The organism is Neorhizobium sp. P12A (assembly GCF_008365395.1).
In the GTDB taxonomy this organism is placed as follows: Bacteria; Pseudomonadota; Alphaproteobacteria; order Rhizobiales; family Rhizobiaceae; genus Rhizobium.
Map to the genome: position 1 here is coordinate 958699 of NZ_QOVX01000002.1, position 54928 is coordinate 1013626.

Consider the following 54928-nt stretch of genomic DNA (forward strand, 5'->3'; position numbering starts at 1 on the left):
AGTTCCCGTGCTGATCGCCGAAAAGGGCGCGATATCAGAGACGCCGGCCATTCTTGCCTATGTCGCACAGATCGCGAAATCGGCACGCCTTGCACCTCTCGACGATCTCTTCGAATTTGCCTTGATGCAGTCGTTCAACAACTATCTCTGCGCCACCGTGCATGTGAACCACGCCCATGGCCGCCGCGGCTATCGCTGGACGGATGACGAGGCTGCAAGGGAAACCATGAAGGCCAAGGTGCCGCAGACCATGGGCGAGAGCCTGGGGCTCATCGAGACATCGATGCTCCGCGGCCCCTGGGTGATGGGCAAGGATTACAGCGTCGCCGACGCTTATCTCTTCACCATGTTCGGATGGGCAAAGGGCGACGGAGTCGACCTCGACCGCCTGCCGAAACTGGGCGAACACCGCGCCCGCATGCTGGAGCGTCCTGCCGTTCAGCGGGCGAGGGAAATCGAAAGAGCCTGATCGACTAATGTCACACGCTCAGTTGCCATCGAAGGACGCACGCAGCTTCTTCGGGGCTCGAAAGCGCCAGGCGTCGATCAGCCGGCGCTTGAGCTCTTCGTCGTCGATGGCGTGGGCCCTGAGCGGCAGCGACGGCCAGCCGACATAGTGGTCGGTCTGATAATAGATATCGGGCGCCATCTCGATGAGGCGTTCCTTGTCCTCGATCGGGATGGACAGCACGATCGTCTCGGCATTCTTGACCGACACGAACGACTTGCCGCCCACTTTCAGCGAAGGCGTGCCATAGCTGGTGCCGAGTTCGACCTCGGGCAGATCAGCCTCCGCGGCAAGTGCCTGCAAGCGCTTGAAAATCTCTTCCGTCTCGCTCATCCGGGACCGCCGTCGCCAGTGATAACATCGGCAGAATAGTCCGGACAGCCGGCGATGGCGAGCGTTAAGCACAGCGAAGGCGCTCCGGCAGGCAGGCCACCGGTTGCGGTATCGTCCGCCCCAGATTCTCCGGCATCAGCGGCAGATCGGCCAGCTCCGCCAGCGTCATGACCCTGATGTCAGGATGCAGCAACGGGTCGTGCGACGTGGAAACGGTGTCTTCCTCCAGCCACTTGGCCGGCAGGATATGGGTCAAGAAAAGCTTGAGCACGGACATGGCAATGCCTCCTCGCTCTTCCGCCGCTCAAAAACGCCGATGGCGCCGAATGCGGCAGGATCATTAGACTTAATTTGATCGATGTAATCAGTATCGGCCCGCAATGACTGGAATTCAATTGAGAATGGCAAGAGGTCGGTATAGATATCCTATATGAAGAACCTCAACATCGTCCATTTGAACGGGCTGCGGGCGCTGGAGGCGGTGGGGCGCCTCGGGTCGCTGCAATCGGCCGCCGACGAACTCGGCGTCACGATCGGCGCCATCAGCCAGCAGGTCATCAAGGCCGAGGCGCAGCTCGGGCGGCAGATTTTCGAGCGAACGCCGAAGGGCATGGTTGCGACCGATGCCGGCGTCGGCATCCTGGCGCGGCTGGGCGAGGGGTTTCAAGCACTGTCCGAAGCCGTCATGGCAGCCCAACATCGTGACGACACGATCCTGACCATTTCAGTCGCGCCGGTTCTGGCCGCCCGCTGGCTGGTTTACCGGCTGCATCGTTTTGCCGAGCGTCATCCCGAAATCCGGCTGCGCATCGACGCCACCATGCGGCTCGTCAATCCTGCGACGTCAGATGTCGATATCGGCATCCGCGTCGGCGAGGGCAATTGGCCTGGGGTCAAATCGGAACTGTTGCTGTTGCAGGAGGTCTTTCCCGTGGTCTCGCCACAGATCGCCCGCGGCCTGAAGGAGCCGGCTGACCTGCTGCGCATTCCCGCCGTCATAGACGGACGTGCAATGTTTTCCTGGGATGTCTGGTTGCGGGAGGTGGGATTGTCCGGCGAGACGATGGAGGCGCGCCATGTCTTCAACGACGCTTCGCTCTGCCTCGATGCGGCGATTGCGGGGCAGGGCGTTCTGCTCGCATGGCAGACGCTGGCGGCCTATGCGCTGGAACAGAAATGTCTCGTCGATCCCTTCGGCATCCGCGTCAAGACCGGCTTCGGCCATTATTTCGTAACGGCCGAAGGCGTACGCGAGCCCAGGAAGGTCACGGACTTCAAGGCATGGATTCGTGACGAGATGGCCGAAAGCATGCGGCCCTTCGCCTGATTTCGTCAGACGCTGATCGGTTCCTTTGACCGTGTCGCCTGCATGGCCTTATAGGCCGCGCGCGACTGGCAGCGTTCGATCCAGGCCTTGAGATGCGGACGGCTGTCGAAAAGCGCGTCTTCGGTCTGGGCGTAGCGGAGCACTTCCGCAACGTTGAGATCGACGACGGTGAAGCGATCGGCGGCAATATAGTCCTGCCCCGTCAGGCGCTTTTCCAGCACATCGAGCGGTTTCTTCAGGGAACGGCTGGCAACCACGATGCCGGCCTTGCCCTGATCGGAGTTTTCCTGCTCACGATCATAGATGCGTACGATGGCGACCGAATGCGGCTCGACTTCGGTCGCGGCCCACATGGTCCAGGTGGCAATCAAGCCCTCTTCCTCGACCGTCTGTCCCGAAAGCGGGCCACCATATTTGCGCGCCAGATAGAGGTTGATGGCGAGAGACTCATTGAGCACGAGATCGCCATCCTTGATGCTCGGGATCATGCCCATCGGGTTGACGGCCAGAAAGTCCGGCGAGAGCGTGTTGAGCGGCGCATCTGCTGCCAGCGGATTGTCCATGCGCGTCGCCTGCAGCACCGGCACCGACTTGAATTCGATGCCGAGTTCTTCCGCCATCCAGTAATTGCGCGAGGCGCGCGAGCGATAGACGCCGTAGATCGTGAGCATGACTGGTCCCCTGTTGTTGTCCGGCCGGACGCTAATCCGACAGATGTCAAAACGGAAGAGGCATCACCTGATATCAGCCATGAATGCTTTTGATGGTCAGCCGAGCCGGTTCCGCTCGATCGTCAGGTGCGGATAGGTGGAGCTTCCGGCAACCAGATCGCCCGAAGCAGCCTTGTCCCAGAGGAAGGCGACGACGGCGCCCTTTGCGGCATCCTCGAAGAGATTGTCGGAGATGACGGCACCGCCGGCGCCATCAGCGACGGAGACCGCGCAGCCGACGCCGGAGTGGCGGACAATGTTGCCTGTCGCAACGACATTACGCAGATACGGCCCCCAGCCGAGCTTCAGGCCCCAGAGCGGCGCATTCTCGACGACATTCGAGGCGACCAGGGTATCTGCCTCAGCCGCGATCCCGATGCCGAAGCCGTTATCCTGCCTGTAGGGTCCCGTCAGCGACAGATTGCGCACCACATTTCCGGTAACGCTTGCAAGCCTGCCGCCCTTGTCGAAATTGGCAATTGAAATGCCGTTCGCTGCACCGTCGATGAGGTTGCCGTTGACGATGGCGCCTACGAACTCGAATTCGCAGAAGATTGCCGTCTCGCCGGAGCGCAGGCACTGATTGTTGCTGATCTGCACGTTCGAGGCCGAGTTGGCACGAATGGCGGTGAAGGCGCAGTCGGAAATGTGATTGTCTGTGACCGTGACGCCGGCGCCGCGGAAGACGTTGATTCCGTTGCCGTTCTGCCCGGTGCCGCCATCCCTCGCGCCGATCCTGGCGATGCGGTTGCCGGAGATGACGGTCCCGTCCTCTCCCTTTTCCCAGCGATGCACCAAAATGCCGCCATTGCCGCAATCGAAGACGCTGTTGCCCGCAATCGCGAGGTCGGCCGACTGCACGGAGTAGATGCCCGCATCTGCAGCCCCCGATATCCGGCTGCGCTTGATGCGGCCGCCGCAGCGTTCCATCTGCAGCCCGTGCTTGCTGCTGCCCGAGATCTCACAATTGTCGATCACCAACTCGTCGACGCCGGTAAACTGCAGCAGGCCGTCGGTATAGTCAGCCAGCCAGCGATTGCCGCCATCGAAGACGAGATTGGAAAGTTCGATGCGTTTTGCATCCTGCGCCGCCATTAGATGGCCTTCGCCGCTATAGACGAGACGCGATGCGCCGCCGACGCCGGTGATCCGGCAATTGTTAGGCAAGGTCAGGTTTGAGACGTTGTAGCTTCCGGCCGGCAGAAAAACCGGCTGACCCTTGCGGGCTGCATCATCGATCATCGCCTGCAGTTTCTGGCTCTTGTTGCCGACCGCGGGGGGCAGCGTCTTGTAGGCGACGGCATCGATCGCGCCGCGCATATCTGCCGAGGAAAGCGCCGAAAGCGGCGCGGCAAAGGCGCGCTGCTCTAATGCTGCGGCGACAGTCGATCCGGCAAGGCAGGCTAGGAAGTCGCGGCGGGAAGGCATCGTTAACTCCGTGTTTACTGCGCCTACCAAAGCACAAACCGTGCCATCGATATCTGTCCCGATTTGATACGTCCTGCGATGATCGACCGGTGCCTTTTTGCGGAATTTCTTGTCGCTCTGTTCACCCTTCCGCTTAAGGGGACCGAAGGAAACCTGCGATATCATCGACGAGTTTTCAGGGGTTAGCGTTTCACGGAATGACGAATTAGGGAGAACGAGCGTCATGAACGGGATGAGGGCTCGACAGTCGCAGGAAGTAGCCCCGCTACAGATCGAAACCCGGCGGCTCCTCGCGGCAACCCAATCCCTGATGGCAGCCAATGCGCATCACGTTGCCTATGGCATCGAGGATCTGCGCCTGAAGGCCCTCGTTCACGAGCTGCCCGATTTTCTTTACGTCAAGGACCGCCAGGGCCGCTTCGTTTTTGCCAATGCGATTACGGCAAAGACGCTCGGTTTCGACAATGCCAGCGCGCTCGCCGGCAAGACCGATTTCGATCTCCTGCCGCACGACGTCGCCAAGGAATTCTTCCGCATCGAACAGGAAATCCTGGAGTCGGGCGAGCGGCGGCTGGAAATGGAGGAATGCGTCCCATCAGTCGATGGCAGCCCCCCGGCCTATCGGCTGACATCCAAGATTCCCCTGCGCAACGACCAGAACGAAGTCATCGGCCTGATCGGCATTTCCCGCGACATCACCGAGCAGAAGCGTCGGGAGAATCTGCGCCGCGGCCAGGCGCAGCTGCTGGAAATGATTGCCAAGTGCGAGCCGCTGGAAATGATCCTCGAAGCGCTCGTCCTGCTCGTCGAGACCGGGCTTACCGGTATCAACGGATCGATCCTGCTGCTAGACCCGGAAGGTCTGCATCTTTTCCACGGTGCGTCGCCGAACCTGCCGGCCGCCTATAGCCGCCTGATCGATGGGGTCGCCATCGGTCCTTCGGTCGGCTCCTGCGGCACGGCTGCTTGGCGCGGCAAGCCGGTCATCGTCAGCGACATCGAGACCGATCCGCTCTGGGAGGATTTTCGCGGCGTCGTGCAGAAATTCGGCCTCCGCTCCTGCTGGTCCACCCCGATCATGACGCCGCAGGGCAATGTGCTCGGAACCTTTGCTCTCTACTCTTCCGAAGTCCGAACGCCGACGACGCGGGAAATGGAGCTGGTCGATATGGCGACGCACATCGCCGGCATTGCCATCGAGCGCAAGCGCGCGGAAGAGCGCATCTATTTCATGGCGCATCACGACGACCTGACCGGATTGCCCAACCGGGCTTTCCTGAAGGATCAGATGGCGAGAATCCTGTTCCAGGCGCGCCGCAACAGCCGCAAGGTGACGGTCGCCTATATCGATCTCGACAATTTCAAGGACATCAACGATGGCCTCGGCCATGGCGCCGGCGACGAAGTCCTGAAGGAGCTGTCGGCGCGCATGGTCAACTGTCTGCGCGCCTCCGATATCATCGTGCGCCTGGGCGGCGACGAATTTCTCGTCGTGCTCGTCCATCAGGCGCGCCACGATGCCGGCATCATGCGTCGTCTGCGCGAATTGCAGAAAGTCATCGCCCGTCCGATCAAGATTGCCGATGCGGATGTGACCGTCACCAGCAGCATCGGCGTCGCAGCATTTCCCTTCGATGGCCAGACGCCGGAAGAATTGCTCGCAAATGCCGATGCCGCCATGTATCAGGCCAAGCAACTTGGCCGGAATACGCTGCAATACTACTACAATCGGCCGAACGGCGCCGATACGATGCCGATCAGCGAGGAGGACGAGCTTCGCCACGCCATCGGTTCCGACCAGCTCTTTATCGAGTATCAGCCGCAGGTCGATCTCGAAACCGGCAAGATCGTCGGTTTGGAAGCCTTGGTACGCTGGCGCCATCCTGACCGCGGCGTGCTGCCGCCCGGCCATTTCATCCCGCTTGCCGAGGAGACGGGCCTCATCATTCCTCTGGGCCTCCACGTGCTGAACGAGGCGTGCCGTCAGAATAAGGCTTGGCAGGACATGGGCCTGCCGCCTGTCACGATCGCCGTCAATGTTTCCGCCAAGCAGTTCAGCGATCCGGCTCTCGCCGAACACGTCGTCGAAGCTCTGGAGACAAGCGGTCTAGATCCCTGCTGGCTGGAGCTGGAGCTGACCGAGAGCACGCTGATGCAGGATGTGCCGCGCGCCCTGACGGTCATGCGCTCGCTCGGCACACTCGGCGTTCGCCTCTCGATCGATGATTTCGGGACCGGCTATTCGAGCCTTGCGGCGCTGAAGACCTTCCCCTTCCATCGTCTGAAGATGGACCGCGCCTTTGTCGAGGCCTTGCCGCGCGATGAGACGACGGTCGCCATAGCCTCCGCCGTCATTTCGCTTGCGCGCAAGCTCAAGCTGGCTGTCGTTGCCGAAGGCGTGGAGACCGAGGAACAGCTGGAGTTCCTGCGCGAAAACAGATGTGACGAAGCGCAGGGCTATCGGTTTTCCAAGCCCGTTGCACCCGGCGAGATCGAACGGATGCTGCGCGACGGCATCTAAGTCCGCCCGGCTGCCGATCCGGCCGCCAACGGGGCTGGTTTGCACATCAACGCACTGGCAGATCAGGCAGATTCCGCTATCTTGCCTGTCATGAGGCCCGACCAGCTGCTTTATCCCGCCCCCGAGGGGCTTTTCTGTCCGCTCGGCGGCTTCTATGTCGATCCGGTGCGCCCCGTCGATCGGGCGCTGATCACCCATGGCCATTCGGATCACGCCCGCTCCGGCCATGGCCGCGTGCTTGCTACCCGCCAGACGCTGGACATCATGCGCATTCGCTATGGCGAAGACTTTGCCGGCGCCGAACAGCCGGTCGGTTTCGGAGAGGTGCTGACGATCAATGGCGTCAGGGTCAGCTTTCACCCGGCAGGCCATGTCCTCGGCTCAGCTCAGATCGCCATCGAGAAGGACGGATTGCGCATCGTCGTGTCGGGCGATTACAAGCGCCGGCCGGATCCGACCTGCGATGCCTATGTACCGGTGCCCTGCGACGTCTTCATAACCGAAGCGACATTCGGCCTCCCGGTCTTCCATCATCCCGACCCGCTATCCGAAACACGCAAGCTGCTTGCCTCGCTGAAGCAGTTTCCTGAGCGTACGCACATGGTCGGCGCCTATGCGCTCGGCAAGGCGCAGCGGGTCATCCGGTTGTTGCGCGACGCGGGCTACGACAAGCCGATCTATATTCACGGCGCTTTGGAGCGGCTCTGCGATTACTATGCCGGGCAGGGGATCGATCTCGGCGAATTGCTGCCGGCAACGGTGGAAAGCCGGGATCAATCGATATTCAAGGGCGCCATCGTCGTCGGACCGCCATCGACATTTTCCGATCGCTGGGCCAGACGTTTCAGCGAACCGCTGCCGGCCTTTGCGTCTGGCTGGATGATGGTGCGCCAGCGCGCTAAGCAGCTCGGCGTCGAACTGCCGCTGGTGATTTCCGATCATTGCGACTGGCCGGAATTGACGGAAACCATTTCCGAACTGAAACCCGGCGAGGTCTGGGTTACCCATGGCCGCGAGGAGGCACTGGTCCGGTGGTGCGAGCTGCAGGGGATTGCGGCCAAGCCGTTGCATTTGATCGGCTATGAGGACGAGGGGGATTGATGGCGTTGGAGCTTGCCGATACCCCCCTCTGCCCTGCCGGGCATCTCCCCCACAAGGTGGGAGATCGGCTGTGGCGGCGCTGGCGATCCCCAATCTCCCCCTTTGTGGGGGAGATGTCACGAAGTGACAGAGGGGGGTATGCCAAGCGCACCGTAGGAGCGAGGGAACGATGAAACCCTTCGCAGCCCTCCTCGACCGCCTCGTGCTCACGCCGAGCCGCAACGGCAAGCTCAAGCTGCTGACGGACTATTTTCGCGAGACGCCGGATCCCGACCGCGGTTACGGCCTGGCGGCCATCGCCGGCACGCTCGAGGTGAGAAACGTCAAGCCGGCCATGCTGCGCGAGCTGGTGCTGGAGCGAATGGACGAGGTCCTGTTTCGCTACTCCTACGACTATGTCGGCGATCTTGCCGAAACGATCTCCCTGGTCTGGGACGAGGAGAAGGACATCGACCGCTCGGCCGCGACGCAGCCAAGGCTGGGCGAAGTGGTGCGGCGGATGAATGCACTCGGTCGCACCGAGGTGCGTGGCTACGTCCGTGATCTTCTCGACCAGCTGGACAGTTCCGGTCGCTTCGCCTTCATCAAGCTCGCGACCGGCGCCCTGCGCATCGGCGTGTCGGCCCGTCTCGCCAAGCAGGCGCTGGCGGATCTTTCGAACAGGGAGGTCGGCGAGATCGAGACGCTGTGGCACGGATTGCAACCGCCTTACGAAAGCCTGTTCCAGTGGCTGGAGGGCAAGGGCGATAGGCCGGTGCTGGCAACGCCGGCGATCTTCCATTCCGTCATGCTGGCCAATCCCGTTGAGCCGGGCGATCTCGACAATCTCGACCCCAAGGATTTCGCCGCCGAATGGAAATGGGACGGCATTCGCGTGCAGCTCTCCCGCGCTGGAGAGACGCGCAAGCTCTATTCCCGTTCCGGCGATGACATATCGGGTGCCTTCCCTGACATCGTCGACGCCATCAGCTTCGAGGGCGTGGTCGACGGCGAGTTGCTGATCGGCGGCACGACCCGTTCCAACAGCCCGACGCGCACCTTCTCCGATCTGCAGCAGCGCCTGAACCGCAAGACCGTGACGTCGAAGATGCTCGACGAATACCCGGCCTTCATCCGCGCCTATGATTTGCTCTTCGATGGCGAGGAAGACGTGCGGGGCAGGGGATTTTTGGACCGCCGAGAGCGGCTGTCCGACATCATCGAGGCAGCCCCGCATGACCGCTTCGACCTGTCGTCTCTGGTTGATTTCTCTTCCTGGGAGGAGCTGGACCAGCTGCGTTCTTCGCCGCCCGATCCCGTCATCGAAGGCGTGATGATCAAGCGCCGCGACAGCGTCTATCAGTCGGGGCGGCTCAAGGGCCCGTGGTTCAAGTGGAAACGCAATCCCTACAATGTCGATGCCGTCATGATGTATGCGCAGCGCGGCCACGGCAAACGCTCCAGCTATTATTCTGATTTCACTTTCGGCGTCTGGGCCCTGACCCCGGAAGGCGAACAGCTGGTCCCCGTCGGCAAGGCCTATTTCGGCTTCACCGATGCCGAGCTGGAAGTCCTCGACAAGTTCGTGCGCAACAACACCGTCGAGCGCTTTGGTCCGGTGCGCGCGGTGCGCGCCGAGCGCGATTTCGGCTTCGTCCTGGAAGTCGCTTTCGAAGGCATCAATCGTTCCACCCGTCACAAATCCGGCGTTGCCATGCGCTTTCCCCGCATTGCCCGGCTAAGGCCCGACAAGCCACCCTACGAAGCCGATCGGCTGGAAACTTTGGTGGCGATGATTGACGCGAAAGCTCCTGCCGTCGATGATTAGAAGTTGCTGATTCTACGCGCCGACATTCACCAGAATGTGAGTTGGCGGCGTTATTCTTCCCGTGCAAATTCAGCTTGGCGGGGCATACGTGGACGGAGCATAACATTGTCTGAAGAAAAAGCCTTTCGCCCAAGCCGCCGCGCCGTTTTGACGGGCATTGCTGCATCCTTCCTCCTGCCAAGACTGGCAAGCGCAACCGACGCGGCTCAGCAGACTGCCACGACCGTTGATCCGGCCGCAAAGCCTGCAGCCGCCGCGACGACGCCGGCTCCAGCCCCAGGCGTGTCGACCAAGGCCGCCCCGCCACCGGCATCTTCCGACGATCCCATTCAATTGTCCGGTGACTACGCCCGCGAGCGTCGTCGTTTCCGTACCCACTTGCTGAACAAGGGGCCGGCGCCCGACAAGTACGAACCCTTGGTGGCTCCTACAGGGGCAGACCAGATTTTCTATCGCAGCGGCTACGGCGGTGAACTCGAGCTCGTCGCCTGGGTATCGGAATACCAGCGCACCGCAAAGCCGAAGCCCGCCGTGCTCTTCCTGCATGGTGGCAATGCCATCGGCCAGGGGCATTGGCTTCTGGTAAAGCCCTATATCGAGGCTGGCTATGTCGTGATGATCCCGTCAATGCGCGGCGAAAACGGCCAGAAGGGCAATTTCTCCGGCTTCTACGACGAGGTCGACGACGTGCTGGCGGCGTCGGAGCGTTTGCGACATCTGCCTGGCGTAGATCCGCACCGCCTGTTCCTTGCAGGCCACAGCGTCGGCGGCACGCTGGCCATGCTTACGGCCATGTCGACCCGGCGCTTCCGGGCCGCCGCCCCCATGTCCGGCAATCCTGATTCCTTCGCCTTCTTTGCGCGTTATCCGCAGGATATCCGCTTCGACGACAAGAACCCGCGCGAATTCCAGATGCGCTCGCCGGTCTGCTATGCCCACAGCTTCAAATGCCCGATGCGGGTTTCGCATGGGAGCGAGGAAGAGCACTTTGTCACCCGGCTCGGCTTGCTTGCCAAGCGTGCCCATGCCGGCGGCGTGAAGATGGATGTCGCGATGGTGACGGGTGGCCACACGTCCGCCTTGCCTGGCGAGATCGATCAGAGCATTCAGTTCTTCAAGAGCATCGCGGCCTGACGCTTCAGCGTCGGGCTTCCTGAAGACGCCTATTTCGACAGCCTGTCCACCAGCGCACTGGCCGCTTCGGCGATCACGGTTCCGGGCGGAAAGATCGCGTCGGCGCCTGCTGCTTCGAGTGCCGCAAAATCCTGCGGCGGGATGACGCCGCCGACGGCAATCAGGATGTTGCGTCCGCCGCGGCGCGACAGCGCTTCCTTGAGTTCCGGCACTAGCGTCAGGTGTCCCGCCGCAAGCGAGGAGGCGCCGATGACATCGACGCTTTCGCGGACCGCGAGATCGGCCACTTCCTCAGGCGTCTGGAACATTGCCCCGACGACGACATCGAAGCCGAGATCGGCAAAAGCTGTCGCGATCACCTTCTGCCCGCGATCATGCCCGTCCTGGCCCATCTTTGCGATAAGGATGCGCGGCTTCTCGCCCTTCCGCTTGCGGAAATCCTCGACCTTTGCCACCGCTTTGTTGAACGCAGGATCGCTGTCGCCGACCTCCTTGTGATAGACGCCGGAAATGGTGCGGATTTCCGCCACATGCCGGCCGAAAGCTTTTTCCAGTGCCAGCGAAATCTCCCCGACCGTTGCGCGGGCACGGGCTGCCTTGATCGCAAAATCGAGCAAATTGCCTGTGCCGTTGCGGGCCGCATCGGTGAGCGCATCGAGTGCCGCTTCGACCGCCGAAGTATCGCGCGTGCCCTTCAATTGCTGCAGCTTGGAAAGCTGGCGGGCGCGCACCTCCGAATTGTCGACCTTCAGCACGTCGACCTCGATATCCTGCTCCGGCCTTGAGAAATTGACGCCGACGACGGTTTGGTGGCCGCTGTCGATGCGCGCCTGCGTCCTTGCGGCCGCTTCCTCGATCCTGAGCTTCGGAATGCCCTTCTCGATCGCCTTTGCCATGCCGCCCAAGGCCTCGACCTCTTCGATATGGCTCAGCGCCCGGGCAACGAGATCATGGGTCAGCCGCTCGACATAGGCCGAGCCGCCCCAGGGATCGATGATCCGTGTCGTGCCCGACTCTTTCTGCAGCATGATCTGCGTGTTGCGGGCGATCCGCGCCGAATGATCGGTCGGTAGCGCCAGCGCTTCGTCGAAGGAATTGGTGTGAAGTGATTGCGTGTGCCCCTGCGTCGCGGCCATCGCCTCGACCATGGTGCGCACGATGTTGTTGACGGGATCCTGCGCCGTCAGGGACCAGCCGGAGGTCTGGCTATGAGTGCGCAGCGCCAGCGATTTCTGGTCCTTCGGCGAAAAGTTCTTCGCGATCAACGAGGCCCAGAGCAGGCGCGCGGCACGCATCTTCGCCACTTCCATGAAGAAGTTCATGCCGACCGCCCAGAAGAAGGAGAGGCGGGGCGCAAAGCTGTCGATATCGAGCCCTGCCGCGACACCGGCGCGGGCATATTCGATGCCGTCGGCGATCGTATAGGCAAGCTCGAGATCCGCCGTCGCGCCGGCCTCCTGCATGTGGTAGCCGGAAATCGAGATCGAATTGAATTTCGGCATCCGCGTGCTGGTATAGCTGAAGATATCAGAGATGATCCGCATCGAGGGCTGCGGCGGATAGATATAGGTGTTGCGGACCATGAACTCCTTGAGGATGTCGTTCTGGATGGTCCCCGACAGCTTTTCCTCGGAAACGCCCTGTTCCTCGGCGGCAACGATATAGAGCGCCATGATCGGCAGGACGGCACCGTTCATCGTCATGGACACGCTCATCTGGTCGAGCGGAATGCCGTCGAACAACTGGCGCATGTCGAGAATGCTGTCGATTGCCACTCCCGCCATGCCGACATCGCCGGACACGCGCGGATGGTCGCTGTCATAACCGCGATGGGTGGCGAGATCGAAGGCGACCGACAGGCCCTTCTGCCCGGCCGCGAGGTTGCGCCGATAAAAGGCGTTGGACTCCTCCGCTGTCGAGAAGCCCGCATATTGCCGGATCGTCCAGGGCTGCTGGACATACATGGTCGGGTAGGGCCCGCGGATGAAGGGGGCTATGCCGGGATAGGTGTCGAGGAAATTCAGGTCTTGCAGGTCGGCCTCGCCGTAGCTGCGGTTGACCGCGATGCCCTCGGGCGTCTCCCACGGCGCGCTGGTGACGGTTCCGGCGGCGGTTTGCGGGCGGGTCCACGGGACGGTGGAGAAATCGGGGATGTGGGTCATGCAAACCTCCCTCGGAGGGAGCAAGAGGCGACACCCCCCTCTGTCACTGCCGTGACATCTCCCCCACAAGGGGGGAGATTCGTTATCTGCGGCTGCAGTTCGACATCAATTTGATTTCTCAAGAAGAGCAGGCGGCCAGCCAAGCCCGATCTCCCCCCTTGTGGGGGAGATACCCGGTAGGGCAGAGGGGGGTGTTCACTCGACATCATGTTAGTTGCTCCCCTCTTCATCCAGCCGCACCGGCCTCAACCCCATCCCGGCCTCGATAGCCCGAAGCGGCCCCAGCACTGAAACCGGCCGCTCGGTCTTGGCGGGAAAGAGGTTCGTGCCCACGATCTGTCTCGCCGGACGGTTTGCCCGTGTTTCGGCAATCCTCGATGCCAGTCGCCCGCTGGCCATGACGGCACCAAGGCCGCCATCGCGCTCGATACCGGTGAAAATTTCCCATGCCTTTTCGGCAAGCGCCTCCGTCAGCGCCTCTATCCCGCCGGCGCCGGCTGCCGGATCGCTGACGTGGTCGAGATGGCTTTCGGCAATCAGGATGGTCTGCGTATTGCGGGCGAGCCGGCGGGCCAGCGGATCGGGGATGCCGCGGACAAGCGTATGCGGCAGGACAGATATCTCGTCGGCCCCGCCGACACCTGCTGCAAACACGGCGATGGTATTGCGCAGGAGATTGGTCTCCGGGTCGAGCCGGGTGAGCATGCGGTAGCTTGTTTCCATGAAGAGGTACGCGGAAGGAGCGGTGCTGACGCCACAGGCCTCCGCGATACGCGCGAAGATCAGCCGCGCCGCGCGTGCCTTGGCTATCGTCATGAACTGATCCTGATCGGCCGCAAGACAAAGGCCGACCGCGGAAAGCACCTCGTCCGCACCGATACCTGACGTCTCCATCCGCCGCAGATGATAGATCAGCGCGGCAGCCATGACGGCCAGTTCCTGGGCCTCCGTGCCGCCGGCATTGTGCACGGACCGGCCATCGGCTTTGAGAACGGTTGAAGACGTGCCGTTTGCCCGGATGCGGCGGAAGAGTTCAACCGTCGCTGCAGCCGGTTCCATGGCGGTAACGCCGAGGCCGAAATGCATCTCGACCGTGTTGGCGGAAAGAGCGTCGGCCAGCGACAGTGCTGTCATCGGCGAGGCGCCCTCGAGCCGCAGGGCGAGCGAGCGGCCCGAAAGTGCCGTCGCGAGCCGGGCTGTCAGGCCGTCGATCTCCAGGTCGCCATCAAGGCCCAACCCATAGGATGCCGCACAGGCGGGAAAGACAAGGCTGACGCCGGTTGCGCCATTGGCGAGATCATTGTCGAGCTGCACAAAAGCGCGCTGCAGATCAGGGTCGTCCATGCGCTGGGAGACGACCCACGGCGAGAGCGGACGCCGGCGATGCTGGGGCGTGGCATTCTGGCGGCGCTGATAAAGCGGCTCGATAGCGATGCCGTCGTCGCTCGCAGAAACCAGCGTCTGGGCGAAATCCGCGCCCTTCAGCGCCCGCTCGACCACTTTAAGCCAGTCTTGCCGGCTCACCGGGCCAAAAGCGTTTGCATCGATTTCCTCAGCCTTCATGCTATCCTCCCGTATCCAAGTCTTTTAGCCCGCGTGCGGCGGCGGGAAAACAAAACTTTGGTCGCGCCGGAGATTATATCTACAGTTTGCGCATTCCGGCATACTGGACGCCAGCTTCGCGCCAGCCGGAATTGGCATGATTGGGAAGACCGTAGAGTATTCAACGTTCTCGATGATGGCTGATTCCATGTCTCTTCTTCGCCGCCTTCTGCTTGCTTCCGGCCTGTCCTGCATGGGAATCCTTGCCGGCTGCAGCATCATTCCCGACACGGGCGCGACCGATCCTGATCGTTTCGCCATGGAGACTGCGCCGGTCTTCTATAGTCCTGAGGGCATCGATCCGCAGAAGGTCCGTCGCCTGCCGGTGCAGCCTGTGCCGCAGGTGCGCGATCTCTATCGCACGCAGTTCCATCAGACTTATGGTCTGCCGGTCTCCAATCCTGTGCATCAGGCGATGTATGCGCAGATGAACGAAGACGATTTTTCGCTGCCGGCCATCCCCTATACGCGTATCGATCCGAAATTCCTGCGGCAGGAAGTCAGTTATCAGACGAACGAAAAGCCCGGCACGATCGTCGTCGATACCAGGGATTATTTCCTCTACCTCGTCGAGCCCGGCGGCAAGGCGATGCGCTATGGCGTCGGCCTCGGTCGCGAGGGCTACGCATGGTCGGGCAGGGGCGTCGTGCAGTGGAAGCAGAAATGGCCGCGCTGGACGCCGACTGACGACATGGTCGCCCGCGAGCCGGAGATCAAACCGATTTCCGCCGAAAGAGGCGGGATGAACCCCGGGCCTACCAATCCGCTCGGCGCGCGCGCCCTGTATATCTACAAGAATGGCAAGGATACGCTTTACCGCGTCCACGGCACCCCGGACTGGCAGTCGATCGGCAAGGCGACGTCGTCCGGCTGCGTGCGCATGCTCAACCAGGATGTGATCGATCTCTACAATCGTGTACCGGTTCGAAGCGAAATCCTGGTCGAATAGGGTTGACATCACAAATTTTCGTGATGTTGCATATGCGTAATAGTCGCGGATGACATTGGTCATTAAGTTCCGATTAAGTCCCGGCGTTCTTCAATGGGAAGCTGATTCGGCTTGCTGTTCGAATTTATGCCTGTGTGCTCACTCTGGAACGATGCGATCATGAGCTTGCCGTCCTCCCTCTCCCGACGAAATTTCCTGGCCCTTGCCGGTTTTGGCGCTGTCTCAACGCTTGCAGGCTGCGCATCGACATCCAATAGCGATCCGGCGGCACAGTCCATTGTCTACCGTCCCGGCTTTGGGCCCTACGATAATTCCGGCTTTGGCGGCAGTTTGTTCGGCGGTTCCGGTCTCGGCGATCAGCCGGATCCGGCGGTTATCTATGCGGCTGAGGAAGACAACGGCTTCCTCATTCCGCCCGTGCCCTATCAGCAGATCGATCCCCAGTTCTATCGCCAGCGCGTCGCCAATTCGACCGGCCATGCGGCGGGAACCGTCGTCGTCGATACGCCGTCCCGTCATCTCTATGTGATCGATCCGGGTGGCCAGACTGCCATGCGCTACGGCATTGGCGTCGGCCGCGAGGGTTTTGCCTGGCAGGGCGAGGGCGTGATCCAGTGGCGTAAAAAATGGCCGCGCTGGAACCCGCCGGATGAGATGGTTGCTCGCCAGCCGGAACTGGTAAAATATTCGATCAAGAATGGCGGCATGGAGCCTGGGCTCACCAACCCGCTGGGTGCCCGCGCGCTCTATATCTTCCAGAACAATCAGGACACGCTCTATCGCCTGCACGGCAATCCTGATTGGCGCTCGATCGGCAAGGCCGTATCGTCCGGTTGCGTGCGCCTGCTCAATCAGGACGTCATCGACCTTTACGATCGTGTGCCGGAAAAGGCTCCCATCGTCGTTCTGCAGTAAATCGCAGATATAGCCGCGCGAAGACTTAGACGTCCCTATTCGACGGATGCTAGGTTCGCGCGCAGCAGATGCAAGCGGTCGCGCAGGCTTGCCATGTCTTCCATGCTGTAGCCGACGGCATTGCCCATCGCCATCATGATGCTGTCGACCTCGGTCCGCGTTGCGGCGCCCGTCTTGGTCAGCGAGACGATGACCTGCCGCTCGTCCTTCGGATCACGCAGACGTGTAATCAGTCCGCTCTGTTCCAGCCGCTTCAGGAGCGGCGAGAGGGTGCCGGAATCGAGATCGAGCTGTTCGCCGATTGTCTTCACCGGTAGGCAGCCTTTTTCCCATAAAACCAGCATGACGAGATATTGCGGATAGGTCAGCCCTATCTTGTCGAGAAGCGGTTTGTAGGCACGCGTAAAAGCGTGCGCGGTCGCATAGACGGCAAAGCAGAGCTGCCGCTCCAGGCGCTTGTCATCCTCCGATATCATCTGTTCCCTTGTTTTTCTGTCATTTTTGTCTGTCGTTCCCGGTGGCGATTGTTCCAGTTTCATTTTTTAAAAGCAAACGACAAAATTATGTTGCGCAACATTATTTATTGCGATAAATAAAATCATCCCAACCGAAAAGGAGCCTGACATGCCTATCCTCTACACAACCAAAGCTTCCGCAACCGGTGGCCGCGCAGGCCATGCCGTATCTGAAAACGGTGTTCTCGATGTGACGCTGACCGTTCCGAAGGAACTCGGCGGCGATGGCGCAACCGGCACCAATCCCGAGCAGCTTTTCGCTGCCGGTTATTCGGCCTGCTTCCTCGGCGCGTTGAAATTCGTAGCCGGCAAGGAAGGCGTAAAGGTTCCTGAAGATACCAAGGTTTCCGCAACTGTCGGCATCGGCCCACGCGAAGATGGCACCGGCTTCGGCATCGAAGTGGCGCTGACGGTCAACATTCCGGGCATGGACAAGGCTCAGGCTGAAAAGCTCGCCGCTGCCGCTCACATCGTCTGCCCCTACAGCCACGCCATGCGCACCTCGACCGAAGTTCCGGTCACCGTCGCCTAACGCTCTGCACGACATCTCCTGGATGCGATGCCCTCCTTCCGAAAAAGAAGGAGGGCATCGGCTATTGTGATAGCCGCATCTGAAGTAGTGCCGGCTAAAAGGAGTACGGCTATCCCTTTTATTTTGTAGATGCTAATATTTAGCGTTTCCGCAGCTGGAGGGGACCATGCCGCAACTGGATCACGTTAATATCCATACCCGTGATGCGACGACGATGATTGGTTTTCTCGAAACTGTCGTCCAGGCGAGGCGAGGCTACAGGCCGCCGTTTCAAAATCCCGGTCATTGGCTTTACCTTGAAGGCCAGCCCTCAATTCATCTGGATGTGGTCGATCGGGATGACAGCTATCCCCAGGGCATGGTCAATCATTGCGCGTTCGGACCTTACGACTTCGAGAGGATTGTCGAGCGCGTCAAATCCACCGGCTTTCCCTACGAATTTAGCGAGATTCCCGATACCGATATCGGCCAGATCTTCGTCTACGGTCCGGAAGGATTGAAGGTCGAACTGCAGTATAGGCGGTCGATAGCGACGCAGTAGCGATTATCCTGCGTCTTATCTTTTCTTGTGAAAAATATTTGCTATATTCTTTCCATAGAAAGGATGTGGCCATGGCAATTATAGTGTCTGACCCCGCCCGGCAGGCGCCGGAAGCGGCCGTCATCACCAAGGCTGTCACCAATGCTGCGGAACGATTGGGGCTGAGGGCCCGTTCGTTGGCTGCCGTGCTTGGCGTGTCGGAAGCGAGCATATCGCGGATGAAGCGGCAGGATTATTTCCTGGAGCGTGGCAGCAAGTCTTTCGAACTTGCGGTCCTGTTCGTCCGGCTCTTCCGGTCGCTCGATGCGATCGTCGGGGGCGACGAGACCGTGGCGCGGCAATGGCTACGCAACGCAAACCGCGCCTTCGGAGCAGCACCCGCCGACAAGATCACCACCATCGCCGGATTGACCGATGTCCTTGCCTATCTGGACGCCCGCCGCGCTCTCGTCTGAGGCCCATCAGATCTCCGGCCACTATTGGCGGCTGGTCGAGGCACAGCACCAGGTCTCGACGCTGAAACTCGTCGATACGCTGGCGGAGCAGGAACTCCTCGAAGACCTGCTGGACGAAAGCAAGCCGACGCTGCCGCCGGAATGCGAAGGTCTCGATTATCTCCTTGCGACACCCTTCCGCTATGGGGCGATCTATCCGCATGGATCGCGTTTTCGCAGGGCAGGGCGCACACTCGGCGTCTTCTATGCCTCCGAAAAGGTCGAGACGGCGCTCGCCGAAATGGCCTTCTACCGGCTGCTTTTCTTCGCAGATTCCCCCGATACCCCGCTTCCGTCCAATGCCGCGGAATACACCGCCTTCGCCGCATCCATTTCTTCTAAGGCAGCGATCGACCTGACTCTGCCGCCGCTTGATCGCGACCGAAACGCATGGACCGACCTCACCGATTATCAGGCCTGTCAGGCGCTTGCCGATGCCGCACGCGAGGCCGGTATGGACGCGATATTCTATCAGTCCGTTCGCGACCCGGAGCATGGCAAGAATATCGCACTCCTGACGGCGCGGGCCTTCGCGGCGCGCGAACCGGTGGAGCGTCAGACATGGCGTATCCGCCTCTCATCCGTAGGCGTTCAGGCGATCTGCGATTTTCCCCGCGTCAGGATTGGTTTTTCGCGTGCCGATTTTTCAGGCGATCCGCGCATTTGATCTGCGGGATAGTGGCAGCAACTACGAGCAAGGGTTTGGACGCACACCCTCGGGGGCGTTAGGCTGCGTCAGCCCGCAAACAGCAGACAGCAAGGCCGGAAAGTTTTCGGTCGCGCCAAGCCCGTTGAGAACAAATGCTCGGATTGCGGCCCCTTCACGCTCGGCCTGCTGATCGGCCGTTTCCCCGACGCTGTCCCAAACAGACCATACCGCGATCAAATGCCCTTCGATATTGGCAGCCGCAGTACAGAACCTCTTGTTCGAAGAGTTGGGTTGCTTGTCACACACGACCGATGCCGCTCCCTTGACAAGGCGCATTTGGCGAAGCTGGTCGGACATGTCTTCCCTTCCAACTGTAGAATATCCTTTAAACAGGTCCGGCTTTCGATCATCGGCGAGATAGAATGTACTACTGCCATTCGGTAGGGTTTGCTGAAGTGGATGCCACGGATCATCGCAGATGGATCGTGACCATTGGCGCGTCAGACGGGAGCAGACGCGCAGCATTGACGCATCGGCGTCATCCCAACCATATGTCCGGATTCTGATTTCCAAATTGTCCATTGCTGGCGCTGTGTTCACGTCGCTTGCTGCTTGTCGGAATGCCTCAAGTCGTTCTTTACCCGCTTGACGATCCCTGCTTTTATTCAATGAAAAAGTTGGTCGTTGCTCCACGAAACCGGGCAAAGCTGTGAATGGTACGATCAGGGGCACATCGCCGATCACGACATGGGCATCCGAGGCGAGCAGGGCGATATCGGCATCTGAATGGCGATTAGAAGATCCCTCTGACCTAGTCAGTAGGGCAGCACCTAACAGGCAACCGGCCAGACAAAATAGGAGCGTGACGCGAGAGATCATGGCGTCTGCATAGCAGACTTCAGGTTGTTATATGGTAAGAACAACCCAAATAATTTTAGAAGTCCAGAGGCGCGCAAAAATTGTGGCAGATAGCGTGTTTTCCACGCAGGCTACTGCCTCACGCCAATGCCATAAGATCGAGGCGCAGCATGTTCGCGCCGCCATCCGGCAGCTTTGCCTCGACCTCTTCATGCGTCTTTTCCCAGATCGGTACCGCCGCTGCCAGCACGGCCTTGCCCTCGGCCGTCAGGCTGAGCAGCCGGCCGCGTCGGTCTTTCGGATTGGGCATGATCGATACCCAGCCCCGACGCTCCAGCGGCTTCAGCGCTGCCGTCAATGTCGTCTGATCCATGGCAAGCAACGCTGCAACCGGCCCCATCGGCGGCGGCTCCGGCCTGTTCAGCGACATCATCAGGGAGAACTGGCCGTTTGTCAGCCCGACGGGCTTCAGCGCGGTATCGAAGCGTCGGGCGAGCGCGCGGGCCGCTCGCTGCACATGCAGGCAGAGGCAGGTGTCGCGCACCAGCAGCGTCGTGGAAAAGGGAATCTCGATCGGGTTTGACATGCTCAATTAATATTGATATCAATACAATTAGTCAAGGAAATATGGAGATCCGAAGACGCCGGAGGAGGGCGCAGAAGATGAATGAGATCGTCTCACGCGAAGAATGGCTGGAAGCTCGCCGTGCATTGCTGGCCAAGGAGAAGGAAGCCACGCATATGCGCGACCGCCTTAACGCCGAACGCTTAGGCTTGCCCTGGGTGAAGGTTGACAAGGACTATGTCTTCGATACGCCCGCGGGAAAGAAGTCGCTTTCCGAACTCTTCGATGGCCGCAGCCAGCTGATGATCTATCACTTCATGCTCGGGCCGGAATGGCAGGCAGGCTGTGTCGGCTGCTCTTTCCTTGCCGACCATCTCGACGGCTCCTTGCCGCACCTCAACCATCACGACGTTACGCTGGTTGCCGTCTCGAGGGCGCCGCTTGAAAAGATCGAGGCCTACAGGAAGCGCATGGCGTGGAAATTCCCCTGGGTTTCTTCATTCGCCAACAACTTCAATTTCGACTATCATGTCTCCTTCACCAAGGATGATCTGGCCGGCAAATCGATCTTCTACAATTTCGAGGCCATCGACGCGGCAGAAGGAAATGACGAGCTTCCCGGGCTCAGTGCCTTCTATAAGAATGAGGCGGGGAATGTATTCCACACCTATTCCAGCTACGCCCGCGGCGGTGAGGAACTGATCGGTACGCTGATGATCCTCGATTTCGCGCCCAAGGGTCGGAATGAGGATTCAACGATGAATTTCGTCCGTCGTCATGATGAATATGACGCGCCGAGGGACGCCGCCGGTCATCACTAAGCTAGCGTCATGCGAATGCTCGAAGACAATGTTAAGCTGAGCGCGCAGGGGGAGTGCGCTTTCTCTGATAACTGGCCGGCGGATACGACTTGACGCCGGTTTCCACCTAGCTCGTCACAAGGCCAACGCGTTTACAAGGGAGGACATGATGTCCGATGCTCATGGGAAATTCATTTGGTGCGAATTGATGACCTCCGATACGGCTGCAGCCGAGAAATTCTATACCTCGGTGGTCGGCTGGAAGACGAGCGACATGCAGGTGGAAGGCATGCCGCGCTATACCATCTTCGAGGCTGATGGCACCGGCGCGGCCGGCATGATGGATTTTCCCGCCGAGATGGAAGGGCAGGGCATCCCGCCGAACTGGACCGGCTATGTTGCCGTTGATGACGTTGATCAATCGGCAAAGGATTTTGCGGCCAATGGCGGTGCGATCCGCCGTCCGCCCGAAGATATTCCGGGCGTCGGCCGTTTCGCCGTCGTCGCTGATCCTCAGGGCGCGGTTATCTGCATCATGACACCGGCGCCGATGGATAATCCACCGCCGGAAATACCCATGGGCACTCCGGGCCGCATCGGCTGGCACGAACTCTATACCAGCAACAGCGAGCAAGCCCTGGCCTTCTATTCCAAGGTATTCGGCTGGACGAAGGACAGCGATTTCGATATGGGCCCGATGGGCGTCTATCGTATCTTTGCTCACCAAGGTCAGCAGACCGGCGGCATGATGACGAAACCGGCCGAAATGCCGATGTCGGCCTGGGGGTACTACTTCGTTGTTTCGGGCATTGACGCAGCGATCGAGCGCGTCAAAGCCGGCGGCGGCAAGGTCCTGAACGGCCCGACAGAGGTTCCCGGCGACAGCTGGATCATCCAGGCCATGGACCCGCAGGGTGCCTTCTTCTGCCTCGTCGCCCCGAAGCGCTAAGCGACTGATCCTGGCGGCAGCCTGATCATCAGGTCGCTGTCAGTCGCCGCGAACTATTGAATAAAGTCGTCTGGGACGGATGCCGCGATGGAGCTGTAGCCGTGGCTGTTGGGGTGCGTGCCGTCGAATGTGTAGCGCCACGGCGTGCCGTCCGCCTTCCACCGACTGGTCTCGGAGGCTGACGCGCCGGAATAGCCGCCCTCTGCCGTCGGGTTTGGATCGAATATCCGGGACATGATGTCGAAGGGTGCAGTCCTGGTGCGGATGATTTCGTTCTTCCGCCCGCGGCTCGACGTCGCGTCCCCGAATGCAAGACCGGCCGTTTGCTGTGTCTCCGTGGTGAATTGACCGTTGCAGACGATACGAGTCCCTGCAGGCGGTGCGGATGGAATCTCGGCAAGCGAATAGGTGAACGTGGTGGGATCGATGATGCGGATCGGAAACGTGCCGGCATAATCCCTCGGAGAAACGCCTGACATCGTGACGTTCTGCCCGTCGATCAGCACGGATGTGTCTGATATCCGCACCGTGACGGTCGTTCCGTCAGCGGTGAGCGAGGAGACCGGCAGGCTGGAACTCGCATCCGGCGTGCATAGCGAATGCACATGGACCACGTCGGGAAGGATGGGCCTGACTTGCTGAAAGACCTTGGCGGCATCGCTGCGGAACTGCGCATCGTCGAGGTAGACGTCGTTATGGACCATCTGCCACCAAATGTGGGTAGGGTTGGCAAGCGCCAGGAGATTGAGACGCTTGCCGATGTTTCCTGTCAGCGACAGGTATTTGTATCCGTCGCCGCCCTTTGACAGGTTGGCCGCTATATTGAGGCCGAGCGTTTCGTCCACTGCCCGCTCGACATATCCCCTGTTGCGGCGATTAGACCCCATGGCGTCGCCATGGCTTCCGGAGCCGATCGAGCCTTCTCCGACGCCATCGCCGATGCTGTCGCCCCAGATGGCGACGGCCTTGTCGCCCGGGTCGTATTCAATCAGCATCTGGCATGGCCAGAAGCCCTGCGTGCCGCCACCCTGGCCGGAATTGAACGGGTTCACGGACGTTCGTGATACAGCCGCATCGACGTCGATGAACGAAATGTTGGTATCGGGACCGCGGCTGTTTTCGACAATCCCTTCATGGCGATTGATAAAGCTGCAGGTATTCCAGGATACCGGCAGCGTCCCGGCAGGCGATGCTGGCCCGAGCTGGTTCTCCGTCACGGTCCAGAGGCCGAATTTGGCATCGGCCGGAATTTCGGGATGGTCCAGCCAGTCCGAAACGATGCTACCGGACGGATTGCTTCCCGGACCGTTGTAAAGCGCCGTCCTTTCGCCCGAAAAGAGATAGGGAAGACGACGCGTCGTCAGGCCTGCCAACGCATCGACATAGCTGACCTCGAGGGCAACCTGAAACCGGTAGGCGTGCGGGAGGTCCACTTCCATGAATTCGCGAGTTTGCGCCGATATCTTCCCCGTTGCAGGCGAAGATGCGGGGGCCTTTCGCATCAAGTAGGTGATCGTGGTGGCGTCGACGATATGGATGGTAAGGGCCGTTCCGTTATATTCCGCCGGCGAGGCACCGAAAATCTCGATCTGCTGCCCCTCGACGAGGCCCGATGTCGAGGCGACCTTCAGTGTGCCTATATCGCCCTCTGCTCTCAGGCTGGTGACCGAAAGAAGCTTGTTTTCCAGAATGAAGGTTGGGATCACGATTTTCGAGCGGCTGAAGGCCCGGGTCTTGCTGCGATGGCCGGTCCTGACCAGCGACGACCATGCGGCGCTGGTATTATAGGTCTGCGTCGTCGCATGCATGCCCTGGCCGAGGCCGCGCACGACTTTCCCCCGGTTGTCGGTTTCCGCAGCCCCGGCATGTTCGGCGAACGAAAGGAAGCCAGCTGTCCCGCTCACCGAAGCAATCGCCGATGAAAGAAGAGCCCGATTGAAATGACGTCGTGAATAGAGACACTTCATGAACAATGCCGCCCGCCGAAATCCTGGAGCTTGCTGAAAAACTGCCACGCCTTTGCGAAGGCCCATTAAGGCAAATGCATGGCAGTTTTCTAGAATGACCCAGGATCGGGCCTTCAGGCTGGGTGCCTACGCGATGGAGACACCCGTCAGCCGCTCGCTGAGGGCCCATAGCCGCTCGGCAAAAGCCGGGTCCATTGCCCAGGGTCGCACGCCGAGCAGTTCGGTCGAATCCGCCGGCACGGCTTTCGAAATATCGCAGTTTTCGCAATAGACCCCGCCAAGACCATCGAGTTGCCGGCTGGTGGCGCACCAGACGGTCGTTGCAGCACCCTGTTCGACGGTCTTCATGTTCCGCTCGGGATCGATGATCGGCTTGCCCTGCGCATCGACATAGCCGGAGGCGCCGATCTGGTCAGACGACAGATGACGGATGAGACCTGTCGTGACGATACCGCCGGGATGCAGGGAGAAGGCGCTGATGCCATGATCCTTGCCTCGTGCATCGAGCGCGACCGCGAAAAGCGCATTGGCCGTCTTCGATTGGCCATAGGCAAGGCGCGGATCGTAGGCCCGATGCTCGAAGTTCGGATCTTCGAAGTCGACGCCCGCAAAGACATGCCCACGCGAAGAGACGGCCACAACCCGGGCGCCCTGCGCTTTCAACAAAGCCGGCCAGAGCCGCGCGGTCAGCTGGAAATGGCCGAGATGATTGGTGGAGAAGTGGGATTCATAGCCGCGCGCATCGCGGGTGAGCGGGTTTGCCATGACGGCCGCGTTGTTCACGAGAAGATGCAGGGGCTGGCCGGTGGCGAGAAATCGATCCGCAAACCCGTCTATCGATGCGGGGTCCATAAGGTCCAGCGTCTCCAGCGACAGTCCGGGGAACGGGGCAATCGCCTTTTGCGCCTTTTCCTGGTCGCGCGCGGGAATGATGACCCTTGCGCCGGCAGCCGCAAACACGCGGGCGGCTTCCAGCCCGATGCCGGAATAACCGCCGGTAACGATGGCCACTTTTCCGGAAAGATCCTGACCGTGGATGACGTTTTCGGCCGTCGAAGCGGCCCCGAAGCCCGAGCCGACGGGCGCTTGTGGTGTAGACATGATGTCACTCCTTATCTGTCTGGAAACAGGGTAGCGTCAGGCGACGGGATTTCGAATGCTTGTAAGTCCCGATTAATTGCGTCATCGTACGGAATGGCCACAGATCCTCTCTCCGATACGCTCACCCTCCTGAATGCACGCTGCATCCTGTCCGGCGGCTTTGTCTCAGGCGGAGCCTGGTCACTGCGCTTCCCGAAGCCCGACAGGATCAAGATCAGCGCTGTTGCGAAGGGGCGCTGCTCGCTCGTTCTCGATGGAATGGAGCCCATCAGTCTGGGCGCTGGAGACGTCGTCCTCTTGAACGGCATGCATCCTTTCGTGCTGGCGAGCGATCTCTCGGTTGAGCCCGTCGATGCCGTCACCGTCTTTTCCGACCGACGCGGCGGTACGGCGCGCCATGGCGAAGGCGACGATTTCTTCTATCTCGGCGGCCACATCGCGCTGGAATCTGATGGAGGCGACCTGCTGCGCGACGTGCTGCCTCCCGTCATCCACATCCGCGCCTCGGCCGATGAGGCAACGGTTCTGCGCTGGCTGCTCGACCAGCTGATGCGCGAGATGGCCACCGAGCGCCCCGGCGCGGGATTGGCTAGCAACCAGTTGGCGCAGCTGATGTTCGTTCAGGCCCTGCGCGCCTATGTCGAGGCGGGCGAAGCGATGGAGGCGGGCTGGCTTCGTGCGATCGCCGATAGCCGCATTGCGCCGGCCCTGCGCTTCATGCACAATGACCCCGGTCGGGCCTGGACGCTTGGCGAACTGGCGAAAGCCGCCGGCATGTCCCGGACGACATTCGCCCTGCGGTTCAGGCAGGCTGCGGGCGTCGCCCCTCTCGGTTACCTGCTTGGCTGGCGCATGCATCTTGCCAGACGTGCGCTACGCGAAGGAAAGATGCCGGTGTCCGCTTTGGCGCTGTCCCTTGGCTATGCCTCGGAGAGCGCTTTCAGCAATGCGTTCAAGCGGGCGGTCGGAATCGCTCCCAAGCGCTATCGGAGCTCTGTCATGGCTTCGGATGATGCGGCCTTCGACGAGGAGGCCGATAATATCGAAAGACAGGCAATGACAGGTTCCGCGACCCGCCTGGCCCTAAAGGTCGCATCATAACATTGCCTGGGTTCAGCACGGAAACATCGCCAAGGAGGAATTGCGATGAAAGCGGAACTCACCAAGGAACATGCGTTTCTGCAGAAACTCGTGGGCAATTGGAAAATGCTCGCCGAAGGCAGCGATGTCGGCACGGACGAGCACGGATGGCTGGAAAACGTGCGCTCACTGCATGGCGTCTGGTTCCTGGCGGAAGGCCACGGCAAGATGCCTGACGGCGCGGATGCATCCAGCGTGCTGACGCTTGGCTATGATCCGGCAAAGGGAAAATATGTCGGCAGCTGGATCGGCAGCATGATGAACCACATGTGGGTCTATGAGGGTGCGCTGGACGCCGATGGCCGCACGCTGCTGCTCGACACGTCAGGCCCCGATTTCGAAAACGAGGGGCAGACGGCGCGCTACCGCGAACATCTTTCCTTCGAGGACGATGACAACAGGACCTTTTCCTCTCATGTGATGACGCCGGAGGGATCGTGGCGCCAGTTCATGATGGTCCGCTATCGCCGAATGGGCTGATCGTCAGCTTAGCGGCTTTCATCGGATATAAGAAAAAGCTCAATAGCCCTGAAACGATTGGGTTTTGCGGGCTTGTCTGTAGGCGGATTGCCCCCTACCATTCTCCTGACGGGCGCTCACTGGGGAGAGTGGTAATGGCGCATACGCATGGCAAGTTTGTCTGGTACGAGCTGATGACGACCGACATGGACGCCGCGGAGGTCTTTTATCGCGACATTATCGGCTGGGGTGCGCAGGATGCCGGCGTGGCGGGCGTGCATTACACCATGTTCACCGTCGACGGGCGTCCCGTCAGCGGCTCGATGGCCCTGTCCCAGAGCGCGCGCAGCATGGGCATCCCGCCGCTCTGGCTCGGTTATATCGCGGTTGACGACGTCGATACTGTTGCCGCCGATATCGTCACCGATGGCGGCGTCGTGCATCGCGCCGCCGCCGATATTCCCGGCATCGGCCGCTTCGCCATTGTCGGCGATCCCCAGGGCGCGGCCTTCGCGCTCTTCAAGGGCATGCCGGACCTGCCACAACCGGCCGCCGCCATGGGAAAGCCGGGCTTCACCGGCTGGCACGAACTCTATGCCGACGACGGCGAGGCGGCCTTCGATTTCTATTCGCGGGCCTTCGGCTGGGAAGAGAGCGGCACATCCGACCCGGATGAGAGCGATGATTACAAAGTCTTCGGGCTGGATGGCGAGGATCTGGGCGGCGTGATGACCAGACCCGACAACATGCCCGTCTCCTCCTGGATCTTCTATTTCAACGTGGCTTCGATCGACACCGCCAAGGAGCGCGTCAGGATAGGTGGCGGCATGATCCTCAACGGCCCGACCGAAGTTCCAAGCGGCGGCTGGAGCTTGCAGTGTCTCGATCCGCAGGGTGCGATGTTCGCGCTTTATGCGCCGGAGCGGTGATGCGCAGATATTTAGCCGTTTTCTATTTTATCGGGTCGGTTTTGTTCACAGTCATTCCTGCATGGGGCGCAGCGAACGAGCGCACAATGCGCTCTCTCGAAGTCATAAGGGAAGATAAATCATGCTATGGCGTGAATCGCGCATATGAAAAAATGCACAACTCCGGCCGATTTACCTCGAATATTTACGAAGTAACGCCCAATGACGGTCGCAGGCTGTACCTGCAAATGCACGAAGTCGATCAGTATTACTTTGTATAGATCGGGGACGAGCTTTGGCAGAGATACAAACGAACCCCGATTCGAACGACGATCGATAACCGCACTGATCGTCCGATCTTTACGGCGTGCCGCTTCCAAGGGGTCGAAGATATCAACGGTGAGCCAGCGCTGCGTTATGGGGCGGATTGGCAAAGGAACGGTTGGCAAGCTTCCATCGACATATGGATATCGAAAGCTTCCGGAAAGTTCATCCAAACTCTTAGTCAATATCGACAGGGGCACGGCGAATTTTCGTTCCCTAAAGCCCTTCAAATCATGGATTATGATCGCAGTCATGCCGCCGAGCCGCTAAAGTAGATACAACGGTCAGGTGTTAATTTCAAAAGTGAAGTCACCTGCAGCACTGCCGGTATGAGGCTCAGACCCGGCCCAAGGGTAGGGTTTAACCCTACCGCTTCAAGCTCCCCAAAATCCCGCGCACCAAAGCCCGTCCCACCTGCGTCGCCACGGTCCGCGCGACGCTCTTCATCGCCGCTTCCACGATCGTTTCGCGCTGGTAGCCGGAGCGACCACGAGGCTGGTTTTTCGAGGCGGCCTGATCGTCATTGCCGAAGCCCGGAAGGGTCCAGCGGCTGCCGGCATTGCCGGATTGCTGCTCTTCCGCCTGCTTGGCGGCATCCTGCTCGGCCGCCTTGCGGGCACGGGCCGTCAAGATCTCATAGGCGGATTCCCGGTCGACATCTGTGTCATAGACGCCGGCAACAGGGCTTGCGCTCATGATGGCCTGCCGTTCCGCATCCGTTACCGGCCCGACGCGGCCGGAGGGTGGGCGGATCAGCGTGCGTTCCACGATCGAGGGAGCGCCCTTGGCTTCCAGCATGGAGACCAGCGCCTCGCCGGTTCCGAGCGTGGTGATGACGTCAGCCGTGCTGAAATCCGGATTGGGACGGAACGTATCGGCCGCCGTCTTCACAGCCTTCTGTTCCCGAGGAGAATAGGCGCGCAAGGCATGCTGAACCCGGTTGCCGAGCTGTGCCAGCACCGTTTCCGGTACGTCGAGCGGGTTCTGCGTGACGAAATAGACGCCGACGCCCTTGGAGCGGATAAGGCGCACGACCTGTTCCACACGCTCGGTCAGCACCTTCGGCGCGTCGTTGAAGAGCAGATGCGCCTCGTCGAAGAAGAAGACCAGCTTCGGCTTGTCGGGATCACCGACCTCGGGCAGTTCCTCGAAGAGTTCCGACAGCAGCCACAGGAGGAAGGTCGCGTAGAGGCGCGGGTTCATCATCAGCTTGTCGGCGGCAAGCACGGAGATTTGGCCGTAGCCCTGCTGGCTGACGCGCATGATATCGGTGATCGCAAGCGCCGGTTCGCCGAAGAAATGCTCGGCACCCTGTTGTTCGAGCACCAGAAGCGCACGCTGGATCGATCCGACGGAGGATTGCGAGATCAGGCCGAACTGGCCCGAAAGTTCCGAGGCATTCTCGCTCATGTAGTTCAGCAGCGCCTGCAGATCCTTGAGATCGAGCAGCGCGAGGCCACCCTGGTCGGCGATCTTGAAGGCGATGTTAAGCACGCCTTCCTGCGCCTCCGATGCATCCATCAGCCGCGCCAGCAGCAGCGGCCCCATTTCGGCGATGGTGGTGCGGACGCGATGGCCCTTTTCGCCGTAGATATCCCAGAAAATGACGGGAAACTGCTCGAATGTGTAAGGCGAGAGGCCGATCTCCTCGGCCCGCTTCACCAGGAAATCCTTGGCTTCGCCCTTGGCAGCGATACCCGACAGATCGCCCTTGATGTCGGCGCAGAAAACAGGCACGCCGGCCTTGGAGAAACCTTCGGCGAGTACCTGCAGCGTCACCGTCTTGCCGGTACCGGTCGCGCCGGTCACGAGCCCGTGGCGGTTGCCGTATTTCAGCGTCAGATATTCGTCCTTGTTGATACTGTCGTCCGGCTTGCGGCTGGCGCCGACGAAAATCTGTCCATCCTGCTGCTGCGGCATCTGTCCCGGCTCCTCGTTTCGCTGCGCGCGCCCACCCGTCGCGTTGAGTTTTATTTTCATGTCATGCTAGTCATGCCATTCTATTCATGTCGTTATAAGCAGGGACTTGGCGAGGAACAACCATTCGCTGTCGAAAGCGAAGGCTGATCTTAATGCCGGGCTTGAGCGGCCCGATAGGTTCAATTACGTTGACGTGAACGTCAAAGAGCAGTGGCAGGAGGCCATCATGAACGAAATCGTAGATCAAATCGCAACGAAAGCCGGCATTTCCCCCGATATCGCGGAAAAAGGCATCGGCATGATGCTCGGTTTCCTGCAGCGCGAAGCGCCGGATGGTCCGGTCACCAAGATGATCGAATCTATTCCGGGTGCTTCCGATCTCGTCGCCCAGTACAACGGCGCTGAAACCGGCGACGGCAGCATTCTCGGCGGCATCATGGGCGCTCTCGGCGGCGGCGGTGGCCTGATGGCGCTCGGCCAGGAACTGATGACCCACGGCCTCGGCATGGGCGACATCTCCAACCTCGCCAAGGAAACCATCGCGGTCGCCCGCCAGCACGCCGGCGACCAGGTTGTCGACGAAGTGGTCAACTCGGTGCCGGGCCTCAGCCAGTTCCTCTGAGCCAAGGCTTATTCAACGAAAAGCCCCGCGGTCAAACGCGGGGCTTTTTGACTTTTGACGCATCCATCCCGAGATCGACATGTCCAGATCCATTCCGTCTCTGCTGCCGGCAAAAGGCGGTCATCAATTCGTCCTTTACGGTGATTCCTGTTCCGGCGTGCCCGGCGCTCTTCACGAGCAGACATTCGCCTCGGTCAATACAGTCGTGCAAAGGCTCGATCCGCCACCGGAATTCATCCTGTTTCCCGGCGACGAGGTGATTGGATTGACGGCAGATGCCGATGACCTGCGCGCGCAGTGGCGTCATTGGCTGGATGTTGAAATGGGCTGGCTCGATCGCGCCAAAACGCCGCTCTGGCACACGACCGGCAATCACACGACATACGACCGGATGAGCGAAGAGATCTTTCGCGAAATCCTGTCGCTCCCGGAAAACGGACCGCAGGGACAGAAGGGTCTGGCCTATTGGGTGCGCCGGGACGACCTGCTGCTCGTCTTCGTTCATACACTGGCGACCGAGCTGGGCGGCGAGGGTCATGTCGAGATGGAGTGGCTGCAGGCCACCTTGGAAAGCCATGCCGATGCCCGGCATAAGATCGTGCTTGGCCACCATCCGGTCTTTCCGGTCAACGGATTTTCGGGAACCTATCAGCGGGAGATCGGGCACGAATATTCGGAGCGTTTCTGGGATATTCTCGTCAAGGCCGATGTGCTCGCCTATGTCTGCAGCCATATCCTGGCATTCGACGTTCAGGTGAAACGGGGCGTCCTGCAGATATGCACGGCCGGCGCCGGGACCGCGCATCGCATGCCCGAAGGCGCCGAATATCTGCACTGCATCCAAGCGGCGCTGGATGAGGAAGGCCTGCGCTATCAGGTCCTGGATACGGAAGGCGCGGTGCGCGAGCGCTTGCAATGGCCGCCCTTGCTCAAGGCCGATAGCGAGTGGCGCGAACTCCTCGCAGACATAAGCTCCGCCTCATTCTCCGGTCCAAGAGGTACGGACGATTTTGTCGAATTCCGGCTGACCGGCAGAACCTCCGGGCAGCCTCATGCGCCGGCCCAGACTATCTTTTCGGCTTTCACACCCGGTGCCATCGCACCCCTATGGCTCGGCCTTCGCGGCGAGCGCCAGACCCTGACCCTGATACTGGGGCGGACGCCGGGGCGCAGCCCGCATTACTGGTTCGGCCCTGATCTTGCTGCCGATCGGGAATTCGATGTGGATGTACTGCTCCATCCGGGGATGGGGCCGGGCGGCGTCCTCTATCGGATGCACGGAGAAAGCGCATGGTCCTCCTTCGAGGCCGCCTCGTCGACGGGGTTGGAGAGTCTTGTCTGGCCCTTGCACTGGAGCAGGGGCCACGGACAGAACGGCCCGGACGACCGGCCTTTCGTAGGGACCGGTTTGCAGGTTTCATTCAGATAGCGGGAGAGACGAATTCGCCCTATCTCTTCTCAATCCTGCAACGGAGGCCATTGCTGCGCGGTGTGAAGGATCGTGAGGATGATCACGATATCGCCGCTCAGCTGATAGACTATCTTGTAATGTTTGTGCGGGACCAACTCGCGCGTTCCGGGAACGCGGCCCAAGCGCCCTAAAAACGGAAACCGCCGAAGTCTTTCCGTGATCTCCGAAAATCTGAGGTCGAGTTCCTTGGCCGCATCGAGATTTTCTGTGGCAATATACGCTCTTATCCGTTTGCGATCTTTGGCAGCATCCGCAGTCCAGAAAAGCTCAGCCATGAAGCATCAGGAACGCGAGCGCCAAGCTGCCGCGTCCCGTTCAACCTCGTCGCCCGAAATGAGGTGGCCGGCGGCGGCTGAAATGCGCGCTTTTTCGACCTTGGCACGGAGGAAGGCGTCGTAGCCTTCCTCCTCTTTTTGCTGCGCGACATAATCCTGCATGAATTCCAGGATGAGATCTTGCACGTCCCGGTGTGCCGTCTTTGCCGCGGCATCGAATTGAGCGTGCAGATCTGGATCGATGTCGAGTTTCAGGGAACCGGTTTTCGGCATGAATGCCTCCGAAAGAAACACGTATAACTATATCGATTTCTCGGCCACCGGCAATCCGGCGCCTTCGCCCCTGCTTTCGCCGCCCTACTTCTTGACCGTCACCATGAAGAGCCGCGGGAAGCGCAGCAGCACCTTGCCGTCGGCAAGCGGCGGATAGGCTTTGGTGATCCGTTCCAGGTAGTCGGCGGTGAAGGCCTCGCGGTGCTCTTCGCCGGCGTGGTCGAGATAGGGGCGCAGGCCGGTGCCCTTGACCCATTCGACGATAGCCGCCGCATTCTCCATCGGGTGGTTATAGGCGGTGTGCCAGATATCCAGCCGCGAGGATTTGCCGATCAGGCGGTCATAGTAGGCCGAAGGCGAGGGCAGGGGCTTGCGACGGACGCTTTTCTTTTCGAAGGCCTCGCGCCAGGGGCCGGCATGCGCCGTCTCCTCCATCATCAAATGGCTCTGTTCCATCAGATTGTCCGGCATCTGGATGGCGAGTACGCCGCCGGACTTCAGGCCGTCCATCAGCCGGTCGAAGATATCGAGATGGTTCGGCAGCCACTGGAAGACGGCATTGGCGAAGAGTAGGTCGGCCGGTTCGCTCGGCTGCCATGTGGCAAGATCGGCCTCGACGAAGGGTGTGTCAGGCATGCGCTTGCGGGCCGCTTCCAGCATGTTCAGGTCGCTGTCGAGGCCCGAGACGCCGGCCTTGCCGAAACGTTCGACGATGAGTTCGGTCGAATTGCCAGGCCCGCAGCCAAGGTCGATCGCGTGGGTGACGCTGTCGAGCGGCACCTGCGCGAGAAGATCGCGCGCCGGGCGCGTGCGTTCATCCTCGAATTTCACATACTGATTTGCGGACCATGCCATGGGAGATCTCCTGCCTGTCAATCAAAGCAATTGCGGCGCTCATAGGCGCGCCGAATGACGCTTCTATGACACGGCTCGCACTAACAAGGGCCGCGTCAAATTGCGCCTTCGACCCGGCGGATCCGCACCTTGTCAATGCTGCGACCCTTCAGTGCGACCACCTGGAAGAGCAGATTGCCGTCGATGACGGATTCTCCTTCGTGCGGCAGGTGTCCGAGCTGCCAGAGAATGAAGCCGGCAAGCGTCGAGTATCGATCGGTGTCGTCGACGAGATCGGCTTCCACCAGCCTTGATGCGTGGCGGATGTCAATCCAGCCGTCGACCGTCAGCGAGCCGTCTTCGCCCCTCTCGATCGTCAGCTTTTCCTCGTCTTCGTCGGGGAATTCACCGGCGATCGCCTCCAGCAGGTCCGTCGTCGTCACCATGCCTTCGATCTCGCCATATTCGTCGAGAATGACAGCGACCGCCTGGCCGGAATGGCGCAGCTGCTCCATCAGCTTCAGTGCGCTGATGCTTTCATGGACGACGAGCGGCTGGCGGATGGAGCGCTTCGGATCGACCTTGCCGTCCTTCAATATGTCGCGCATCAGGTCGCGGGCGCTGGCCACACCGATGAAATTGTCCAGGCTGCCGCGTGCCACCGGAAAGCGCGAATGGCCGACCTCGACGATATGGTGCTGCAATTCGGCCTCGGGCTTGTCGAGGTCGAGCCAGTCGATGTCAGGGCGCGGCGTCATGATCGAGCGGACGGAGCGGTCCGCAAGCGTGAGCACACCCTGGATCATGTCCTTTTCCTCTGTGGAAAAGACCTGCTTCTCCTCGGCATGTTCGGCGATCAGTTCCGCCGTCTGGCCGAGCGTACCTTGCGGACGCTTGCCACCGAGAAGGCCGAGCACCGCGTCCGCCGTGCGGTCGCGGATATTGCTCGGCGTGATCAGCCGTTCCTTGTTGTGGCGCGCCAACTGGTTCAGCGCCTCGATGATGACCGAGAAGCCGATCGCGGCGTAGAGATAACCCTTCGGAATATGGAAGCCGAAGCCTTCGATGATCAGCGAGAAACCGATCATCATCAGGAATCCGAGGCAGAGAATGACGACGGTCGGATGTTTCGACACGAAGGCCATCAGTGGGCGCGACAAAAGCAGCATGATACCGACGGCGATGATGACGGCGATCATCATCACTTCCAGCTGCTGCACCATGCCGACGGCGGTGATGACGCTGTCGAGCGAGAAGATCGCGTCCAGCACGACGATCTGGACGATCACCTGCCAGAACACGGCATTGACGATCTTCTTCTCGCCGTTCTCGTCATGGCCTTCCAGTCGCTCGTGCAGCTCCATGGTGCCCTTGAACAACAGGAAGAGGCCACCGACGATCAGGATGATGTCACGGCCGGAAAAGCCGAAGCCCATGATAGCAAAGAGCGGCCGCGTCAGCGTCACCACCCAGGCGATCGAGGCGAGCAGCCCGAGGCGGATGAGAAGCGCGAGTGAGAGGCCCGTCAGGCGGGCCCTGTCGCGCTGGGCCGGTGGCAGCTTGTCGGCCAGAATGGCGATGAAGACGAGGTTGTCGATGCCGAGAACGATCTCGAGCACGATCAAGGTCGCAAGCCCAACCCAGGCGGACGGGTCGGAAATCCAGTCGAAGACCATCAATCAATAAAGCTTGGCATCGGCCGGGGCGGACCTGCCAATTCTCTCCTCTGTTCGGAATATGGGGTTTGCTGCAAGGACAAGGCGGCGCGACCGCAAGGCAGGCACGCTGAAAGAAATGTCGCGATCTATGATCGATAAGAAATCCGATAGGCTCAAAAAGGCCCGCAGCAACGATCTGCTACAGCCATCGCCATCCGCATCGTCCGGCGTAAACCGGTCGGGCGTGCGGGATCGGGAACTGGATGGCTCGCTATCGGGCATGGCGCGCAATTTGGCGATGAAAGCCGTCATGTGCAAGGGGGGCGGCGAAAATCCCTTCGCGGAATGCATGGTTGCATCAGGAAAACTCCCGGATGACCGTCTGCAGCACCGACCAGCTTGCCTCCATCCGCTCCGGCACGAGATTGGTGATGCCGAGCAGCAGGCCGGCAGAGGACTCCTCGCCTGCATACCACGGGGAGAGGGGACCGGGCGCAAGCCCGAAAGCAAGCAGGCGCTTGGCGATCTCGACATCGGGCGTTCCATCGGGAAGCCGCAGCACGAGCGCAAGCCCCGCCATCGCCTCGACTGACTGGCCGGGCTCCAGCCATTGCTTGAGAAGATCGCGCCGCTGCGCATAGAGACGCTTCATCTTTCTCAGGTGGCGGATGTAGTGACCGTCACGCAGGAATTCGGCCACCACATGCTGGATGCCGGGAAACGGCGCCGGAGCCAGATAGGCCGCCGCCTCGGCAAACCGCGACGTCAACGCCGGTGGAACCACGATGAAGCCGAGCCGGAGCGCCGGGCTGATCGTCTTGCTGAAGGTGCCGATATGAATGACCCTGCCGCCATGGTCGATGGATGCGAGCGCCGGCGCCGCGCGGCCTTTCAGCTGCAATTCGCTGAGATAGTCGTCCTCTATGATCCAGGCCTTCGCCTCTTCGGCCCATTGCAGCAGAGCCCGCCGGCGCGGCAATGACATGGTCATTCCAAGCGGCGCCTGCTGGCCCGGCGTGACCAGCGCGAAGGCCGCCGCCGGTGCGATCTCCAATCCTCGCGAGACATCCAGCCCGTCGGCATCGACTGGAACGGCAACAGGCGTAATTCCGGCGATGCGCAGGGCTGCGCGGGCGATCGGATAGCCGGGTTCCTCCATCCATCCAGGCCTGCCTTCCAGCTGCAGGGCACGGATGACGAGGCCAAGCGCGCCATTATAGCCGCCGGTGATGAAAATCTGCTCCTCGCCGCAGGTCATGGACCGGGCGACGGCGAGGTAGCCTGCGATCTGCTGCCGCAATGCCCGTTCGCCACGCGGATCAGGATAGCTGACGGGCAGGGCAGCGACCTGCCTTGCTGCGCGGGACAGCGTGCGCGACCATGTCTTGAAGGGAAAGGCGTCCTGTGCCGGCACGCCCATCTGGAATATCCGCGGCGGCGTCGAATAGTCCGAAAACATGATCGGCAAGCTTGGGCGTTCCTCGGCTTTTCGCTCCGGCGGCCTCAAGGGCAGATATTCCGTGACCCGCGTTCCGCCAGGCCCTGAAGTAACGATCAGTTGCGCATCCAGGAGGCGCTCGTAGGCGACGCGCACCGTACCACGCGCCACGCCGAGCTGTGTGGCGAGGTCCTGCCAGGAGGGCAGGCGCATGCCCGGCTTCAGCCGCCCGTCAAGGATTGCGGCTTCGATGGAAAGGCGAAGCTGCTCTGCGAGCGAAGACTTTGCGGTGCGGTCGAGTTTGATGGCGAGATCGGTCATGGCGATCAACGGTACAGGATTTCGAAGCGTTCTTGGTGCTTTTGTCTATACGATTCCGCCTGCAAACTCCGACCGAAATCGAATGTCGGAAGGAACTGTCATGTCCAAGCGAATTTTTCTTGCCGGTGCCGCCGGTGCGATCGGCAGGCGGCTGGTGCCTCTTCTCGTCGAAGCAGGCTATTCGGTCATCGGAACCACGCGCTCGCCGGAGAAGACCAAGAATCTGCGGGCGCTCGGCGTCGAGCCCGTCATCGTCGATGTCTTCGATGCTGACGCTTTGGCGCGGATCGTCGTCAACGCCAAGCCGGATGTGGTGATCCATCAGCTGACGGATTTGCCGGCCTCCGTCGATCCGACCAAGGCGACGGAATTTGCCGCACGCAATGCCCGCATCCGCGGGCAAGGAACGGACAATCTCGTCAGGGCGGCCCTGGCATCGGGCGCCCGCCGCATGATCGCCCAGAGCATTGCATGGATCTATGCGCCCGGCAGCGAACCCCATGACGAGCAGGCGCCGCTGGATCTCGATGCGCTCGAGCCGCGACGGACGAGCGTGAATGGCGTTGTCGCGCTGGAAACAAAAACCCTTCAGTCACCGCCGTTGACAGGCATCGTTTTGCGTTACGGCCGCATCTACGGACCGGGCACGGGGGGCGATGCCGCAAACGGATCGATCACCGTGCATGTCGACGCCGCCGCCCATGCGGCCTTGCTCGCGGTCGAGCGTGGCGAGCACGGCATTTTCAACATCGCCGAGCCAAGCGGTGAGCTGACATCGGCGAAGGCCGTGAGGACGCTTGGTTGGAGCCCGGCCTTCCGGCTGGCGAAATAACCTCAAGACACTCTCATCAGGGATCAAGGATATGACATTTCCGGATCTGCATTTGCCGCAGCCGCAACGAAAGCGTGGGAACCCGCTGCGCCCCGCAATCCTTGCGGCCATTGCTGTCGCGGCATTGGGCTTTGCCGCAACGCGCATCGCCATCGCGCCCGATGTCGTGGATCACCACTCGATGCACGATATGGCGCACATGATGGCAAGCGAGTCATCCGGGGCGGCCGGACGACCGGCGACGCCGATCTCCTGCCAGAAATTGCCGAACGTGCCCGGCAAGTCGCTGACTCTGGCCCTCGTCGACTTCCCGCCGAATGGCTATACGCCTCGCCACCGGCATCCGGGCTCGGTGGCGGCATTCCTCATCAAGGGAACGCTGCGGTCGCAGCTCGAAGGGGAACCGGTGGGGACCTATGCGGTCGGTCAATCCTGGTTCGAACCGCCGGGCGCCATCCATCTCTTCGCGGAAAATGCCAGCAAGACGGAGCCAGCGCAGATCCTGGCGACCTTCATCGCGGACGACGATTGCGGTCCGCTGACCATTCCGGATTGAGGGCGCTGCCGGCGAACCGCCAAGGGGGCGCCGGCATCGATGGTTAGGCTGCGAGATAGACGATCCCGTGCGCGCTGGCGTCAGCCACGATCTGGGCAACGGCCTCCTGCGTCAGGTCCGCCTCGGGCGGATTGCTGGTGCCGGCCGACTGGATGAAATCGGCGACGTCCTTGTCGACAAGCGCGGAGAAGACCGTCGGCTCGGAACCGGGATTGGAATAGGCATGCGTCACGCGAGCCGGGATGGTGATGATGTCGCCGACGCCGAGTTCGAATTCTTCCTCGCCCGCATCCGTCATCAGCCAGACCTTGAGCTGGCCTTCGAGGACGCGAAAGACTTCAGGGCTTGCCTGGCTGTGCGCCGGCGTGCCGTGGCCGGCCGGCACGGTGATGTCGAAGATATTCAGCCAGTTGCCTTCCAGGCGCGCGCGACGCTCAATCCGGTCGCCCAAAATGAAGAAGGTCCGCGCCGGGGCCTTCTGAAGTTGAATGTCGATCTTTTCGGACATGGATGTCTCTTTCTTATTTTTCGAGCCGGCGCTGTTAAACCTTCGTTCATGGTTTGGCAATCGCTGAAAAATCGGAGCGGCCCGCGAATCGGCTGGCAGATTCGGCCGGCATGAGATAGCGATCCGCCTTGACCGGAATGCCACAGGCGCCCGAAACGTAACGTTTTCTGCGTCACGAGCCGGTTGCATATAGGGAATGTCCGGCCGATGAGTATTGCGCTATGCGCATAACAGACTTGCCGTTCAGTCGATCAATGGCGCAATGGCCGGCGGCCGCGCTGGCGAAATCCCTACGAGATTGTCCCGCCAGCGGTTGATCCGCTCGTCTTTTGAGCAAAGGGCAGGGAGCGCCCGCTCAGAATTGCGTTATCACGCTGATCCCGGTTCCCTCCGCCTTGTCGAGTGTCATCAATGCCGGCACTGCCTCCTCCAGGCTGATCCTGCGGCCGATCAGCTTTTGCGGCGCGATCTTGCCTGCCGCCAGCATGTCCAGCATGGCGTCATAGCGCCAGGCCTGCATGCCGTGGCTGCCATAGATCTCCAGCTCATGCCCGATCACCTGGCCCATCGGGATCTGCGGCATCGCATGTTCGCCCAGCATCAGCCCGACCTGCACATGCCGGCCACGGCGGCGGAGATTCCGGATCGAGTTGCAGCAGGTAACGGGATGGCCGAGCGCGTCGATCGAGACATGCGCGCCGCCCTTGGTGATCTCCCGCACCGCCTCTGCCACATCAGCCACATCGGACGCATTGATCGTCGCCACTGCTCCGCACTCGCGGGCAAAGGTCAGTTTCTCCTCGGAAATGTCGATGGCGATGGGATTGGCGCCGAGGGCGCTGGCAATCATGATCGCTGATAACCCGACGCCGCCGCTGCCATGCACGGCGATCCATTCGCCGCCCTTCGTGCGCGCCTGGTCGGCAACGGCGCGGAAGGAGGTGGCAAATCGGCAGCCGAGGCTCGCCGCCGTCGCATCGTCGATGCTGTCAGGCAGGTGCACGAGATTGGTATCGGCATAATCGATCGCGACATATTCGGCGAACGAGCCCCAATGGGTAAAGCCCGGCTGGAACTGGTTCGGACAGACCTGCTGATTGCCGGAATGGCATTCGGAGCAATGTCCGCAGCCGGAGACGAAAGGCACGGTAACGCGGTCGCCGACCTTGAAGCGCATGACGCCCCTGCCTGTTGCCACTACTTTGCCGGCAAGCTCGTGGCCGGGCACATGCGGCAGGCGGATATCGGGGTCATGGCCCATCCAGCCATGCCAGTCGCTGCGGCAGAGACCCGTCGCGCCGACGGATATCACCACGCCATCTTCCATGGGTGTCGGGTCCGGCAGGGTGCGAATTTCGGGGGCAGCCTCGAAGGCCTCGTAATACATCGCTTTCATGGGAATCTCCCGCTTTCTAGCCTTTGACGTAGCCTATCATTTTTCCTGATGGACCCATTCGTCAAGCTGTTGTTTCCGCGCATGAAAATTGCGTGACAGAGGGTAGCACAAGGCGCTTTCTTGCGAATGGTTTTTGTCGGGCAGTTTGCGCTTGACCGCTTGGCAGGCCGGGCTTTCACTTCCCGATAGTTGCAAAAGGAATTTCATCATGTCTGTCGATACATCGCCCCGAACCCCCACCTGGACCTACGTCGACGGCGAGTGGATTTCCGGCAACCCGCCGCTGATCGGGCCGACCTCGCATGCCATGTGGCTCGGCTCAACCGTGTTCGACGGCGCCCGCTGGTTCGACGGCATCGCGCCCGACCTCGACCTGCACTGCCAGCGCGTCAATCGCTCGGCTGTGGCCATGGGCCTGACGCCGCTGAAGACGGCCGAAGAGATCGAGGCGCTCGCCTGGGAAGGCGTCAAGAAATTCGACGGCAAGACACCGGTCTATATCAAGCCGATGTATTGGGGCGAACACGGCTCGGCCGGCAGCGTCGTCATGGTCGACGGCGAATCGACCCGCTTTGCGCTCTGCCTCTTCGAAGCGCCGATGGGCGGACGTGACGGCTTTTCGCTGACCGTTTCTCCCTATCGACGTCCGTCGCCTGAGTCGGCGACAACAGACGCCAAGGCAGGCGCGCTCTATCCCAATAGCGGCCGCGCCATCCGGGAAGCAAAGAGCCGCGGCTTCGACAATGCGCTGATGCGCGACTTGAATGGCAATGTCGTCGAGACGGCATCCTCGAACATCTTCATGGTCAAGGACGGCGTCGTCTACACCCCTGTCGCCAACCGCACCTTCCTCGCCGGCATCACCCGCGCCCGCGTCATGGGCCTTTTGCGCCAGGCCGGTTTCGACGTGCGTGAAGCGGCGCTCACGGTTGAGGACTTCATGGACGCCGACGAGATATTCACGAGCGGCAATTACTCCAAGGTCGTCAGCGTCATCAGGCTCGACGACCGCGAATTCCAGCACGGCCCGGTTACACGCAAGGCGCTGGACCTCTACGTGGATTGGGCCTACGGGCGGAACAACTCCGCAGACTGAGCGCGTACCACTTCTTGATGCGGAAGTCGGGCGACCGCATCAAGACAGGCAGATATCCCTTGCCGGCCGCTCGATCGACCGGTCACGGCCTGACCGGCGTCCCCGATTTTCCGGCAGAGGCGATATAGGATTGTGGGGCGAAGAAAATGCCATCCGCATCGAAGGCTTCGAGATCTTCCGCCTGAAGCGCCTGCCTCACTCTAGGTCTTGCGCCGACGCGGGCCATGAAGGCATGAATGGCCGGCCAGCGGGTGAGGTCGAACTTGATCCAGGGCGACCAGTTGAGGCAGACGAACATATAGGCGTCCGCAACCGTGAAATCGTCGCCCGTGAGATAGGGGCCTTTGATCTGGTCGTTCACCCACCGCAGCCTCTTCGAGACCAACGCGTGGATGCCTTCATGGGCGCCGGCATAGGTCGCATTGAAGAGCAGGGCCATCGGCTTGTGCAACTCGGCGGTGATGAAATTCAGGTAGGACTGAACCTGGCTGCGTGCGAAAGTGCCGGCCGGCGGTAGAAGGGATGAGCCTTCCGGCGCGCTTTCCGCCAGGAATTGGACAATCGCCGGACCTTCCGTCAGCACCTTGCCGTCGTCGAGCACCAGCGCCGGCACATAGCCGTTGCCATTGATGGCGAGATAATCCTCGCCCGTGCTCGTCCTGAACGTCTGCCGGTCGACGTCGATCAGTTCGATATCGATACCCAACTCACGGCAGATGATATGCGGGGACAGGGAGCATGCGGCGGCGTGCATATAAAGCTTCATCGTTTCCTCTCCGGCAGCGCGATCCGAAAGTGTCGCGTCAATATTCATTGGACATTTGTACTGTTTCGCATAAAATTCGAGGGGTCAAGATATTTTATGCGGATCGGTACAAAAATGAAGGATGAGAAGAAACGCGGCCGGCCGAGAGGCTTCGACGCAAAGGCTGCAATCGGGAAGGCCCGCGAGGTTTTCTGGGATCGGGGCTTTACCGCGGCTTCGCTGGACAACCTCAGCGCCGCAACCAACCTCAACCGGCCAAGCCTCTATGGGGCCTTCGGCGACAAGGAAGAGCTTTATCTGGATACTCTGGAGGGATATCGCGAAGACAGCATGGATGTCCTTGCAGACGCCCTCGATCCATCCCTGCCGCTCCGGGAAAACATCGCGCGAGTCTATGCCGGCGCGTTGGCAATCTATCTTCATGGCGAGACCGCGGCCCGCGGCTGCTTCCTGATCGGCACGGCCGCAGCGGAAGCCATTCAGCATGTCCGCATTCGTGAAGTGCTGGGCCGCAGTCTCAACGATTTCGACGATGAGATCGAAAATCGGATGCAGCTCGCGGTCGAGCGCGGCGAACTTCCGCAAAGCGCAGATCCGCAAGCACTGGCAAAGCTCGCATCCGCTGTCATGCATTCCCTTGCCGTCCGTGCCCGCGCTGGCGACAGCCGCGAGACATTGGAGGCGATTGCCCGGTCAGGCGTGGACATGATCTGCGGCCGGGAGCAGGGGTAAGAACCCGATACTCCCGGCAGAAAAGTCTATTCCTGTTCTTTCGGCTTCACCAGCCAGCTGTAGGCCGCCCCCACAACCAGCAGCACGCAGGTGCCCAGGAAGACGGCGCGCATGCCGATGTGGCCGCCGACGAAGCCGCCGAGGACCGGACCCGCGACCTGGCCGACATATTGCGACGAGATCGACAAGCCGAGGATACTGCCGATCGCTGCATCGGGCACGTTGTGGCGAATGACCGCCGTGATGCAGGGCAGGAGCCCACCGAGCGCAATCCCCATCAGGAAGCGCAGGACGATCAGCTGCCAGGACGCGGTCACAAAAGCCTGCGGGATCAACAGCAGCCCTGCAAACAACAGCGCCCCCGATATGACCGGCCAGTGGCCGATGCGGTCGGCGAGCTTGCCAAGCCTCGATGCCGAGAGAATGCTGCCGAGCGCGGCGGCCGACATGACGACGCCGGCGATCATCGTTACCTGCGCCTGGTTGGGAACGATCTGCGCGACATAAACCGTGATGATCGGCTCGATCGACATGTTGGCGAGCATCAAGAGCATGCCGGTCGCCAGCATGGCGATGACAGGCCGCTTGTCCGGAATCGATTTCCAGCCACCGGCTGCCTTCGCCGCCTTTTTGCGGGCGGGCGACTTGTCTTCCTTGATCAGGAAGGTCGTGGCAAGGAAGGTCAGGAAGATCACGGCGCCGGCCGCCAGGAACGTGGTGCGAATGCCGATGATGGGCGGCAGCGCGCCGCCGATCAGCGGGCCAACCAAGTTGCCGGCCATGATGCCCGAGGACACCATGCCGAGCGCCCAGGCGGAGCGATGCTTCGGCGTCTGGCTGGCGACGAGCACCATCGAGCCCGAGGCATAGCCGCCGGCAAGCCCGGTAAACAGGCGAAGGCCGACCAGCTGCCAGACATTGCCCGCCATGCCCATCAGAGAGATGGCGATCGTCATGCCGAGGCTGGCGCGGATCAGCATCAGCTTGCGGCCGTATATATCGCCAAGCCGGCCCCAGATCGGCGCGACGATGGCCGCTGCAAAGAAGGTCGCGCCATAGGCGATGCCTGACCATTGCACGATGGCGGCCTTGTCTGTCACGCCGAGTTCTTCGACATAAAGCGGCAGAAAGGGAAGCAGCAGCGTCATGGCGATGATGGTGGTGAAGGAGCCGACGAGGCAGATCACCATGTTTCTCATCCAATGCGCGGTTTCAGGCTCCGTGGTGGCGCCTGCTTCCCATCTGGTCTCGGTCATTTCCTTGCTCTTTCATTGATCGTGTAATTCACCGTCGCGGTCCCCTGCGCCAGGATATGCCCCTTCGCAGCGGCAAGAAGTTCGGCCCGGTTGAAGACGGGTGGAAGCTTGAGTGCCGAAACGTCGAGAGCGTAGACGGTGAGCTGATATTCGTGGATGCGCCCGTCATTCCAGGGCGGGCAGGGACCCATGTAGCCGCCATGCTGGCCGTTCTTCAGCGTGCCGTCGCCGGCCCCGTTCTGGCCGCGAAGCCCATGCAGCGTGCGCTTCAGCGGCAGCCCTGATTTGCTCAGGCCTTCGCCATCGGCTCCGGCAGGCAAGTGGAGTTGCGAGGCTGGAATGTCAACCAGCACCCAATGCACGAACTCGGAGCGGGGAACATCCCGGTCGATAGTCACACCTTCCTTGTTGAAGTTGGAACGGTCCGTCGGCACCGTCGGGTCGACCAGCGCAAGCGCATAGGACTTGGTACCGGCCGGCCCCTTCGACCAGAGGATTGCCGGGCTCACATTCCGCCCCGGCGCAGACTTGCCTTGCCGCGTCGGCACGCAGGCGGCGTTCTGAGCCGGCAATATGTCGCCCGGCTCCGTCTTGTCGAAATGGACCCTCAGATCGGCGGCCGAAGCGGAGAGCGCGACAGTCGTCGCTGCAGCGGCGATGGTGATGACGCGGAGAAGGCGGGTCGTGCTCTGCATGGTCTTGCCCTTTCGTGTGAAGCGGATAAATGCCGGTCTAGCAGACCCTTTATGCTGTTCATGCGTCGAAACGCTCAAAATATGTCTGAAAACGCTCAAGAGGTCAGAGGTTGATGCAATTCGGTTCGGGCAGCCCGAAGCCGGTCTGCCAGGAGGCGCGTCGAGCGGTATCCCGTGGCGAGCGCCGTTTCGTTGAGCGAGAGGCCGTCTTCGGCAAGCATCGTCTGCGCCGCCGCTATCCGCTCCGTTGCAATCACCTCGCGCAAGCCGGTGCCCTCGTCGGCGAGGCGGCGGCGCAGGGTGGCATTGCTGGTGCCGAGCTCGCTTGCGATCAGCTCCGCCGTCCAGGCACGATCCGGCTGCCAGCGGATCAGTGCGCGCACCCGGTCGGCCGTCGTCTCCGGCTTGACGGGCAGCGCGCCGCGCATGCCGAGCACGATCAGTACCTCCATGATGCGATGATCCATCAATGCATCAGGCAGGTCGCCGGAGGCGATGCCTTCCCCGGCATGATGGATCGCCGCGGCAAGCACGGGATCGAGCGGCAGCGAGAAATGCGGCTCGGCTTTGACGACAGGCAAGGCCCTGGCCGCCCGGCGCACGATATCATCCGGGAAATCGATGAAGATGGCGCGATAGGCGCCACTGTTGGGATCGGGATCGTTGACCACATCGCCCCTCCAGCCGCCCGGCAGCACCAGAACCGTTCCGGCCGCGAACCGCAGATGACGGCCCATGCTGACCACCTCCTTGGCGCCTTCCACGATGACGACGATCGAGGCGCGCGAAAAGGCACAGCCGGCAATGCGCTCGCGCTGATGCGTCACGAAGGTGAAAAGCGACGCAGCACCCTTGATGTCTGCGATCGGTATCAGGGGGCGATTGTCCCTCGCGGCAAGGCGGCTCAGTCGGTCCAGTATCTGTCGGGCCTCGGGCATGGAGGCGGTCCTTTCGGCATGCTCAATTCAGCCCAATCTGGACGATGCGGGAACCCCTGCCAAGCCGCCGCAAGGCTTCATCGGTTGCCTTCTGCCATCATTTCCGCTATAAACCGATTGCATTTTGCAATCAGATTGGATCGTCTCGACGCCGCGGTGCGTTGAGACAAAAACACGAGGAATGCATCATGACATCCACAAGCGATGCGAGACTGGAAACCGTCCGCAATCTCTACGCCGCCTATATCGACCAGCGCCCGGATCTCGTCCGCCCGATGCTGACCGATGGCTTCACCTTCTCGAGCCCGCGCGACGACCATATCGACCGGGCAACCTATTTCGAGCGCTGCTGGCCGAAGGAAAGGGTGTTCAGCGGCTTTCATTTCGAGCATCTCGTGCCCGATGGCGACGACGTTATCGTCGGCTACCGCGCCGACAGGATTGGCGGCGGCAGCTTCCGCAACATCGAAACCATCCGCTTCGAAGGCGATAAGGTCGCTGAAGTGACGGTCTATTTCGGGCGGAATTTATAGTTTGGTTGTTTCAAGCCGCTTCCGTGTTGCTAGCGGCTTGTCTTGAGCGCGTGGGTGAAGGCGTCGATAGTCATATCGATCAGCTGCGCATGAATTTCGCCTCTTGTGCGACCGCCGCCATCCGAGCAAATCGGATCACCGACTTTTTCAGCCTCGGCCATGTCCGACGCGCCGGGCTTACACTCGGCAAACATGCTGAAATGGCTGGCATCTCCGATCGTGGAATAGCTGGCGTTTGGAATGGCTTTGGCGATTTCGGAGGCATCGGCAGTCACGGGGATTTTCCCCGGTTGCGCCAGGTTTACGATCTCGACGGGAATTGAGATCTGCGAAAATGTCTTGAAATCAAAGATATCGACAGGAGCAGGGTCGATCGCCATCGCAAAGCGAATGCGCTTGTCTTCGTTGTCACGACTGGCGGGCCGCAAATCCATGGTGTGAAGATCCACACCGCTTTGCCTGACCCATTCACAAAGGGAGGCATTGAGCGCGTCCGTATCGCAATAGGCGGCCAGGCGTTTAGGATCCATGCGGGCGCCGGCAATCGACAACACGGTGTTGCCGCCGGCGGAAAGCCCCAGGATGCCGGTCTCGTCATTGTCGATGTGCTCTCTGAAGAAAGCGTCCTTTTCGACAGCATTCAGAGTCTCGGTGATATCCCGGGGCCTCAGCCAAAGCTTCATCGTTTCCGCTGCCGATCGGCCAGGGCCGCCATTTCCAGGATGGTTTGGGGCCGCGACGACGAATCCCGCTTTCGCCAGTGGCGTCGCAATCCAGCTTACCGCTTGCGCATATCCCGCGAGGCCGGCGCCATGGGAGAGCAATATGAGGGGAAATCTTCCCTCTGAAATCGGCGAATCGCGCATGGCAGAAGTGCCGGTAACGAACGGGCTTTCACCAAGCGTGACCGACGTTCCCCCTGATTGCGCCGGGTACCAGACGGTGACGTCGAGATTGGTCCCGCGCTCTTCGGAGCGGGCCGAGATCTGGCGCACGCCGACATTATCGCTGGCGCCGGAGGCTGGCTGCACCATCAACGCCGAAAGAGCGATGATCGAAAGCGCGATCGAGATTTTCAACAGCTTCATCGTTTCCCTCAGCAATGTGACGACAGCAGTCGATCTGAGGGAAAACATCGTGAAACTCGACCTAGATCGTAATCGAGGTCGTGCTTGATCGCGATCCTGGAACCGCGGAACTTCGGGCTATGACCGTGCTGACCAGATGAGTCGACGTGGCGGCAGTTTTACCCTACCGATCGGCCCTATGCTGGCGCTTACTTCGGCTCGGCAATCCTACACTGATGCGTCTTGCCATCGGGCAGCGTGAACATCGCACCGCGGCCCTTGATCCAGAACACCGTTTCGCTGTCTCCGGATGTTGCAATGTAACGAGCGCCGGAGCCGGTGGGGCCGAGCTTGGTCACCAGCGCCCGGTCGGCCCAGCTCAGATAGGCAAGCGGCGTCTGCGTATTGGCAAACACGACTGTCATCGGTGCGGGCAGGCCCTCGCAGGTGACGGTATCGGGTCCGAGGCTAATGCCTTTCTTGTCGGCCGAGCGCGCGACCGGATAGATGCCCCTGAGCTCCATGATGTGCTTCAGGTAGCCGGCGACCACGCAATCATGCATTTCGGTCGCGCTTGCGCAATTTTCCCGCGCCTTCATCCAGTTCTGCTGGCTTGCCGCCAGCGCCTTCCGGTCGGAAGCCTTCGGCTTGCCGTCCTGCGCCAGCGCGAAAAGCCGCGTCACCTCGCGGTCGAGGGCTGAAAGCTGGGCATCGCCGCAGACGAGTTCCTGCACCTGGCCTTCCGCCTTCTTGCAATCGAAGCTCGGCGCGGCCGCATGTGCCGGGGCGACCGGCAGGACCGATGTCGCGGCAAGGATCGAAGCGGCGGCGAGCATCCAGCGGATAAAGCTCCTGTGGATCAGGGCGATGTGGCGCATGGGTTTTCCTCCGTCCGCAAGCTGATGCGGTCTCCTGTTGCGGGCAATCAGGGCGTCTTGCCGGGTTTCGCGTTGCCGGCCTTCGCCTTGCCCGGAAGCTGCACCTTCATCTTGTCGGCGCCGATCTCGCTGCCGATTTCAGCGGTCTTCGCCTGCTTGTCGTAGACGCAAAGGAAACTCGCCGGCGTCTTACCGCCCTTGGGAATGCCAGTCAGAAGCGCAAGGCCATAATGTTCGCTGCCGGTCGGGTCGACGACGATGCGCGGGTGCGGCAGTTGGTCGACGACTGCCGCCTTGCATTTCGCCTCGACATCGGCGGAAAACTGCTTCCAGGCCTCGTCCGAAGAGGCAAGCGCGCTGCCCGCCAGGAATGCTGTTGCCGTAAAGGCTGCAATGGTCGCGGCTGTCTTGCCCGTCATGTTTTCGAAACTCCGATCTCCGGCGCCGGTTTACTTGTTGGGAACAACAAACCGGTGCGTGAATTGAGGATTTGGACGTCGTCGGTGCCAGATAGTCCTTCGGAAAATAAAGGCAAATTTTCCGTGGGCGTACCGATTTTTGGCAGTTCGAGTGTTGCCACGTTCACACTCCGCTCCTATGTTCCCGCTCACCTGCCAAAGGACGCAATCTATTGCCAAGAGGAGATATGACCATGGCTTTCGAATTGCCTGAACTTCCATACGATTACGAAGCACTTACGCCCTTCATGTCGAAGGAAACCCTCGAGTTTCACCACGACAAGCACCACAAGGCCTATGTCGACAACGGCAACAAGCTCGCTGCAGAAGCAGGGATGGCCGACCTTCCGCTGGAAGAAGTCGTCAAGAAGTCCTTCGGCACCAATGCCGGCCTGTTCAACAATGCTGCCCAGCACTACAACCACATCCATTTCTGGAAGTGGATGAAGAAGGGCGGCGGCGGCAACAAGCTGCCGGGCAAGCTCGAAGCAGCCTTCACCTCCGACCTCGGCGGCTATGACAAGTTCAAGGCCGATTTCGCCGCTGCCGGCGCAACGCAGTTCGGCTCCGGCTGGGCCTGGGTTTCCGTCAAGAACGGCAAGCTCGAAATCTCCAAGACCCCGAACGGCGAAAACCCGCTCGTTCACGGCGCGACCCCGATCCTCGGCGTCGACGTATGGGAACACTCCTACTACATCGACTACCGCAACGCCCGTCCGAAGTACCTCGAAGCCTTCGTCGACAGCCTGATCAACTGGGACTACGTCCTGGAGCGCTACGAAGCCGCTACCAAGTAATCGGCAAACCTGCCGTCAATTATCGCACCCGGCGCCTCCATACGCCGGGTGTTTTGTTTGATATGGTATTGGCACGCCACCCGACCCGAAGAAGCCTATGTCCTTTACAGAACCTCTCTTCCGCTTCGGCGTCATCGCCGACCCGCAATATGCGCCCATCGAGCCAAATCTTGCGCTGAACCGCTATCCCGCAAACAGCCTGGGCAAGCTTCAGGAAGCGATCGCCGAATTCAATCGCCACGATCTGGCCTTCGTCCTCACCCTTGGCGATATCATCGACGGCATCTGGGAGAGCTTCGACGCAGTGTTCCCCGTCTACGAGACCTTGCGTCACCAGCGCCATTTCCTGCTCGGCAATCACGATTTCGCGGTCGCGCCCGAGCGGCTCTCGTCCGTCGTGTCACGGGTCGGCATGCCGGCCGCATATTATGATTTTGCGAAGGATGGCTATCGCTTCATCGCGCTCGACGGCAACGATGTCAGCATGCACGCTTGGCCGGAGGGCTATCCGAACAGGCAGGAGGCCAAGCAATGGATGAAGGCGCTGGACGCTGCAGGCGCGAGCAATGGCAAGCGCTGGAACGGTGCGATCGGCAGCGCGCAATTCCTCTGGCTGCGCGAGACGCTGGAGAGGGCCAAGGCTGCTGGAGACAAGGTCTTCATCCTGAACCACTATCCCGTCTTCCCCGTCAACGACCACAATGCCTTCGACAGCGAACAGATTCTCGACCTTCTTGCCGGCTACGACAACGTCATCGCCTATTTCAGCGGCCACAATCACCATGGCAATTTCGGCGCTAGGGACGGCACCTATTTCGTCAATTTCAAAGGCATGGTCGATACGCCTGACCTGAACGCTTACGCCATCGTCTCCGTCTATTCCGACAGGCTCGAGATTGAGGGTTTCGGTCGGGAAGGGGATCGGACACTGCCGCTGTAGGTCAGCGGCGGGGGCATCAATCAGGAGGCGGCCTTGCGCTCCAGCCGCGCCACATTGCTCGGCGGCTGACGGTGCATCTGCCGCCAGGCCGTCGGGCTCTGGCCGGTCACCCGCAGGAATTCCCGGTTGAAATTCGATTTGGTCTGAAAGCCGGCATCGAAGACGATGCGCGTGACGGGATCGTCCGTGCTTTCCAGTAGCAGGCAGGCAGCCTTCACCCTGAAATTATTGACATATTGCGAAACGCTCATGCCATGGATGCGGTTGATGGCATTGGAGACTTGCCGGGCAGGCAGGTGAAGTCGCCGGGCGACCTTGGCAAGATTCAGGTCGACATTCCGATAGAGTTCGCGGCTCTGCATGAGGCTGTCGACATTGGCCGCGATCCGTGAATCTTCGTCCGTTGCGATCGGCGCGGCCTCGGCCGGTTCATCCGCAGTCTCCGACGGGTCGGAGGCGGTATTGGCGCTGGTGACCGATGCCGCGGCACCGAGGACGAGCAGGGATATCATATTGACAGCGGCGATGATCAACGCTGAATACCGGCCGCCAGTCGATGCGAAATCATAGCTGATGACGACATCCGTCACCGCCGACCCGAGGATTGCAAAGGCGGTGACCTGTAGCGAGCGGTAAGAACGCACGGCGCCGTCGAGTCGCGAAGCGACGAGACTGTCAGGACCGAGGCGCGCCATCCAGACGAGAGCCGCTCCATAGCCAAGGAAGACGAGCGTGATCACGGGCCCGACCGGATCGGGCCAGATTATGAAAAGAAGCGCAACGAGGCAGGCCGGCAGAAACTGGGCCGAGATCAGCAGCCGCGAATAGCCGCTTCCTTCAGCGGCGAGGCTGCGGAAGCTCAGCCAGGCGAGCGGCGGGATGACGGTCGCAAGCACCGCCTGCACAGGCATGATCGCCCTGGTGTCATAACCCCAGCGGATGCCGATCAGCACCGATTGCAGCGCATACGCCCCGATCAGCAGCAGGAAGAACCGGCTTTCGCGCAGCTGTCCCTCGGCGCGCCGGATCATCTGCACGAGGATGGTGATCAGGAACAGCGATACGACGAAGGGCAGGGGGATAGAGATCATGATGACGCATCTTCGATAGTGGAGTGGGCGGCAATCGCAGGTGATTTTGCCCCATATCGTGTTTGCGGTCGACCGCGATCGCAATCGAGGTCGCGCCGACGGGCGATTTCATCAGGCTTCCTGCGGATCGGGCATTGGCCCGGAGCAGATAAGGGTCCTCCATCTCCATCATCCCTTGCGCGGCCCTCGCCTGCGGAGGTTCGCTGGAGTTTTCTCGCTGAATGCCGGCCGGATGCCCGCGAATTATGTTTTGGTCCAGATTCGAAAAAGCAAGATCGAAAGGACAGCATGGATCGCCACCGCCGGCCACAAAAGCATGCCTGCGAGCCCACCAATCGAACCGACGTAGCCCAGATACAGTGCCACAGCGGCGCTGTATGCCGACATGCCCAGAAGAGGTGAGTTCAGCAAGCAGCCGACGCCAAGGGCACATAGCGCAATCCCGGCCACCCGAGCCGGTGCGATGGCAACACCAACGAGCGGCTCCCCGAGCAGTACTTGCCCCACCCAGGACGGCGCGATCAACAAGGCAACACCTGTAACGATTTCGCCGACAGCGGCGAAATCAAGCACCCTGATCATCATTGTGCGTTGCCTCTCGTCGCTTACGCCTGCCATTTCTGCTAATTGATCAGGCCATCAGGGCACTGCAATCGTCCCCGGTTTCAGTTCGAAGGTCAGCTTGTCGATCTTGCCGGTAAATCTGAACGGCGGATCATAACGATACTCGATAAGCGCCACCCCCGTTCTCGTGTCGAGACCGATGTCGAAGGTCTCGTCCTCCGGGAAGGTAACGGGGATACCGTGCTCTATGGAGTTCTTGGCCACTTCCGTGCCGTCCACCGACAGCACTCCCGTGCCGCCCTTGCCCAGTTCCGGCCCGTCGGACTTGAAGTCGAAGACAATCTTATGTCTGCCGGATTCCAGTTCCGGCCCCTCCCATGTGGTGCGTTTGAGGTCCAGGAGGTTATAGAGAAACACCACCTTGCCTCTTCCGACACCGAAATCGCCTTTGCTGAGAAAGAGGCCATAGCCGCCGAAGCGTCCTCCTTCGGTGACGATCATGCCTTCCGCACCGCCCTCGGGAATATCGACGTCGGCGGTGATGGTGTAGGACTTGTTCATGATGCTGGGCGCGGCACTCGCCGGCACGCCGCTCAGCTCTCCGGAATAAGTAAACTCCGTTCGCCCGGCCGTGAGGTTCGGGCGCGGCGTGTTCCAACGGGCAAGCGTCGAGTTGTCGAGCGGCAGAACATTGTACTTCTTCGCCTCGGAATAGAAGAGGTCTTGCAACTCCTTCAGCTTGTCGGGCATCTGGGTCGCGAGGTCGGTTGCCTGGGTCGGGTCCTCACCGACGTTGTAGAGCTCCCAATGGTAGCCGGTGATCACGTCAGGTGGCGTCGCGGTGCTCAGCTCCCATGGCAGTGTTGCAGGCGTCGTCGCAGCCACCCAGCCGTCGTGGTAGATGGCGCGGTTGCCGAGCATCTCGAAATACTGCGTTTCATGCCGGGTTGGCGCGGTCTCGTTGGCTTTGTTCCAGGTGTAGACCATGCTCACGCCCTCGATCGGGCTCTGCTGGATGCCATTGATCGTATCTGGCGCTGGGATGCCTGCAGCCTCGAGGATGGTTGGGACGATGTCGATGACATGGTGGAACTGGCGGCGAATGCCGCCCTGGTCTGTGATGCGACCCGGCCACGACATGACGACGCCCTGCGCGGTGCCGCCGAAATGCGAGGGCACCTGCTTTACCCACTTGAATGGCGTGTCCATGGCCCAGGCCCAGGCGGCGGCGTAGTGTGGGAAGGTTCGCTCCGACCCCCAGAACGGATACCAGAGAAACTGATCCTTGACCGGCACCGGAATGCCGTTGAAGGTCGTGAACTCGTTCGGAGTGCCGTTGACCATGCCCTCGGCGCTGGCGCCGTTGTCGCCGCCGATGTAGATGATCAGCGTATTGTCGCGTTCGCCGAGGTCTTCCACCGCCTGGATGACGCGCCCGATTTCGTGATCGGCATAGGCGAGATAGGCTCCATAGACATCCGCCTGCCGGGTGAAAAGCTTCTTCTCCTCCAGGTTCAGGGAATTCCATTGCGGCAGCCCTTCCGGCCAAGCCGTCAGCTTGGCGTTCTCAGGCATGATGCCGAGCCGTTTCTGGTTGGCGAATATCGTTTCACGCACCTTGTTCCAGCCGTCGTCGAACAGGTGCATGTCGCTGATCTTCTTGATCCATTCCGTTGTCGGATGGTGTGGCGCGTGTGTCGCACCCGGTACATAGTAGACAAACCAAGGTTTGCCGGGAGCAAGCTCCTTGAGCTGCTTGATGTATCCGATCGCCTCGTCCGCCATGGCGGTCTCTAGATTCCAGGCCGGCTTGCCCTCGAAGGGATAGATCGGCGTCGTGTTGCGGAAGAGGTTCGGCTGCCACTGGCTGGCGTCGCCGCCGACGAAACCGTAGAAATAATCGAAGCCCATACCGGTCGGCCACTGGTTGAAAGGCCCCGCCTGGCTGGATTGATAGGAGGGCGTGTTGTGGTTCTTGCCGAACCACGACGTGGCATAACCATTTTCTTTCAGGATGGTGCCGATTGTGCCCTTTTCGACCGGAATAATTGAATCGTAGCCGGGAAAGCCGGTCGCGATCTCACCCACCACCCCGAAGCCGACCGAGTGATGGTTGCGTCCGGTGATCAAGGCTGCCCGTGTCGGTGAACAGAGCGAAGTCGAGTGGAAATTGGTGAACCGAAGACCTTCCTTTGCGATGCGATCCATCGCCGGAGTAGGAATGACGCCGCCAAAGGTGCTAGGTGCGCCAAAACCCTGGTCATCCGTCATGATCAGCAGGACGTTGGGCGCGCCTTTTGGCGGCACGACGCGCGGTGGCCACCATTGGCGCGATTGATCTGCCCGCTGGTTGATCACGCCGCCAAAGCTCGCATCAGGCGGCGGAAGTTGTTTTCCGGTGATCGTGGTGGTCGCCCCAGGCTCGCCAAGCGTACCCGTCACCTGTTGAGGCCAGGCTGACGTACAGCCAATCGCGAAGAACGCCGCACCAACAAGCATGCTCCGGCCAATGGTCATGGCGGACCCCTCCTGCTGCAGATGAACCAATGCGATTACATAAGAAAGATCTAAAATATACCACTTGTTCGTCGCGAGAAAAACTACATTTCCCACTCAGTGAAATGGGAGGTCCGCTTCGGACCGGAAGACGATTATGCGGAAATGTTCTACCCCGCCTGTCGCCCCGCATTGATCTCCCATCCGCTGACCCAGAG

The 54928-nt window shown here is 60.8% G+C and carries 58 protein-coding genes (2 of these 58 running past the window's edge); 26 read left to right on the forward strand and 32 right to left on the reverse strand.

Features of this window, described 5'->3' with window-relative positions:
* A protein-coding gene (locus DTW90_RS10695) for a glutathione S-transferase family protein (RefSeq protein WP_132517773.1) crosses the window boundary here: on the forward strand, positions 1-469 show its 3' portion. Its footprint begins 152 nt before the window's first position; the window shows 469 of its 621 coding nt (coding positions 153-621); its start codon lies off the left edge, out of view; the stop codon is at positions 467-469.
* An 18-nt stretch (positions 470-487) separates the two neighbouring features.
* Here DTW90_RS10695 and DTW90_RS10700 read toward each other — a convergent pair whose 3' ends face one another.
* Together DTW90_RS10700 and DTW90_RS10705 are read right to left on the reverse strand one after the other, a co-directional pair.
* Entirely contained in the window at positions 488-841 is a 354-nt protein-coding gene (locus DTW90_RS10700) for an MmcQ/YjbR family DNA-binding protein (protein ID WP_132517771.1), read from the reverse strand.
* 64 nt (positions 842-905) lie between these two features.
* A complete protein-coding gene (locus tag DTW90_RS10705; RefSeq protein ID WP_132517769.1) occupies positions 906-1118 on the reverse strand; it encodes a hypothetical protein in 213 nt (70 codons plus the stop codon).
* Between the two features lie 153 nt (positions 1119-1271).
* Here DTW90_RS10705 and DTW90_RS10710 point away from each other — a divergent pair, with 153 nt between their 5' ends.
* Positions 1272-2168, forward strand: a complete 897-nt coding sequence (locus tag DTW90_RS10710; RefSeq protein WP_132517767.1) for a LysR substrate-binding domain-containing protein — start codon at positions 1272-1274, stop codon at positions 2166-2168.
* Positions 2169-2173: 5 nt separating this feature from the next.
* On the opposite strand, the gene DTW90_RS10715 is transcribed toward DTW90_RS10710, so the two are convergent.
* Positions 2174-2839 carry a glutathione S-transferase family protein gene (locus tag DTW90_RS10715; RefSeq protein ID WP_132517765.1) on the reverse strand — a complete coding sequence of 222 codons (666 nt, stop codon included), beginning with the start codon at positions 2837-2839 and terminating at the stop codon, positions 2174-2176.
* Between the two features lie 96 nt (positions 2840-2935).
* Complete coding sequence (locus DTW90_RS10720) at positions 2936-4306, reverse strand: TIGR03808 family TAT-translocated repetitive protein (protein WP_149338129.1); 1371 nt, start codon at positions 4304-4306, stop codon at positions 2936-2938.
* 223 nt (positions 4307-4529) lie between these two features.
* On the opposite strand from DTW90_RS10720, the gene DTW90_RS10725 reads away from it, so the two are divergent.
* The 4 genes from DTW90_RS10725 to DTW90_RS10740 all read left to right on the forward strand — a co-directional run bounded on the left by DTW90_RS10725 (position 4530) and on the right by DTW90_RS10740 (position 10869).
* Positions 4530-6827 carry an EAL domain-containing protein gene (locus DTW90_RS10725; protein WP_246664919.1) on the forward strand — a complete coding sequence of 766 codons (2298 nt, stop codon included), beginning with the start codon at positions 4530-4532 and terminating at the stop codon, positions 6825-6827.
* 90 nt (positions 6828-6917) lie between these two features.
* A complete protein-coding gene (locus tag DTW90_RS10730; RefSeq protein WP_149338434.1) occupies positions 6918-7928 on the forward strand; it encodes a ligase-associated DNA damage response exonuclease in 1011 nt (336 codons plus the stop codon).
* 169 nt (positions 7929-8097) lie between these two features.
* The gene (locus DTW90_RS10735) at positions 8098-9735 is read left to right on the forward strand and encodes a cisplatin damage response ATP-dependent DNA ligase (RefSeq protein ID WP_149338130.1); all 1638 of its coding nucleotides are present in this window, start codon (positions 8098-8100) and stop codon (positions 9733-9735) included.
* A 99-nt stretch (positions 9736-9834) separates the two neighbouring features.
* Complete coding sequence (locus tag DTW90_RS10740) at positions 9835-10869, forward strand: alpha/beta fold hydrolase (RefSeq protein WP_149338436.1); 1035 nt, start codon at positions 9835-9837, stop codon at positions 10867-10869.
* Positions 10870-10898: 29 nt separating this feature from the next.
* Here the strand turns inward: DTW90_RS10740 and scpA are convergent, their stop codons facing one another.
* Both scpA and DTW90_RS10750 read right to left on the reverse strand, forming a co-directional pair.
* Positions 10899-13031: a methylmalonyl-CoA mutase gene (scpA, locus tag DTW90_RS10745; protein ID WP_149338132.1), complete on the reverse strand. Its 2133-nt coding sequence runs from the start codon at positions 13029-13031 to the stop codon at positions 10899-10901.
* A gap of 210 nt (positions 13032-13241) precedes the next feature.
* Positions 13242-14594: a methylmalonyl-CoA mutase family protein gene (locus tag DTW90_RS10750; RefSeq protein ID WP_132517759.1), complete on the reverse strand. Its 1353-nt coding sequence runs from the start codon at positions 14592-14594 to the stop codon at positions 13242-13244.
* Positions 14595-14781: 187 nt separating this feature from the next.
* Here DTW90_RS10750 and DTW90_RS10755 point away from each other — a divergent pair, with 187 nt between their 5' ends.
* Positions 14782-15582, forward strand: coding sequence for a L,D-transpeptidase (locus tag DTW90_RS10755; protein ID WP_132517757.1), 801 nt, complete (start codon positions 14782-14784; stop codon positions 15580-15582).
* A 159-nt stretch (positions 15583-15741) separates the two neighbouring features.
* Positions 15742-16497 carry a L,D-transpeptidase family protein gene (locus tag DTW90_RS10760; protein ID WP_132517755.1) on the forward strand — a complete coding sequence of 252 codons (756 nt, stop codon included), beginning with the start codon at positions 15742-15744 and terminating at the stop codon, positions 16495-16497.
* Positions 16498-16532: 35 nt separating this feature from the next.
* On the opposite strand, the gene DTW90_RS10765 is transcribed toward DTW90_RS10760, so the two are convergent.
* A complete protein-coding gene (locus tag DTW90_RS10765) occupies positions 16533-16973 on the reverse strand; it encodes a MarR family transcriptional regulator (RefSeq protein WP_149338133.1) in 441 nt (146 codons plus the stop codon).
* Positions 16974-17121: 148 nt separating this feature from the next.
* Here DTW90_RS10765 and DTW90_RS10770 point away from each other — a divergent pair, with 148 nt between their 5' ends.
* From DTW90_RS10770 to DTW90_RS10785, 4 genes are all read left to right on the forward strand, one after another.
* Entirely contained in the window at positions 17122-17544 is a 423-nt protein-coding gene (locus DTW90_RS10770) for an organic hydroperoxide resistance protein (protein ID WP_132517751.1), read from the forward strand.
* 166 nt (positions 17545-17710) lie between these two features.
* Complete coding sequence (locus tag DTW90_RS10775) at positions 17711-18085, forward strand: VOC family protein (RefSeq protein WP_149338134.1); 375 nt, start codon at positions 17711-17713, stop codon at positions 18083-18085.
* 71 nt (positions 18086-18156) lie between these two features.
* The gene (locus tag DTW90_RS10780) at positions 18157-18540 is read left to right on the forward strand and encodes an MbcA/ParS/Xre antitoxin family protein (protein WP_149338136.1); all 384 of its coding nucleotides are present in this window, start codon (positions 18157-18159) and stop codon (positions 18538-18540) included.
* Entirely contained in the window at positions 18500-19246 is a 747-nt protein-coding gene (locus DTW90_RS10785) for an RES family NAD+ phosphorylase (RefSeq protein ID WP_149338137.1), read from the forward strand. Before DTW90_RS10780 ends, DTW90_RS10785 begins: the two co-directional genes overlap by 41 nt.
* 21 nt (positions 19247-19267) lie before the next feature.
* Here DTW90_RS10785 and DTW90_RS10790 read toward each other — a convergent pair whose 3' ends face one another.
* Both DTW90_RS10790 and DTW90_RS10795 read right to left on the reverse strand, forming a co-directional pair.
* The gene (locus DTW90_RS10790) at positions 19268-20107 is read right to left on the reverse strand and encodes a hypothetical protein (RefSeq protein WP_132517743.1); all 840 of its coding nucleotides are present in this window, start codon (positions 20105-20107) and stop codon (positions 19268-19270) included.
* 118 nt (positions 20108-20225) lie between these two features.
* Complete coding sequence (locus DTW90_RS10795; protein ID WP_149338438.1) at positions 20226-20672, reverse strand: MarR family transcriptional regulator; 447 nt, start codon at positions 20670-20672, stop codon at positions 20226-20228.
* Between the two features lie 77 nt (positions 20673-20749).
* Here DTW90_RS10795 and DTW90_RS10800 point away from each other — a divergent pair, with 77 nt between their 5' ends.
* Together DTW90_RS10800 and DTW90_RS10805 are read left to right on the forward strand one after the other, a co-directional pair.
* The gene (locus DTW90_RS10800; protein WP_149338139.1) at positions 20750-21472 is read left to right on the forward strand and encodes a thioredoxin family protein; all 723 of its coding nucleotides are present in this window, start codon (positions 20750-20752) and stop codon (positions 21470-21472) included.
* Positions 21473-21620: 148 nt separating this feature from the next.
* Positions 21621-22400 (forward strand): VOC family protein, encoded by a 780-nt coding sequence (locus DTW90_RS10805; protein WP_149338141.1) that lies wholly within the window; start codon positions 21621-21623, stop codon positions 22398-22400.
* A gap of 53 nt (positions 22401-22453) precedes the next feature.
* Here DTW90_RS10805 and DTW90_RS10810 read toward each other — a convergent pair whose 3' ends face one another.
* Together DTW90_RS10810 and DTW90_RS10815 are read right to left on the reverse strand one after the other, a co-directional pair.
* Positions 22454-24304: an SGNH/GDSL hydrolase family protein gene (locus DTW90_RS10810; protein WP_149338143.1), complete on the reverse strand. Its 1851-nt coding sequence runs from the start codon at positions 24302-24304 to the stop codon at positions 22454-22456.
* Between the two features lie 189 nt (positions 24305-24493).
* A complete protein-coding gene (locus DTW90_RS10815) occupies positions 24494-25468 on the reverse strand; it encodes an oxidoreductase (RefSeq protein ID WP_149338145.1) in 975 nt (324 codons plus the stop codon).
* 93 nt (positions 25469-25561) lie between these two features.
* Between DTW90_RS10815 and DTW90_RS10820 the strand changes: the two genes are divergently transcribed.
* The 3 genes from DTW90_RS10820 (at position 25562) to DTW90_RS10830 (ending at position 27996) form a co-directional block, all read left to right on the forward strand.
* Positions 25562-26569, forward strand: coding sequence for an AraC family transcriptional regulator (locus DTW90_RS10820; protein ID WP_149338147.1), 1008 nt, complete (start codon positions 25562-25564; stop codon positions 26567-26569).
* Between the two features lie 45 nt (positions 26570-26614).
* Positions 26615-27088 carry a DUF1579 domain-containing protein gene (locus tag DTW90_RS10825; protein ID WP_132517731.1) on the forward strand — a complete coding sequence of 158 codons (474 nt, stop codon included), beginning with the start codon at positions 26615-26617 and terminating at the stop codon, positions 27086-27088.
* A gap of 134 nt (positions 27089-27222) precedes the next feature.
* Positions 27223-27996: a VOC family protein gene (locus DTW90_RS10830; RefSeq protein ID WP_149338149.1), complete on the forward strand. Its 774-nt coding sequence runs from the start codon at positions 27223-27225 to the stop codon at positions 27994-27996.
* 119 nt (positions 27997-28115) lie between these two features.
* On the opposite strand, the gene DTW90_RS10835 is transcribed toward DTW90_RS10830, so the two are convergent.
* Both DTW90_RS10835 and DTW90_RS10840 read right to left on the reverse strand, forming a co-directional pair.
* Positions 28116-28553, reverse strand: coding sequence for a hypothetical protein (locus DTW90_RS10835; RefSeq protein ID WP_149338151.1), 438 nt, complete (start codon positions 28551-28553; stop codon positions 28116-28118).
* Positions 28554-28665: 112 nt separating this feature from the next.
* Positions 28666-30219 carry a helicase HerA-like C-terminal domain-containing protein gene (locus DTW90_RS10840; protein ID WP_149338440.1) on the reverse strand — a complete coding sequence of 518 codons (1554 nt, stop codon included), beginning with the start codon at positions 30217-30219 and terminating at the stop codon, positions 28666-28668.
* A 226-nt stretch (positions 30220-30445) separates the two neighbouring features.
* On the opposite strand from DTW90_RS10840, the gene DTW90_RS10845 reads away from it, so the two are divergent.
* Entirely contained in the window at positions 30446-30841 is a 396-nt protein-coding gene (locus DTW90_RS10845; RefSeq protein WP_132517725.1) for a hypothetical protein, read from the forward strand.
* Positions 30842-30920: 79 nt separating this feature from the next.
* Complete coding sequence (locus DTW90_RS10850) at positions 30921-32270, forward strand: metallophosphoesterase (RefSeq protein WP_149338153.1); 1350 nt, start codon at positions 30921-30923, stop codon at positions 32268-32270.
* Between the two features lie 29 nt (positions 32271-32299).
* Here the strand turns inward: DTW90_RS10850 and DTW90_RS10855 are convergent, their stop codons facing one another.
* The 5 genes from DTW90_RS10855 to DTW90_RS10875 all read right to left on the reverse strand — a co-directional run bounded on the left by DTW90_RS10855 (position 32300) and on the right by DTW90_RS10875 (position 37111).
* On the reverse strand, positions 32300-32587 hold the full coding sequence (locus tag DTW90_RS10855) for a type II toxin-antitoxin system RelE/ParE family toxin (RefSeq protein ID WP_149338155.1): 288 nt from the start codon (positions 32585-32587) through the stop codon (positions 32300-32302).
* A gap of 6 nt (positions 32588-32593) precedes the next feature.
* Positions 32594-32860 carry an antitoxin of toxin-antitoxin stability system gene (locus DTW90_RS10860; RefSeq protein ID WP_149338157.1) on the reverse strand — a complete coding sequence of 89 codons (267 nt, stop codon included), beginning with the start codon at positions 32858-32860 and terminating at the stop codon, positions 32594-32596.
* An 84-nt stretch (positions 32861-32944) separates the two neighbouring features.
* A complete protein-coding gene (gene tam / locus DTW90_RS10865; protein WP_149338159.1) occupies positions 32945-33715 on the reverse strand; it encodes a trans-aconitate 2-methyltransferase in 771 nt (256 codons plus the stop codon).
* A 95-nt stretch (positions 33716-33810) separates the two neighbouring features.
* Positions 33811-35370: a TerC family protein gene (locus DTW90_RS10870; protein WP_149338161.1), complete on the reverse strand. Its 1560-nt coding sequence runs from the start codon at positions 35368-35370 to the stop codon at positions 33811-33813.
* Between the two features lie 340 nt (positions 35371-35710).
* On the reverse strand, positions 35711-37111 hold the full coding sequence (locus DTW90_RS10875; protein ID WP_149338163.1) for a PLP-dependent aminotransferase family protein: 1401 nt from the start codon (positions 37109-37111) through the stop codon (positions 35711-35713).
* A gap of 100 nt (positions 37112-37211) precedes the next feature.
* Between DTW90_RS10875 and DTW90_RS10880 the strand changes: the two genes are divergently transcribed.
* On the forward strand, positions 37212-37943 hold the full coding sequence (locus DTW90_RS10880) for an NAD(P)-dependent oxidoreductase (protein ID WP_149338165.1): 732 nt from the start codon (positions 37212-37214) through the stop codon (positions 37941-37943).
* Positions 37944-37974: 31 nt separating this feature from the next.
* Positions 37975-38499: a cupin domain-containing protein gene (locus tag DTW90_RS10885; RefSeq protein WP_188079914.1), complete on the forward strand. Its 525-nt coding sequence runs from the start codon at positions 37975-37977 to the stop codon at positions 38497-38499.
* A gap of 43 nt (positions 38500-38542) precedes the next feature.
* Here DTW90_RS10885 and DTW90_RS10890 read toward each other — a convergent pair whose 3' ends face one another.
* Together DTW90_RS10890 and DTW90_RS10895 are read right to left on the reverse strand one after the other, a co-directional pair.
* On the reverse strand, positions 38543-39007 hold the full coding sequence (locus DTW90_RS10890; RefSeq protein WP_149338167.1) for a cupin domain-containing protein: 465 nt from the start codon (positions 39005-39007) through the stop codon (positions 38543-38545).
* 355 nt (positions 39008-39362) lie between these two features.
* Positions 39363-40403: a zinc-dependent alcohol dehydrogenase family protein gene (locus DTW90_RS10895; RefSeq protein ID WP_149338169.1), complete on the reverse strand. Its 1041-nt coding sequence runs from the start codon at positions 40401-40403 to the stop codon at positions 39363-39365.
* A gap of 208 nt (positions 40404-40611) precedes the next feature.
* Between DTW90_RS10895 and DTW90_RS10900 the strand changes: the two genes are divergently transcribed.
* Positions 40612-41499 carry a branched-chain amino acid aminotransferase gene (locus tag DTW90_RS10900; protein ID WP_149338171.1) on the forward strand — a complete coding sequence of 296 codons (888 nt, stop codon included), beginning with the start codon at positions 40612-40614 and terminating at the stop codon, positions 41497-41499.
* Between the two features lie 82 nt (positions 41500-41581).
* On the opposite strand, the gene gstA is transcribed toward DTW90_RS10900, so the two are convergent.
* Positions 41582-42265, reverse strand: a complete 684-nt coding sequence (gene gstA / locus DTW90_RS10905; protein WP_149338173.1) for a glutathione transferase GstA — start codon at positions 42263-42265, stop codon at positions 41582-41584.
* 114 nt (positions 42266-42379) lie between these two features.
* Between gstA and DTW90_RS10910 the strand changes: the two genes are divergently transcribed.
* Positions 42380-42997, forward strand: coding sequence for a TetR/AcrR family transcriptional regulator (locus DTW90_RS10910; RefSeq protein WP_149338175.1), 618 nt, complete (start codon positions 42380-42382; stop codon positions 42995-42997).
* Between the two features lie 26 nt (positions 42998-43023).
* On the opposite strand, the gene DTW90_RS10915 is transcribed toward DTW90_RS10910, so the two are convergent.
* The 3 genes from DTW90_RS10915 to DTW90_RS10925 all read right to left on the reverse strand — a co-directional run bounded on the left by DTW90_RS10915 (position 43024) and on the right by DTW90_RS10925 (position 45886).
* Positions 43024-44253, reverse strand: a complete 1230-nt coding sequence (locus DTW90_RS10915; protein WP_149338177.1) for a multidrug efflux MFS transporter — start codon at positions 44251-44253, stop codon at positions 43024-43026.
* Complete coding sequence (locus DTW90_RS10920; RefSeq protein WP_149338179.1) at positions 44250-44948, reverse strand: YbhB/YbcL family Raf kinase inhibitor-like protein; 699 nt, start codon at positions 44946-44948, stop codon at positions 44250-44252. The genes DTW90_RS10915 and DTW90_RS10920 overlap by 4 nt, the downstream gene beginning before the upstream one ends.
* Before the next feature lie 95 nt (positions 44949-45043).
* A complete protein-coding gene (locus DTW90_RS10925; protein WP_149338181.1) occupies positions 45044-45886 on the reverse strand; it encodes a helix-turn-helix domain-containing protein in 843 nt (280 codons plus the stop codon).
* Between the two features lie 188 nt (positions 45887-46074).
* On the opposite strand from DTW90_RS10925, the gene DTW90_RS10930 reads away from it, so the two are divergent.
* A complete protein-coding gene (locus DTW90_RS10930) occupies positions 46075-46419 on the forward strand; it encodes a nuclear transport factor 2 family protein (RefSeq protein WP_149338183.1) in 345 nt (114 codons plus the stop codon).
* Between the two features lie 29 nt (positions 46420-46448).
* Here DTW90_RS10930 and DTW90_RS10935 read toward each other — a convergent pair whose 3' ends face one another.
* The 4 genes from DTW90_RS10935 to DTW90_RS37075 form a co-directional block, all read right to left on the reverse strand.
* Positions 46449-47507, reverse strand: coding sequence for an alpha/beta fold hydrolase (locus DTW90_RS10935; RefSeq protein WP_149338444.1), 1059 nt, complete (start codon positions 47505-47507; stop codon positions 46449-46451).
* Positions 47508-47695: 188 nt separating this feature from the next.
* On the reverse strand, positions 47696-48364 hold the full coding sequence (locus DTW90_RS10940; RefSeq protein WP_149338184.1) for an MliC family protein: 669 nt from the start codon (positions 48362-48364) through the stop codon (positions 47696-47698).
* A gap of 47 nt (positions 48365-48411) precedes the next feature.
* Positions 48412-48783, reverse strand: coding sequence for a hypothetical protein (locus DTW90_RS10945; protein WP_149338186.1), 372 nt, complete (start codon positions 48781-48783; stop codon positions 48412-48414).
* On the reverse strand, positions 48780-48944 hold the full coding sequence (locus tag DTW90_RS37075; RefSeq protein ID WP_188079915.1) for a hypothetical protein: 165 nt from the start codon (positions 48942-48944) through the stop codon (positions 48780-48782). The genes DTW90_RS10945 and DTW90_RS37075 overlap by 4 nt, the downstream gene beginning before the upstream one ends.
* 72 nt (positions 48945-49016) lie before the next feature.
* Between DTW90_RS37075 and DTW90_RS10950 the strand changes: the two genes are divergently transcribed.
* The gene (locus tag DTW90_RS10950; RefSeq protein WP_132517684.1) at positions 49017-49619 is read left to right on the forward strand and encodes a superoxide dismutase; all 603 of its coding nucleotides are present in this window, start codon (positions 49017-49019) and stop codon (positions 49617-49619) included.
* Between the two features lie 97 nt (positions 49620-49716).
* Positions 49717-50559 carry a metallophosphoesterase gene (locus tag DTW90_RS10955; protein WP_149338188.1) on the forward strand — a complete coding sequence of 281 codons (843 nt, stop codon included), beginning with the start codon at positions 49717-49719 and terminating at the stop codon, positions 50557-50559.
* Between the two features lie 20 nt (positions 50560-50579).
* On the opposite strand, the gene DTW90_RS10960 is transcribed toward DTW90_RS10955, so the two are convergent.
* From DTW90_RS10960 to DTW90_RS10975, 4 genes are all read right to left on the reverse strand, one after another.
* Positions 50580-51650, reverse strand: coding sequence for an AraC family transcriptional regulator (locus DTW90_RS10960; RefSeq protein WP_149338190.1), 1071 nt, complete (start codon positions 51648-51650; stop codon positions 50580-50582).
* A 243-nt stretch (positions 51651-51893) separates the two neighbouring features.
* Positions 51894-52235: a hypothetical protein gene (locus tag DTW90_RS10965; RefSeq protein WP_245512577.1), complete on the reverse strand. Its 342-nt coding sequence runs from the start codon at positions 52233-52235 to the stop codon at positions 51894-51896.
* Between the two features lie 54 nt (positions 52236-52289).
* Positions 52290-54731, reverse strand: a complete 2442-nt coding sequence (locus DTW90_RS10970; RefSeq protein WP_149338192.1) for an arylsulfatase — start codon at positions 54729-54731, stop codon at positions 52290-52292.
* Positions 54732-54880: 149 nt separating this feature from the next.
* Positions 54881-54928: the 3' end of a YafY family protein gene (locus DTW90_RS10975; protein ID WP_149338194.1), read on the reverse strand. 651 nt of this gene lie beyond the right edge of the window; the window shows 48 of its 699 coding nt (coding positions 652-699); the start codon falls outside the window, past its right edge — the gene reads right to left on this strand; it ends in the stop codon at positions 54881-54883.

What these genes read in the sequence shown, in the direction of transcription:
- DTW90_RS10700 (WP_132517771.1), bottom strand. Translation starts at nt 841, where the DNA reads ATGAGCGAGACGGAAGAGATTTTCAAGCGCTTGCAGGCACTTGCCGCG.
- DTW90_RS10710 (WP_132517767.1), top strand. Translation starts at nt 1,272, where the DNA reads ATGAAGAACCTCAACATCGTCCATTTGAACGGGCTGCGGGCGCTGGAG.
- DTW90_RS10880 (WP_149338165.1), top strand. Translation starts at nt 37,212, where the DNA reads ATGTCCAAGCGAATTTTTCTTGCCGGTGCCGCCGGTGCGATCGGCAGG.
- DTW90_RS10885 (WP_188079914.1), top strand. Translation starts at nt 37,975, where the DNA reads ATGACATTTCCGGATCTGCATTTGCCGCAGCCGCAACGAAAGCGTGGG.
- DTW90_RS10850 (WP_149338153.1), top strand. Translation starts at nt 30,921, where the DNA reads ATGTCCAGATCCATTCCGTCTCTGCTGCCGGCAAAAGGCGGTCATCAA.
- DTW90_RS10910 (WP_149338175.1), top strand. Translation starts at nt 42,380, where the DNA reads ATGAAGGATGAGAAGAAACGCGGCCGGCCGAGAGGCTTCGACGCAAAG.
- DTW90_RS10925 (WP_149338181.1), bottom strand. Translation starts at nt 45,886, where the DNA reads ATGCCCGAGGCCCGACAGATACTGGACCGACTGAGCCGCCTTGCCGCG.
- DTW90_RS10760 (WP_132517755.1), top strand. Translation starts at nt 15,742, where the DNA reads ATGAGCTTGCCGTCCTCCCTCTCCCGACGAAATTTCCTGGCCCTTGCC.
- DTW90_RS10945 (WP_149338186.1), bottom strand. Translation starts at nt 48,783, where the DNA reads ATGACGGGCAAGACAGCCGCGACCATTGCAGCCTTTACGGCAACAGCA.
- DTW90_RS10835 (WP_149338151.1), bottom strand. Translation starts at nt 28,553, where the DNA reads ATGACTGCGATCATAATCCATGATTTGAAGGGCTTTAGGGAACGAAAA.
- DTW90_RS10805 (WP_149338141.1), top strand. Translation starts at nt 21,621, where the DNA reads ATGTCCGATGCTCATGGGAAATTCATTTGGTGCGAATTGATGACCTCC.
- DTW90_RS10875 (WP_149338163.1), bottom strand. Translation starts at nt 37,111, where the DNA reads ATGACCGATCTCGCCATCAAACTCGACCGCACCGCAAAGTCTTCGCTC.
- DTW90_RS10790 (WP_132517743.1), bottom strand. Translation starts at nt 20,107, where the DNA reads ATGATCTCTCGCGTCACGCTCCTATTTTGTCTGGCCGGTTGCCTGTTA.
- DTW90_RS10820 (WP_149338147.1), top strand. Translation starts at nt 25,562, where the DNA reads ATGGCCACAGATCCTCTCTCCGATACGCTCACCCTCCTGAATGCACGC.
- DTW90_RS10815 (WP_149338145.1), bottom strand. Translation starts at nt 25,468, where the DNA reads ATGTCTACACCACAAGCGCCCGTCGGCTCGGGCTTCGGGGCCGCTTCG.
- DTW90_RS10705 (WP_132517769.1), bottom strand. Translation starts at nt 1,118, where the DNA reads ATGTCCGTGCTCAAGCTTTTCTTGACCCATATCCTGCCGGCCAAGTGG.
- DTW90_RS10845 (WP_132517725.1), top strand. Translation starts at nt 30,446, where the DNA reads ATGAACGAAATCGTAGATCAAATCGCAACGAAAGCCGGCATTTCCCCC.
- DTW90_RS10895 (WP_149338169.1), bottom strand. Translation starts at nt 40,403, where the DNA reads ATGAAAGCGATGTATTACGAGGCCTTCGAGGCTGCCCCCGAAATTCGC.
- DTW90_RS10725 (WP_246664919.1), top strand. Translation starts at nt 4,530, where the DNA reads ATGAACGGGATGAGGGCTCGACAGTCGCAGGAAGTAGCCCCGCTACAG.
- DTW90_RS10890 (WP_149338167.1), bottom strand. Translation starts at nt 39,007, where the DNA reads ATGTCCGAAAAGATCGACATTCAACTTCAGAAGGCCCCGGCGCGGACC.
- DTW90_RS10915 (WP_149338177.1), bottom strand. Translation starts at nt 44,253, where the DNA reads ATGACCGAGACCAGATGGGAAGCAGGCGCCACCACGGAGCCTGAAACC.
- DTW90_RS10755 (WP_132517757.1), top strand. Translation starts at nt 14,782, where the DNA reads ATGTCTCTTCTTCGCCGCCTTCTGCTTGCTTCCGGCCTGTCCTGCATG.
- DTW90_RS10935 (WP_149338444.1), bottom strand. Translation starts at nt 47,507, where the DNA reads ATGAAGCTGTTGAAAATCTCGATCGCGCTTTCGATCATCGCTCTTTCG.
- DTW90_RS10750 (WP_132517759.1), bottom strand. Translation starts at nt 14,594, where the DNA reads ATGAAGGCTGAGGAAATCGATGCAAACGCTTTTGGCCCGGTGAGCCGG.
- DTW90_RS10860 (WP_149338157.1), bottom strand. Translation starts at nt 32,860, where the DNA reads ATGCCGAAAACCGGTTCCCTGAAACTCGACATCGATCCAGATCTGCAC.
- DTW90_RS10800 (WP_149338139.1), top strand. Translation starts at nt 20,750, where the DNA reads ATGAATGAGATCGTCTCACGCGAAGAATGGCTGGAAGCTCGCCGTGCA.
- DTW90_RS10765 (WP_149338133.1), bottom strand. Translation starts at nt 16,973, where the DNA reads ATGATATCGGAGGATGACAAGCGCCTGGAGCGGCAGCTCTGCTTTGCC.
- DTW90_RS10825 (WP_132517731.1), top strand. Translation starts at nt 26,615, where the DNA reads ATGAAAGCGGAACTCACCAAGGAACATGCGTTTCTGCAGAAACTCGTG.
- DTW90_RS10970 (WP_149338192.1), bottom strand. Translation starts at nt 54,731, where the DNA reads ATGACCATTGGCCGGAGCATGCTTGTTGGTGCGGCGTTCTTCGCGATT.
- tam (WP_149338159.1), bottom strand. Translation starts at nt 33,715, where the DNA reads ATGGCATGGTCCGCAAATCAGTATGTGAAATTCGAGGATGAACGCACG.
- DTW90_RS10730 (WP_149338434.1), top strand. Translation starts at nt 6,918, where the DNA reads ATGAGGCCCGACCAGCTGCTTTATCCCGCCCCCGAGGGGCTTTTCTGT.
- DTW90_RS10830 (WP_149338149.1), top strand. Translation starts at nt 27,223, where the DNA reads ATGGCGCATACGCATGGCAAGTTTGTCTGGTACGAGCTGATGACGACC.
- DTW90_RS10795 (WP_149338438.1), bottom strand. Translation starts at nt 20,672, where the DNA reads ATGTCAAACCCGATCGAGATTCCCTTTTCCACGACGCTGCTGGTGCGC.
- DTW90_RS10720 (WP_149338129.1), bottom strand. Translation starts at nt 4,306, where the DNA reads ATGCCTTCCCGCCGCGACTTCCTAGCCTGCCTTGCCGGATCGACTGTC.
- DTW90_RS10870 (WP_149338161.1), bottom strand. Translation starts at nt 35,370, where the DNA reads ATGGTCTTCGACTGGATTTCCGACCCGTCCGCCTGGGTTGGGCTTGCG.
- DTW90_RS10855 (WP_149338155.1), bottom strand. Translation starts at nt 32,587, where the DNA reads ATGGCTGAGCTTTTCTGGACTGCGGATGCTGCCAAAGATCGCAAACGG.
- DTW90_RS10770 (WP_132517751.1), top strand. Translation starts at nt 17,122, where the DNA reads ATGCCTATCCTCTACACAACCAAAGCTTCCGCAACCGGTGGCCGCGCA.
- DTW90_RS10930 (WP_149338183.1), top strand. Translation starts at nt 46,075, where the DNA reads ATGACATCCACAAGCGATGCGAGACTGGAAACCGTCCGCAATCTCTAC.
- DTW90_RS10920 (WP_149338179.1), bottom strand. Translation starts at nt 44,948, where the DNA reads ATGCAGAGCACGACCCGCCTTCTCCGCGTCATCACCATCGCCGCTGCA.
- DTW90_RS10965 (WP_245512577.1), bottom strand. Translation starts at nt 52,235, where the DNA reads ATGATGATCAGGGTGCTTGATTTCGCCGCTGTCGGCGAAATCGTTACA.
- DTW90_RS10840 (WP_149338440.1), bottom strand. Translation starts at nt 30,219, where the DNA reads ATGCCGCAGCAGCAGGATGGACAGATTTTCGTCGGCGCCAGCCGCAAG.
- DTW90_RS10950 (WP_132517684.1), top strand. Translation starts at nt 49,017, where the DNA reads ATGGCTTTCGAATTGCCTGAACTTCCATACGATTACGAAGCACTTACG.
- DTW90_RS10775 (WP_149338134.1), top strand. Translation starts at nt 17,711, where the DNA reads ATGCCGCAACTGGATCACGTTAATATCCATACCCGTGATGCGACGACG.
- scpA (WP_149338132.1), bottom strand. Translation starts at nt 13,031, where the DNA reads ATGACCCACATCCCCGATTTCTCCACCGTCCCGTGGACCCGCCCGCAA.
- DTW90_RS10780 (WP_149338136.1), top strand. Translation starts at nt 18,157, where the DNA reads ATGGCAATTATAGTGTCTGACCCCGCCCGGCAGGCGCCGGAAGCGGCC.
- DTW90_RS10960 (WP_149338190.1), bottom strand. Translation starts at nt 51,650, where the DNA reads ATGATCTCTATCCCCCTGCCCTTCGTCGTATCGCTGTTCCTGATCACC.
- DTW90_RS10735 (WP_149338130.1), top strand. Translation starts at nt 8,098, where the DNA reads ATGAAACCCTTCGCAGCCCTCCTCGACCGCCTCGTGCTCACGCCGAGC.
- DTW90_RS10900 (WP_149338171.1), top strand. Translation starts at nt 40,612, where the DNA reads ATGTCTGTCGATACATCGCCCCGAACCCCCACCTGGACCTACGTCGAC.
- DTW90_RS10715 (WP_132517765.1), bottom strand. Translation starts at nt 2,839, where the DNA reads ATGCTCACGATCTACGGCGTCTATCGCTCGCGCGCCTCGCGCAATTAC.
- gstA (WP_149338173.1), bottom strand. Translation starts at nt 42,265, where the DNA reads ATGAAGCTTTATATGCACGCCGCCGCATGCTCCCTGTCCCCGCATATC.
- DTW90_RS10940 (WP_149338184.1), bottom strand. Translation starts at nt 48,364, where the DNA reads ATGCGCCACATCGCCCTGATCCACAGGAGCTTTATCCGCTGGATGCTC.
- DTW90_RS10955 (WP_149338188.1), top strand. Translation starts at nt 49,717, where the DNA reads ATGTCCTTTACAGAACCTCTCTTCCGCTTCGGCGTCATCGCCGACCCG.
- DTW90_RS10785 (WP_149338137.1), top strand. Translation starts at nt 18,500, where the DNA reads ATGTCCTTGCCTATCTGGACGCCCGCCGCGCTCTCGTCTGAGGCCCAT.